Origin of the sequence: Rothia sp. ZJ1223 (assembly GCF_016900985.1) — a bacterium.
Classification (GTDB): domain Bacteria; phylum Actinomycetota; class Actinomycetes; order Actinomycetales; family Micrococcaceae; genus Rothia.
Genome location: NZ_JAFEUT010000002.1, coordinates 345,511 through 402,659 on the forward strand (window position 1 = coordinate 345,511; position 57,149 = coordinate 402,659).

Consider the following 57,149-nt stretch of genomic DNA (forward strand, 5'->3'; position numbering starts at 1 on the left):
GAGAGCATAGATTTAGCAAATTCTTGCACCGCGTTGCGCTGGGCATAGCCGGTGCCGTAGCAGTAAAGACTGCGAGCTTGTCGGATTTTCTCAAGTGCCGGGGCTAAATCGTATCCCTCAAGGAATTCAAAAGTCTTGGCAATGTCATCTTTTGCTGACTCCACAAAGTTTTCAGGAGAGCCTACCGGCTTATTCAACGACGACTTGATGAAATATTTGAGCTCCGCAAACCCCGTAAAATCCAGCTTTTTAGTCAGCCGAATAATACTCGACGTAGAAGTAAAGGTTCGGTGGGCAAGAGATGAAATAGTAGCCTCACTGACGAACTCCTCGTTCTCCAGCATGAAAGCGAGGATATCGCGCTCCGTCTCACTAAAACGGTGCTGATGGGCATTGACGATGTCCTGCAAATCCAACAAAAGCTCCCGGTGTCTTACGATGCTACCTATTCTTTCGATAGTACAGCATATAAGCTAACCGGGAGCTTTGTTCATTCACTCAAAAAGTGAAGTGAACGTTTACTTGTTGGAGTTAACCATCTCTTCGAAACGGTCACGAACCTGAGGAACGTCCATACCGACGATAACCTGCAAAGCCTTACCCTTGTTGACCAAGCCAAGAGCGCCAGCACCCTTGAAGTCAGTCTCAGAAGCAACGAGCTCGGGGTTATCAACAGATACACGCAAACGGGTTGCGCAGTTGTTCACCGAGGTGATGTTCTGAGCGCCACCGAGCAAAGCCAAGAAGTCAGTTGCACGCTGGTTGTAGGGATCCTTGGAATCAACAGCGGTAGCAGTTGAGCCTGCAGCGGCTGCGCCCAGGGTGCCTGCCTTCTTTGCTTCCTTGTACTCGGCTTTGGTGTAGAGCTTGGTTTCGCCGCCCTCAGCTTCACGGCCGGGGGTCTTGAAGTCGAACTTGAGGATCAAGAAGCGGAAGACTACGAAGTAAATCAGGGTGAAGATTAGACCGATGACGATCTGCGAGATGTAGGTACCTGAGTGGTTACCCCACAGCGGAATCCAGTTCTGGAACAGGAAGTCGATCAGACCGCCACCCATGTTGCCGCGCAGACCGAAGACGTACATGACTGACGCCATGCTTGCCGCCAGAACAGCGTGTACTGCGAACAGCGGGGGTGCCAGGAACAGGAAGGTGAATTCCAGGGGCTCGGTGATACCGATCAAGATTGCGGTTAAGCAGACAGGAATCAGCAGAGCGAGGGTCTCTTTACGCTTTTCAGGACGCGCGGTGGTGTAGAAAGCCGCGGCGATACCCAGCGGTGCGAAGACCTTTGAGTTACCGTGCAGACCGAAGCCACCTGCGGGGAACTGCTCTGAGAGGGGAGCTGCTGACTGAGCGATCTGGGGCAGAGCTGCAACCCAGTCTTTGGTGACGCCGTTAGGAGTAACAGCGGGGCCGAATACGAAGGGGGTGTAGATGAAGTGGTGCAGACCGGTGGGAATCAGGATGCGTTCCAGGAATACGTAGAGCCAGATACCGAAAACGCCTGAGCCCATGAACAGACCCTGCAGTGAGCCGATGCCGGTCTGGATGGTGGGCCATACCAGGCAGAAGAACAGAGCAACGGGCATCATCAAGAAGAAGCCAAGACCGTAAACGAACTGGGTGCCCTGGAAGATGCCCAAGAAGTCGGGGAGCTTGGTGTTGAAGAAGCGGTTATGCAACCACACAACAATAGCGGAGATGATGATTGCACCAAAGATACCGGTGTCGAGGGTCTTGATACCAGCAATCATCTTCAGACCGGTGCCGGCAGCACCCTCTGAGAGGTCCTGCTCAAAGTCAATACCGAAGTTGGTACCCCAAATGCTCAAGATGGCGCCAACGAAGTAGTTGAAGGTCAGGTAGACCATACCGGCTTCAAAAACCGCACGTGCCTGAGCCTGCTTAGCCAAAGCAATGGGCAGACCAAGAACGAACAGAAGTTCCATCTGGTTGAAAACAGTCCAAGCGCCGGACTCCCAGACAGACCAGAAGTTGTACCAACCGGTACCTTCAGCAGCGATGCTTCCGAGCAGCTGCTCATTTTTACAAATAATTGCGATACCGACGGCAAGACCGGCGAATGCAAAGATGAGGACGGGGGCAAGCATTGCCGAGCCGAACCTCTGGATTTTCTCCATCATGGCAGATTAATCCTCAATCGAAAGAGACAAGTAACGAAGAAGAGAATACATGGTATCTGAGTGTTTAACACCACGCCACGATGGTTTTGGCAATAGTTTCAACGTTTGACACATCAGTAACAGAAACCGGCAAAAGTTCTTTCGATATATTTACGACTTAAAGCGGGATGGCACGTCGCGCGTCCATAAGATGAAACCGATGGCTTTTGTGCCAAGCAGAATCAACTATCACCACTATTTATTCAAAAGCGCAGGCTGACTCAAAACCATGAAAATTCTGACTCTCAATACCCACAGCTGGGTGGAGCTGCACCAGATTCCCAAGATTAAGACATTGGCGAAGTTCATCATTGATGAAGATATTGATGTTGTTGCTTTGCAAGAAGTCAATCAGCACCAGGAGACTCTCGCCATCAGCGCTGATGAATACTATCTCTCGGCTACTGAGCGAGCGGTTCACCACGATAATTTTGGTCTTCTCCTCGCGCATTTTCTCAAAGACTTAGGTAGGCCCTACTACTGGTCGTGGGTAGATGCACACGAGGCGTGGAACGCTTACGATGAGGGCGTTGCCGTATTCAGCAAGGTTAAACCTCGTCAGGTTGCACCCATCGTGATGGATGATTCTTACGATTACAGCCAGGTTTGGCGACGCACTGCCCTTGCCCTAGAGATACCTCACGCTGACGGCAGTTTTTGGGTGGCGAGCACCCATATGAACTGGTGGTTCATCGAAGATAAGTATCTCTTTGCCTCAGATTTTGCATCACTTGATTCTCAGTTGAGGCAGCTGGCAGGCAAAGCTCCAGTGATTCTCGCTGGTGACTTCAACAATGATCCTGAGACTCCTGAGGAAGGCTATGCTGAGGTGATTTCACGCCAGTGGCACGATACCTACCCCCTTGCAAAGGCACGCGAGGGCGAATACACCGTCCACAAAAAAATCGCTGGTTGGGAAACAGCGACCAAAGCGATGCGGATTGACTTCATCTTCACCGATCAGCCCCTACAGGTTGATTATCACCGGGTAGTTTTTGCCGATAACAGCCCCGAGGCAATTTCAGATCACTCCGGTGTTCTGGTGGACTTCGACCCCCAACAGCTCTTTAACTAAACAAACTTTTACCAATCCAACGAGAGAAAGCGAAATACCGTGTCTGTATCAACTCAGTGGTGGCAAGAACCTGTTATCTACCAGATCTACCCTCGTTCTTTTCAGGATTCTAACGGTGACGGCGTCGGCGACATCCCCGGTATCACCACCCGCATGCCTTACTTAGCCAACCTCGGCATTGATGCTATCTGGCTCTCACCCGTCTACAAATCCCCCAATGATGATAACGGCTACGATATTTCGGATTACCGCGACATTATGGATGAGTTCGGCACCATGGCAGACTTTGATGAGATGCTGAAGGTAGCCACCGAGCACAACATCAAAATCGTAATGGATCTGGTAGTCAACCACACCTCAGACGAACACGAATGGTTTGTGCAGTCCCGTTCATCAAAAGACAACCCCTACCGCGACTACTACATCTGGAAGGACGCGGTTGGTTTCGAAGAAGATGGCACCCCGATTCCGCCCACTAACTGGGTTGCAGCTTTCTCCCCTTCAGCTTGGGAATGGGACGAAACCACCGAGCAGTTCTACCTACATCTTTTCTCCAAGAAGCAGCCCGATCTGAACTGGGAGAACCCCAAGGTACGCGAAGAAGTCTACGATCTTATGCGTTTCTGGCTCGATAAGGGTGTGGCGGGCTTCCGTATGGACGTCATTAACCTCATCTCCAAAGACCAGTCATACCCTGATGATCCGGCGGTAGCCGCTGGTGCTAAAACAGACTCGCTGGTGATGGCTGCTAACGGTCCGCGCGTCCACGAATTCCTCAACGAAATGTACCGTGAGGTACTGAGCCACTACCCCATTATCACTGTCGGTGAGACTCCTTTCGTTACCACCGCCGACGGTCTGCTCTACACCGGTTTTGACCGCGACGAGTTGCAGACCCTCTTTCAGTTCGAGCATATGGGCGTAGACTCCAACCCCGATGCGAAACTGGGCAAGTGGAATGACACCCGCTTTGAGCTGGTGGATCTCAAACGCATCCTCTCCAAGTGGCAGGACGACCTTTCGGGCAAAGCCTGGAACGCCCTGTACTGGAACAACCACGACCAGCCCCGCGCTGTCTCTCGATTCGGTAGCGATTCCCCCGAGCACCGCGTCCGCTCGGCAAAGATGTTGGGTACTACCTTGCACTTTATGCAGGGCACCCCCTACATCTACCAGGGTGAAGAGCTGGGCATGACCAACGTCTTCTTTGATGACATCAAGGACTACAACGACCTTGAAATCCACGACTCCTACGAAAAACTCGTGGGGTCGGGCGCTGTTAGCCACGACGATATGATGCGTTATATCTCGGCATCAGGGCGAGATAATGCCCGTACTCCCATGCAGTGGGATACCACCGAGAACGCCGGGTTCACCACTGGCAGCCCCTGGCTCAAGCTCAATCCGCGCTACACCGAAATCAACGCCAAAGAAGCGTTGGCAGATGAGAACTCGGTGTTCTACCACTACAAGAAGCTCATCGAGCTGCGCCACGCGCACCCCATCGTGGTCAATGGCACTTACAAGCTACTTGATGCTGATGACAACCAGGTTTACGCCTACCTTCGTTACGGTCAGGGTGAATCTGAGGGGCAGGTACTGCTCGTTATCAGCAACTTTACCGATGCAGAACTCGAACGCGACTACGGTTACGACCTCACCGAGGCCCAACTACTAATCAGCAACTACGAGGACGCTCCCGCCGGCAACACCTTGCGTCCCTACGAATCCGTAGTGTTCGCGTTCAAGGCATAAACCCTACCTTCATCTCCGGGGCAGTGTATGAGACCCTGCCCCGGAGACTTCTTATTTTCTGCTTTTAGCTCTTACTCTCTTCTTCGAAAGGAAGACCCCGTGGCTCACACTTCAAACGCAGGTAAACAGTGGTGGAAAGAAGCAGTCGTCTACCAAATCTGGCCCCGCTCATTCCAGGATTCAAATGGCGATGGCATCGGTGATATCCCCGGCATCACCTCCCGCATTCCTTACCTCGCGGAACTCGGCATCAACGTCATTTGGCTCTCCCCCGTTTTCGGCTCACCGAACGACGATATGGGCTACGATATCAGCGACTACCACGCCATCATGACCGAATTCGGCACCATGAACGACTTCGATCGCTTGCTCACCACCGCTCATGACAACGGCATTAAGATCCTCATGGACATGGTTGCCAACCACACCTCAGACGAACACGAATGGTTTGTGCAGTCCCGTTCATCCAAAGACAACCCCTACCGCGATTTCTACTACTGGCGCGATTCTTCAGGCACCGATGAGAACGGTAATCCGCTGCCTCCCAATAACTGGGGCTCAGAATTCGGCGGACGAGCCTGGGAATACGATGAAACCACCGACCAGTGGTACCTGCACATGTTCTCCCAAAAGCAGCCAGACCTCAACTGGGAGAACCCAAAGGTACGCGAAGCTATCTACGAGATGACCCGCTGGTGGTTAGATAAGGGCATCGACGGATTCCGCCTGGACGCCATCAACATCATCTCCAAGCCCGAGGGTCTACCCGATGACCCCTCCGTAGACCCCGCCAAGCACAGCTCGTCCATTCCCTTTGTGATCGAAAACGGTACCAGGGTACACGAATGGATGCACGAAATGAACCGCGAAGCCTTCTCGCACTATGACTGCATGACTGTTGGCGAGATGAGTGCAACCCCACCCGCCGAAGCCATCCAGTACGCAGGTTTCGAATCTGATGAGCTGCACATGATCTTCCACTTCGAGCACATGGGCGTAGACTCAGACCCCGAAGCTGGCATGGGCAAATGGTCCCTACAAAAATTCGATCTGCGCGAGCTCAAAGAAATTCTCAATTCATGGCAAACTGAGCTCGCAGGCAAAGCGTGGGGTTCGCTCTACTGGAACAATCATGACCAGCCCCGCGTTGTTTCCCGCTTCGGCAACGATGCCGAAGAATACCGTGAACTCTCCGCCAAGATGCTTGCCACCGTCCTTCACTTCATGCAGGGCACCCCCTACATTTACCAGGGCGAAGAAATCGGCATGACCAATGTACAGTTCGATAGCATCGAGGACTACAAAGACCTTGATTCTATCAACTTCTACCACGACATGGTGACCGAGCAGGGCACTCTCACTCACGAGCAAGCCATGGAACTTATCTACGCCAAGGGACGCGATAACGCACGCACACCTGTTCAGTGGGATTCAACAGAATACGCAGGATTTTCCACCATTGAGCCCTGGATCGGTCTTAACGATAACTACCCCACTGTCAACGCAGCCGATGCCCAAGACCGCGAAAACTCGGTCTTTGCTTACTATCAGCAGCTCATCAAGCTCCGCCGCGGTGAACTCAAAGAGCATATGGTCTACGGCACCTTCGTCCCCCTCGATACAGAGGACGCCGATGTCTACGCCTACGAACGTCACGCGGACAACGGCGAAAAGCTACTTATTATCGCTAACTTCACCGACCAGGAACAAGAGCGAACCTACGAGCTCGCAGCACACAACCCCCAGCTGGTCATCAGCAACTACTCAGATGATGCCCACCAAACGCTGCGCCCCTATGAGGCGAAGGTTTATAAAGTCCTTAGCAACTAACAACCACCATTACGCGCAAAAACCTTGGTAAACCCGCAAAAACCACCTAAAATAAGATGACTCGTAGTAGGGGACTTCCCTAACTCGTACCACGAGCAGCTTTACGGTGAAATCCCCATGACTACCGTAAAGCAACCATCCGGTGTGAATGTATGAGAAGACACTCATAAAAAGGATGCCAAAGGCCTCGCCCCCTTCACTAGGAGCGAGGCCTTACGGTTTTCCCCTACTCAGAAGTGACCATCAGAAGTAGGGGGTGACCGCTAAAAGTAATGCTGACCGTACATCTAGCGGTCAGCATTACTTTTGGCGGTCACCAGTAGATAACTAGACCGACAGAATCAGAAAAACTGAACAAAACAAAAGGAGTCGGCTCACGCCGACCCCCTTCTAGCCTCGCCGCTTCGCTGTGCTCGGCATCAATAAAAGCAATTTTTGTTTCGGCCACTGGCCGAAAATTGCTTTTATTCCCATTCAATCGTTCCCGGCGGCTTCGACGTCACATCCAAAACCACACGGTTAACTTCACGAACCTCATTCGTAATACGATTCGAAATCTTCGCCAGCACATCGTACGGCATACGCGTCCAGTCCGCCGTCATCGCATCCTCAGACGACACCGGACGCAACACAATCGGATGACCATACGTACGACCATCACCCTGCACACCCACCGAACGAACATCAGCCAACAACACCACAGGGCACTGCCAAATCTCTTCATCCAAGCCAGCAGCAGTCAGCTCCTCACGAGCAACCGCATCCGCCGCACGCAAAATATCAAGGCGCTCACGAGTCACCTCACCAATAATGCGAATACCCAAACCGGGGCCAGGGAACGGCTGACGCGCCACAATCTTCTCAGGCACACCAAGCTCACGACCAATCGCACGCACCTCATCCTTGAAAAGGGTACGCAACGGCTCCACCAGCTCAAAAGTCATATCCTCAGGCAAACCACCCACATTGTGGTGAGACTTGATATTAGCGGCGCCCTCACCGCCACCCGACTCAACAACATCCGGGTACAAAGTACCCTGAACCAAGAACTTAATATCGCCGCCGTCCTCTGAAGCCTCCTCAATCAGCTTGCGTTGAGCAGTCTCAAAAGAACGAATAAACTCGCGACCAATCGCCTTACGCTTAGTCTCAGGATCAGTGGTGCCAGCCAAAGCGTCCAAGAAACGCTCCGACTCATCAATGGTCACAATCTTAATGCCCATAGTCGATGCGTAATCATTCTCAACCTGCTCACGTTCACCCTCACGCAACAAACCATGATCAATGAAGAAGCAGGTCAGCTGATCGCCCACAGCCTTATGAACCAGCGCAGCAGCAACAGAAGAATCAACGCCGCCCGAAAGAGCACAAATAACGCGGTCACTACCAACCTGCTCGCGAATCTTCGCGACCTGTTCCTCAATGATGTTGCCCGTTGACCAGGACTTCTCCAAACCAGCCACGTTGAACAAGAAGTTCTCTAAAGCAACCTGACCGTAATCAGAGTGCTTCACCTCAGGGTGCCACTGCACGCCACCGAACTTACGCTCGGTATCAACGAACGCCGCAACCTGAGCACCGGGGGTCTGTGCCAACACGGTGAAGCCTTCAGGTGCCTCAGTTACAGAGTCACCGTGTGACATCCACACGTTCTGAGTCTGCGGGGTACCCGTCAAGAACGACGAATCGGCAGCGCACAAAGTCGCATCAGTTGCGCCAAACTCACTCAAACCAGTCTGTGCAACGGTGCCGCCCAAAGTATGAGCCATCACCTGAAACCCGTAGCAAATGCCGAAGACAGGAATACCTGCCTCAAACAGAGCAATATCACCAGAAGGAGCGCCCTCAGCATAAACCGATGAGGGGCCACCCGAGAGAATCACAGCAGCCGGGTTTTTAGCCAGCATCTTCTCGGTAGACATGGTGTGAGGAACGATTTCGGAGTAAACTCCGGCTTCACGGACGCGGCGAGCAATCAGCTGCGCGTACTGTGCACCGTAGTCAACAACAAGTACCGGGCGCTCTTCGAGCTCAACGGTATTTTCTGCGTTGGTCACTTGTTTTGCCTTAGTGTCAATGAGTTGCGTTCAAGCGTTACAACCGCTCAAACATGGATAAAACAATTCTAAGCTACAACACCACAAGATGCAGTAGCCGCAAGCTACCAGGAGTCGAGGCTCCTAGTAGCGTTTAAGCGCCTGCGGATTAGCTTCCACTAAGGCAAGAGTTTCCTGGTGAATCTTTTTCTCCACGATGAAAGAGAGGAAGGGCACCACACCGCCCAAAGCCATCACAATCAGCTGAGCAATACCCCAGCGCATCAGCAACCACAGACGCAGGCACGACAACAGATAAATCACGTAGAACCAACCATGAATAATCAGAATCCACGTTGAGATGTTCAGACCGCCCGTCAAGTTACCGGTCTCAAGGTTCAGCCAACCCAAGGCGACAGTCTCGCCAGTGGCAGCATCCGTAGCACCTGCTACCAGGTCATAACCGAAAACGTAACGAGAAATCATCTCAGCTACCAGAAGCAACAAGAAAGTGCCCGAAATCCAAGCGCACCACTTATAGAAAGTCAGCGCCGACCTAATCTGCGACTCGGTACCGCCAAATTTCTTTCGCACCGTAAAACCGCCGCGTCCGTTACTGACTCCGCCTTCGCCAAGAGTTACTTTTTTACCGTCGGTACGTTCAACGGGACCAACCGGTTTTTGATGATCTGCTACCACCTATGGCTCACTTTCTGCTAGTTTTATGCTCGATAATGCGGGTTAGAAACACCCAAAGACGTTGAGGTTGTTACACCTGGTACCTCATCAAAGAAATAATATTTTTGATCCGCGGGGTCCCAGTAATAGTAGCGACCGCTCTCTTCATCTTTGAAATATTCGCCGTCGTACTCAAAATATTGGGCGGGATCTTCCTGTTTCTCTACGGAATCTTTGAGCATACGCCACCATAGATAAAGAGCAAAGCCTGCAAAAACTATCCACTCCAGAGAGTAAAAGATATTGAGCCAATTGAAGCTGGCGTCTTCAACCTGGTGCGGTTTAACAGGGCGGACATTCTCGTGAGCACCTATAATCGTGGCGTCCGCTACGATAGTTCCCTCATCGGTCAGTAGAAGTTCTTCGCCCTGCGGCACCTCAGTGGCAGCGGTAAGAATAGAAGAGTAAAGGGGCACCTGCCACAAATTACTAAGGTAGGCAGTCGCTACAGACCCCAGGACGCGCTCCCCCTCACCCTCCAGAGAATTTGAACGTACGGGGGCTTCATTGGGTACTACGCGCCCTGCCACAGTAATCTTTCCTACAGGATCAGCAGGTACATCATCCGCCGTCGCAACCCAGGCACGGGCAACAGCAATGCTACGCGTAGCGCTGGAGGTAGCCAGCTCAACTTGCTGACCGTCCTCGGGCACAAACTGGCTCACCACCCAATACCCGCGCTGATCCCCGTCATAATGATTGGCTACTAAATACGAAGACCCTGGCACGTAGCTACCTGTTGCCTTCACCACGGTATCTGATTCTCGCGCAATCAACGGAGCATTCGCTTTCATCACCTCCGTGTAAGCGCGCACCCTATCTTTATCAGGGTCAGCGTACACACGGTTAGAAATCGATGCGTTGAGCTGCCAAGCAGAAAGCATGACGAACGCGGTCACGAGCGCAAGAACTAACGCCAAGAAACCGAGCCAGCGCGGGGTAAGAGCCTGTTTTATCACCTTTCTACCCTATCGCTTTTTTAAGGAAAAAATCCCCGCCTACTGTTGAGAGCTCAACTATAGTAAGCGGGGAATTTTCTTCAAACGGGGTATTTACAGCCAGGTTCCCTAAGCGGTGTACGGGGTCAGCGTAACCTCTGAACGCTGGAATGATTTCAGGTCAGTGTAGCCGCAGGTTGCCATAGCACGCTTAAGCCCGCCCACGATGTTCGAAGTACCATCGACGTGGTGAGAAGGACCGTAGAGAACTTCTTGTAGGGGACCAACAGTGCCCAAAGGAGTACGGATTCCGCGAGGGTACTCGGGGCTGTGTGCCTCATTGCCCCAGTACAAGCCCTTGCCCGGTGCCTCTTCAGCACGCGCCAGGGGAGCACCAATCATCACAGCGTCAGCGCCAAGAGCCAAAGCCTTGACCATATCGCCTGAGCGACCCAAACCGCCATCAGCAATCACATGAACATAGCGTCCGCCTGATTCATCCAAGTAGTCTGAACGCGCAGCAGCAACATCAGAAATAGCAGTTGCCATCGCCGCGTGAATGCCCAGGCCGCGGCGGGTAGTTATAGCAGAACCGCCGCCAAAACCAACCAGGACGCCCGCAGCGCCAGTACGCATCAGGTGCATCGCCGGAGTGTAGCCCGCAACGCCACCAACGATCACCGGCACATCGAGCTCGTAAATGAACTTCTTGAGATCTAGCGGTTCGCGGTTCTTCGACACGTGCTGAGCAGAAACGGTAGTGCCACGAATAACAAAGATATCGACGCCGGCTTTGAGCACGGTCTCGTAGTGTTCCTGAATGTTCTGCGGGGTCAGCGAACCGGCAACAATCACGCCAGCATCACGCATCTCTTCTAAACGAGCGCTAATAAGCTCAGGCTTTATGGGCTCATCGTAAATCTGCTGCATCCGAGAGGTCGCCACCGTGGAATCTTCAGAGGAGATAGCTGTAATCTCATCCAGCAGAGGCTGGGGGTCTTCGTAGCGAGTCCACAGACCCTCCAGGTTCAACACTCCCAAACCGCCAAGCTCCCCCAGAGCTATAGCGGTTGCCGGTGACATCACCGAGTCCATAGGAGCACCCAAAATCGGGGTGTCGAATTTGAAAGCATCAATCTGCCAAGAGGTATCGACATCTGACGCATCACGGGTACGACGGCTAGGCACCAGAGCAATATCGTCCAGTGAGTAAGTGCGGCGGGCACGTTTTGACATGCCAATTTGAATATCGCTCACGCGGTTTTCCTTTCTGACCTCAACACTGCCCCGCTCACCTCCACGCCTATACGAGCAGCGGGCGGGCGCACAAAGTGAGGGCTACTGCCTTAACGGCGGTAGTTGGGAGCTTCGACGGTCATCATGATATCGTGCGGGTGTGATTCTTTCAGACCCGCAGGGGTAATACGAACGAACTTACCCTTGTACTTAAGTTCTTCAATATTGCGTGACCCCACGTAGAACATGGTCTGACGCAGACCACCCTCTAGCTGGTGCAACACTGCTGACAGCGGACCGCGATAGGGCACCTGACCTTCGATACCCTCAGGAATCAGCTTTTCTTCGCTTGAAACGTCAGCTTGAAAATAGCGATCCTTCGAGAAGGATTTGTTGCGACCGCGGGTCTGCATCGCACCCAAAGAACCCATTCCACGATAAGCCTTAAACTGCTTACCATCAACAAAAATCAAATCGCCGGGTGACTCTGCGGTGCCAGCCAACAAGGAACCGAGCATGACAACATCAGCACCGGCTACCAAAGCCTTGCCGATTTCGCCCGAGTGCTGCATACCGCCGTCCGCAATCAAGGGAACGCCCGCGGGAATAGCTGCCTTCGCGGACTCATTGATAGCAGTAATCTGAGGCACCCCCACACCTGCGATGATACGGGTGGTGCAAATTGAGCCAGGACCTACACCAACCTTCACCGCATCTGCGCCAGCGTCGATAATCGCCTGGGCACTGGCACGGGTAGCTGCCTGACCACCAATCACATCAACGTGCGCAGCAGCTGGATCTTTCTTAAGGTGAGCAATCATATCGAGCACGCCCTGGGAATGGCCGTTAGCGGTATCCACAAACAAGGCATCTACACCAGCGTCAATCAAGGTCATCGCGCGCTCATAGCCATCACCGAAGAAGCCGATCGCTGCACCGGCACGTAGACGCCCCTCATCGTCCTTAGTGGCACGGGGGTACTGCTCAGTTTTGATGAAATCTTTGACGGTAATCAGACCGGTCAGCTTACCCTCATCATCAATCAGGGGCAGTTTCTCAATCTTGTTATCTGCCAAGAGCTTGAAAGCGTCTTCTTTGGGCATGCCCTCACGACCGGTAATCAGACCTTCGCGCGTCATAATGTCACGGACGAGGGTGGTTTCGTAATCAGTTTCGGTCAAGTAGCGAATATCGCGGTTGGTAATGATACCCACGAGCACGCCCTTGTCATCAACAACAGGCAGACCCGAGATACGGAAGTGACCACACAGCTGATCAAACTCCTCAATAGTGGCATCGGGGCCGATAGTCACGGGGTTGGTAATCATGCCCGATTCGCTGCGCTTAACGCGGTCAACGTGCATCGCCTGATCTTCAATAGAAAGGTTGCGGTGGATAACACCCATGCCGCCCAAACGCGCGATAGCAATCGCCATTTCTGAGTCAGTCACGGTGTCCATCGCCGCCGAAATAATCGGAGAATTCAGGGTAATGCGCTTTGACAGCTTAGTGGTGGTATCAGCGTCAGAAGGAATCACGTCGGTGTTGCCAGGAAGCAACAGAACATCGTCATAGGTGAGACCGGTAAAACCGAAGGGATCGTCAGCGAGAGCTGTGGGGGTGGTCATTGAACCTTGTACCTTTCAAAGGGGCACGCGCAGGAAAACCGGCACGATTACAGTCTTAGTCTCATCATACCGGGGCATGACCTTAGCTGCACTGTCTTGAGCTTCAGCGGGTGTGTTGAACTATCTGCCACCGACGACGCTAGAGGTGAGAAGCCCCCATGCCCAGCGCGGCAAGCAATCTAGTAGAAAAGATGCTGTGTGCCGAGTCGGTAAAAGTCTTGGTCAGATGCGAATCGTCTCTGTAGGTGTACACGTTGCCCACGGTGGATGGGCATTTCTGCTCGGGGCAAATAACATCTGTCATATCAACAGTAGAGAAATTATCGTACTGTTCAGCTAACGGTTGCAGAGGGTTCTCGCTGGCAGCAAGCTCAGAATCATACTCACACAAGCTATCTGTTCGAGTTTCGCAATCTGCGTGAGGTACCCAGAACCTAGGATTATCGCGCAAAGCAACCAGCTCAATACCCTGAGCCTGCACATGCTGAATGTACCCCTCAAGCTCGCTCGGCAGGTACTCCCCCGCGTTCTCGCGCACTGACACAGTGCCCACTGTCACCACCGCATCCGGTGCCTCACCATCAATAAAAGCCTTGGCTGGCCCAATCCACTTGTTGCAGCCAGGGTCGCCGGTATTAGCCGAGGGTTCAAACATGTAGCAGTCGTTGTACTGCAAAAAACGCAGGTTCCAGTGGTATTGCTGGGCAAGAGCGTGCAGGTTATCTATCCACTGCTCCATGTGGGAATTACCCACGGCAATCACAGTTTGGGTAGCTTCATCCTCGGGGGTGTATATCTGGTGGCAGTTATTGGAATCAAGCCCGTAGCTTTCGCTCACGGCAATATCGCAGCGAGTATCAATCAGCGGACGGTCGTCAAAACGCTGAACGGAGAGGGGCAGGTTACCGGGGTTTTCTGCTCCCCGGTAGGTGTATGTAACGTCAAAAATTTGAGCGCCCGGGTTATCTAACTCAGCTCGCGCCAGTAGCTGCTCGCTTACTCGATGGTTGTGCTGCGACCAAGCGCCCACAACACCGGTGACAACGCAACTTACCAAAGCAACAAAAGCCACCCCGCGGTAAGCAGCAGCGTTCAGCCACCTCCACTCCCGTATAGGGGTTTCAATAAGCCGTGTGAGCAGGTACGAGACGCCCAGCGATACCGCAAAGAGAGCAATGCCCGCCCAAAAACCAGCTTTTTCTAAGTTAGCGGTGTAGAGGTAGAACACCAGCAGAGGCCAATGCACCAGGTAAAGCCCGTACGAATAGTGAGCCAACCACAAAAGGGCGGGGTGAGAGAGAAAACGATCAGCGCCAAAGACGCTGTGGGTGTTGCCACCAACCATCACGAAGGCTGCGGCAAGAGTGGGCCACAGGGCATAAAATCCGGGAAACCTGCCCTCAACATCAAGCACCAGCGCGCAACTGATGATGGCTACAACCCCAACCCAGCCCATCACCAGACGTAACCATCGCGGTGCCGAAATGAAAGGAAGGGCAACCGCAACAAGCGAACCTAGAGCAAACTCCCACAAGCGCGCGTAAGTTGTGAAATAAGCAGCTTGCTGGTCTGAACCGGTGAGTCCAACGGAATAAGCCAGAGAAACAGCAAAGATAATACCGAAAACTGTAAGAAGTAAAGGACGCACCGGCAACCGCAGATAGCGCACCAGCACCCAGCATCCTGCGAACACCAGGGGCCAGAGAATAAAAATTTGCCCCTGCATCGATAGCGACCAGAAATGACGCAACGGCGAGGCTTCAGAAGAGTCAGCTGCGTAATAGTCCGTTAGGTTCTGAATATTCCACCAGTTATTGCGGTAGAAAATAGTAGCAACTGCTTCATCCATAATGCCGTTCCAACGGGGCTGCGGCAAGAATATCCAGGTTCCTGCCAGCACCAGCATCACAGTCACTGCCGCCAACGGCACAATACGAGTAAAGGTACGCACCCAGTAAGACAAGATAGCAGACACAAAAACAGGCTCACCGCGCTCCAACTTACGAGCAAAAGAACCCGTCATCAAAAAAGCCGAAATCAGCAGGAAAACATCCACACCCCCAGAAACCTTGCCAAACCAAAAATGGTAGGCAGCAACCAGAGTCAGTGCGAGCGCCCTGAGACCTTGAATTTCGGGGCGAAAAACTGTTTCAGTGGGTTTAGGTGTGGTCGGTGATGTCATCTACCTGAGTATCGCGAACTGTGGGTGAACAAAAAGCAACAGGTGTTAGGTTACTCCCTGTATCTGGAGTGCGTGGGCTACGACAATAGAAAACCCGCCCTTTGTGACTAAACACAAGGGGCGGGATTCTTATCGCTGGTGAAACAGTAGAAGCCTACTTTGAAGTGTTCTCTTCTGTTTCAGCGGGTTTCTCAACGACCAGTGTTTCGGTGGTAAGAACCAGCGCGGCGATAGAGGATGCGTTCTCAAGAGCTGAGCGGGTGACTTTCACGGGGTCAATCACACCGGCTGCGATGAGGTCGCCGTATTCGCCGGTCTTGGCGTTGAAGCCTGACCCCAGTGGCATCTCAGCGACCTTCGAGGTGACAACGTAGCCGTCATGACCTGCGTTTTCAGCGATCCAGCGCAGAGGCTGCACGAGAGCTCGACGTACGATGTCCACGCCGGTCTGTGCGTCCTTGGAGGAAAGCTCAAGACCGTCCAGTGCTTGGAGGGCGTGAACCAGCGCGGTACCGCCACCTGCTACGATGCCCTCTTCAAGAGCTGCACGGGTGGATGACACTGCGTCTTCGATGCGGTGCTTTCGTTCCTTAGCTTCGACCTCGGTTGCAGCGCCCACCTTAATGACGCCGACGCCACCGGCGAGCTTTGCCAGACGCTCTTTGAGCTTCTCCCGGTCCCACTCAGAATCTACGCGTTCTATTTCAGCACGGAGCTGGTCTACGCGCTCGGCAACGTCTTCAGAGGATCCGCCGCCTTCAACGATGGTGGTGTTGTTCTTGGTGACAGTGATACGGCGCGCTGAGCCCAGCTGTTCCATAGTCACTGCGTCCAGGGAGATACCGAGTTCGCCGGTAATGACGGTAGCACCGGTGAGAATCGCCAGATCCTGCATGATTGCCTTGCGGCGTTCACCAAAGCCGGGGGCTTTGAGAGCAACCACGTTGATGTTGCCGCGCAGCTTGTTAACCACCAAGGTTGACAGAGCTTCGCCCTCAACATCTTCAGCGATGATGGTCAAAGGCTTCTTAGCCTGAACGACCTTCTCAAGAACGGGCATCATCTCTGCAACGGTTGAGATTTTGCCCTGGTAAATCAAAACAGCGCTATCTTCAAGCACAGCTTCTGCACGCTCAGGGTCAGTGACGAATGAGGGTGACAGGTAGCCCTTATCGAACTGCATACCCTCGGTGACCTCAAGAGCGATCTCAGTGGTTGAGCCGTCTTCGATGGTGATAACACCGTCCTGACCAACCTTTGAGAAGGCCTCTGCCAGCAACTCACCGATTTCGGGTGATTGGGCAGAAATCGCCGCTACGTGGGCAACTTCGTCGCCCTCTACCGCACGAGCGTTCTCGAGCAGACGCGCAGATACAGCCTTCACAGCAGTTTCAATGCCGCGCTTGATTTCACCGGGTGCGGCACCTGAGGTCACGTTACGCAGCCCCTCAGTCACCAGCGCCTGTGCCAGCACAGTTGCGGTGGTGGTGCCATCACCGGCGACATCGTTGGTGCGGGTTGCTACCTCTTTAGCCAGCTGAGCACCCAGATTCTCGTAAGGGTTCTCCAACTCAATTTCGCGGGCGATAGAAACACCGTCATTGGTAATAATGGGAGCGCCCCACTGCTTATCAAGAACCACGTTACGACCGCGGGGGCCGAGGGTTACCTTGACAGCATTGGCGAGCTTATCGACGCCTGCCTGCAGATGCTTGCGGGCGTCATCATTGAATTCCAGCTGCTTTGCCATGAATTCTTATGCCTCCTTCACGAAGGAAATAGGTCAAAGGCTTTACTTGGTAACTACAGCCAGTACGTCACGTGCTGAGAGAATCAGGTACTCTTCAGCGCCGTACTTAACTTCGGTGCCACCGTACTTTGAGAAGATGACAACGTCGCCTTCTGCAACGTCAACGGGAATACGGTTGCCCTTATCGTCAACGCGACCGGGGCCAACAGCGATAACGGTTGCTTCCTGCGGCTTCTCTTTTGCGGTGTCGGGGATCACCAGACCTGAGGCAGTGGTCTGCTCAGCTTCTTTGATCTGAACAACAATGCGGTCTTCCAAAGGCTTAATGCTTGCCATGGGATTACTCCTTGGTGAAAATGTACGAACAGTTTGGGCACTGCCCACATCTGTATGCTCGATAGACCATGCCTGTCGTCGCGGTGCCAGAAACAGCCCATCATTAGCACTGTAGGCAGTCAAGTGCTAACTAAACTTTAGAACCGTCCACGCACCAGGGTCAAGACGGGAGCAGTTCTTTATGGCTGTGGGCATAACTGTATTCGCTACCCTGTACCGTACGATTATTGGTGTGAGCGCTTTACCCCATCATTTACCCATCATATCTGCCGATGCCATCGAACTATCAGGTGAGCACCAAGACCTCATAGCTTCTTTAGTGCCCTACAATGCCGATCAGACGTTGCACGCAGTAACCTCTCTACGAAAAGCTGGGATAGACGCCGAAACATCAGCTTTCCTGCTCTCTCAGGCAAAGCTACGCACTAAAGCTCAGGCAAAGTTTGGTGATTTAGCCCATCACTTACTCCTCACTGACGCCGGTTTAGAGCAGGCAACCAGAGCCGCCGTTGCCGCTGCTCACGCACGTCGTTTTGCTGAAGCCGGTATTGAATCGGTTGCCGATTTGGGCTGCGGCATAGGTGCTGATTCTCTTGCTTTCGCGCGTGAGGGCTTGGCGGTGACAGCTGTTGAGCTTGATGCCGAAACCGCAAAAATTACCGCCCACAACCTCAGCGGCTACCCCACAGCCCAGGTGATACAGGCTGATATCACAGCCCTCAATGTTGAATCACTGACTGATACCCAAGGACGCGCTGTTCAGGGGCTGTGGTTAGACCCGGCACGACGCGAGGTAGAGGGTGGAACCACTTCTAAACGAGTCTGGGATGCAGAAGCCTTTTCTCCCCCACTCTCCTTTGTTCGGCAACTAGCTGCCCGCGGTATACCCATGGGCGTCAAGATGGGACCGGGTATTCCACACGATCAGATTCCCGCAGAGTGCGAGGCTCAGTGGGTGACGCACGCAGGTTCACTGGTCGAAGTCATTCTTTGGTTCAACGCTCTTGCACGCCCCGAGGTAGGTCGCGCGGCAACGGCGCTCTCCGATAATCCGGTGACCCCGCGCGTCCTGGGTGAAATTGTTGCCCACCACGATGAAGCACCTGCCGACGAGGTACCACTTGCACCGGTGGGCGATTTTATCTACGAACCAGATGCGGCGGTTATTCGCGCCGGTCTGGTGGCTCCACTAGCTAAAGCACTCGGCGCGCACCTCATCGACCCGAATATTGCCTACCTAACCACACATCACGAGGTGGAATCCCCTCTAGTTACCGGCTACCGGGTGCGAAGAACACTGCCCCTGCACGAAAAACACCTCAAAAAATGGGTCAAGGAAGAAGGCATCACCACCCTCACCATCAAAAAACGAGGGGTCGATATTGTGCCAGAAACCCTGCGCAGCAAACTTCTCGCCGGGGTCAAGAAAAAGAAAGGTGCAGTAAAAGCCGCAACCCTGATAGCCACCCGCATCGGCACCGGCAACAACTCACAGCGCTTTGCCCTCTACGTTGAGCCGCTACCATTTACTGCCGCACCGTCACACAAAGCAAAATAGCAGACCCTCAATGCCACGATTTTTTTCGTTCACCAGCACCAGTAAACTACGATGAAACCAGAGAACCCAACGTCAAAGGTGAATGTATATGATCCCCTTCTCTGATTCAGCCCAATCAACCATCGGTGTTGAGTGGGAACTTGCCCTGGTTGATCGTGAGACCCGCGAGTTGGCTTCTCGCGCCCAAGAGGTTTTTACCGCTCTTGAGCAGGACGCGCCGCACCTACTCAGCACAGACAGCGGGGCGCACATCACCGGTGAGTTTTTGGATAATACCGTAGAGCTGGTCACCGGAGTCTGCCGGACTGCCGAAGAAACAAAAGACCAACTACGTGCTGCCGCCGATGACCTCGAGAAAGTCTTAGAGCCACTGGGTCTAGCCTATTTCTCTGCGGGTACCCATCCCTTCTCGCAGTGGAGCGAACAGCCTGTAGCTAATAAAGACCGCTACCAAAAAATTATCGAACGCACCCAGTACTGGGGGCGGCAGATGGTCATCTACGGCGTACACGTACATGTAGGGGTGGATTCCCGCTCGAAAGTTCTGCCCGTTCTCAACGGGCTGAGCAACTACTACCCGCATCTTCTGGCGCTCTCCGCGTCCTCACCCTATTGGGAGGGCACAGACACAGGATTCGCATCGCACCGATCGCAGATGTTCCAGCAGCTACCCACCGCAGGCTTACCTTTCACTTTTGAGCGTTGGGAAGACTACGAGGCTTATATTGATGACCTCATTAAAACCGGCGTCATCGACGACCCCAGTGAAAACCGTTGGGATCTACGCCCGGTAGCCCACTTCGGAACCGTTGAAATGCGCGTATGCGATGGGCTTGCCTCCACCAACGATGTCGCCGCGATTACCGCTTTTACCCAGTGCCTAGCAGAGCATTTCTCGCGGGAAGTTGAAGCGGGGCGCTGCATCGAGCCCCTGCATCCGTGGCACATGCAAGAAAACAAATGGCGTGCTGCCCGCTACGGCACCGACGCTATCATCATCACCGACAATGATTGTTCAGAACCTCTGGTCACCGATCACCTCCGCGAAATCCTGAACGTCCTCGAACCCATCGCTGCTGATCTCGGGTGCTCAACGGAGCTTGCTGATATTGAACGCATCATCGATCTAGGCCCCGGCTACCAGCGTCAGCGTCGTGTAGCTGAGAAGAATCAAGGAGATCTACGAGCAGTAGTAGATGATCTTATCGCACTGGGACGTTCCTAGTTAGCGACCACATTAACATCATCAAAAAACACTGCATCAAAAAGTACCGCCTCCGTTCAACTATTGAACGAAGGCGGTACTTTTCTGCTGTGGGATTATCCCCCTCTACAGTTGCACGGTCGTGACCGGTAACGACGAATCAGCGGTGAAGTTCACACCGGACGGCGCCCGCCCCTCACCCACCAAGCGAGCGCCAAGTGCTGCAACCATCGCACCGTTATCGGTACACAGCGATAATTTGGGAATTACCAGTTGAATACCGTGCTCGGCGCATCGGGCGGCGGTGAGTTCACGCAAGCGGCTGTTAGCTGCTACACCTCCACCGAGAAGAAGGGTTTTAATGCCTTTCTCAGTACATGCCAGCATGGCTTTGCGAGTAATCACATCAACCACGGCTTCTTGGAAGGACGCGGCAATATCGGCAACAGGCACTTCTTCACCGCGAGCCTCAAAGCCTTCAACGACGCGGGCAACAGCGGTTTTTAGACCGGAGAAGGAAAAGTCATAGCGGTGTGGCCCTGGTTCTTCGGCCGTGCCCATATACTTGCGGGCAGTGAGTCCGCGCGGAAAAGCAAAGGCTTTTGAATCGCCCTCACGCGCAGCCCAGTCAATGGCTGGACCACCGGGATAGTTGAGCCCCAGCAGACGCGCCACCTTATCGTAGGCTTCACCGGCAGCGTCATCAAGGGTTGCGCCCAGCAATTCAACGTCAGCGGTAATATCGCGAACCGCAAGAATCTCGGTATGCCCACCAGATACCAGCAGCGCGCCGAGCCCTTCAGCCGGTAGCTGATCCATAAAATCAGCGGAGAACCCTTCAATTCCGCAGTCCTCCAGTAGCCCTACGCCAACGTGTGCCACCAGGTGGTTAATGCCGTAGAGGGGTTTACCAGTTGCCACCGCCAGCGCTTTAGCTGCAGATACTCCCACCATGAGCGCACCTGCCAGCCCCGGACCGGCGGTTACAGCGATGGCGTCCATATCTTCGAGGGTAACATCAGCTTCGTCCAACGCCTTTTGCAAAGCTGGAATCATCGCATCCAGATGGGCGCGGGATGCGATCTCAGGGATTACCCCGCCAAAGCGTACGTGCTCTTCCATAGAGGACGAGACGGTATTAGTGAGCAAGGTGCGTCCACGCACGATTCCGATGCCTGTTTCATCGCAGGAGGATTCAATGCCGAGGATCAGTGGCTGAGTCACCGTGGGGTCTCCTTGGAGTTAGTGGGGTCGGTCAGGGACGCTTGCATGATGAGCGCGTCTACCCCGTCGTTGTAGTAGCGGGGGCGGGTGTGGATATGGCTATAACCGTTACGTGTGTAGAGGTCTTGGGCGCGAGGATTGTCAGCGCGCACCTCAAGCAAGATTGTTTGTGCCCCTCTGGCAGCAGCTTCACGGTGGAGGTAGTCGAGCAAGGCTCTACCTATCCCCTTGCCTTCGTATTGCGGGGCAACGGCGATGGTTTGCACATCGGCGGTATCGGCTACGCTCATCACACCGGCGTACCCGATGATGCTGGTAGGGCGCACAGCGGTATCTTCGGCAACAAGATAGCTACGGGTTTCGTGCTGGATTTCTGCCAGGAACATATCAATGGGCCAGGCGTCTGCGGGAAACAGGTACCTTTCTAAGGTGTGAACCTGCTCAAGATCGTGGAGCGTCATTCGGCGAAAGCTCACAGGTCCCAGCGGCTGAGGAAGCTCAGCGACACTCATGCGCGGGTTGCTTTCTTGCGGGCAGCAGGCACTTTAGCATCCGATTCGCGCAGATACAGTGCGGCGGTATCGGTAGAAAGATTTTTGATACCCAAACGGGCTGCAGCATGAACAAGATCGCGGGAGTTGGCGTGCAACCGTTCGTACCCTTCGACGGTCTGAAGTTGCTCGGAGTAAAGCCCCGCACCAAATCCGTAGGCTGGTAGCGCCGGAGCCTCCGCGGCAGATCCCACGGAAGGCCCCTCCACCAGTTCATATGACCCGTCGCCGAGAGCAAAAATCGCACTGTAGATTTCCCGACGACGTGCGTCCGCAGCGACCATGAACGTGTGGGCGGATTGGGCGGCGGCATGTTCCCAGGCGTTTTCGGCTATGGAGTAAAGACTCATGAGACCGTACACCGGTACGTTCCAAGTGAACCCAAGGGTTCTGGCGGTGACGATGCCAGCTCTCAGACCGGTAAACGGACCGGGACCGGTACCGGTCAGCACGGCATCAAGTTCTGAACCGGTGATCCCGGCTTCATTCAGTACTTCACGCACAAACTGCGCCATGACTTCGGCGTGCGAGCGCGTGTCAGCTGTCTCGCGGTGGGCGAGAATAGTCACGGACGCGCCTGCGCAAGGTTCAAGGCGGGCAAGGGTCACAGAGGCTGTTGCTGAAGAATCAATTGCTAAAAGGAGCACTCCCCCATAGTAGCGGTGCTAGCGGTGCCCGGGCTAGTTGCTAGTGAACGGTGGCTTTTACTGCCTGTACCAGTGCGTCCCATGTGACGCCTTCCCACCGGGTGCCGGTGGCGCTGATTCTCAGTTGGCGGGCTTCTGCTGGTTCTTCCTCGTCGAGGTCGGCAAAAGCATCCGGTGAACTCACATCGGTGAGATCCCCGGTGGGTCGGGTGAGTTCGAGATTGAGGTAGCTATCGCTGAGGTGCTCGACTTTGCCCTGCCCCCATTCAACGACGGTGACAGAAGTATCTTGGGAGTATTCTAGGTCAAGATCGTCGATTTCGTCGGGGCTGGTGAGACGGTAGGCGTCTACGTGCACGAGGTCAGGGCCGCCGGGACGTTTGCCCTCGGGCAGGTTGGGGTGGACGCGGGAGAGAACAAAGGTGGGTGAGATAACTCCTTCGCGCACGCCCAGACCTTCGCCTAGGCTGCGGGTGAAGGTGGTTTTGCCAGCGCCCAATTCACCGGTGAGAATCAGTAGGTCGCCAGCGACCAATAGATCAGCCAAAGCGTGGGCGACGCGGGCGGTGTGTTGCGGATCTGTAATGTCAAGATCAAGGACTGCGGTCATGAGTTGCTCTTTCTCTTGCTCTCGGGTGTTTTAGCTGAAGAATCTGTGGTGTAGTACCTGGCGACACGGGGCGAAATGCGGGTAATGATTTCGTAGTTAATGGTGGATGCTGCCTGTGCCCACTGCTCCACGGGCGGGTTATCGCCCTCGCCAAAGAGTACAGTGCGTGCGCCCAAGTAGCCGTGTTTAGGGTCGGTCAGACCGGGTTGTCCCAGGTCTACCACTATCTGGTCCATAGCGATGCGCCCGACCACCGGGTAGGTACGTGCGAGGGCACCGCCACCAGGGTAGATACGTACCGGCGCTCCGGTAGCGATGCGAGGCACCCCATCGGCATACCCTACAGGAATCAGCGCAAGCGTCGTTGCCTTCTCAGTCATGTAACGCAGTCCGTAGGAAACCCCCTGACCGGCAGGCACCTCTTTCACAGCGCTCACGCGGGTTTCAAAAGTCATCACCGGGCGCAACCCTAGATCTTTTGATGTTTTATCAGCCAGTGGGGAAAGCCCGTACAGCCCCAATCCCACCCGCACAGCATTACCTAGCATCTGCGCTGACTCAACCTTATCGTGCGCCGTCAATGTGCCCGGAGTGTTTGCCGCGTGAATAAGCTCGGGGGTCAGCCCTGCGTTCTTCGCTTGCTGCACTAGTTGTTCAAAAGCTGCAAGCTGCGCATCCGTTTCAGGACGCGCAGGCTCGTCTGCCACGGCAAGGTGGGTAAAAATACCTTCGACGCTGATATAACCGGCTCGTTCAAAGGCAGCAGCTCGTTGCACCAGTTCTGGCCACTGTTCCAGGGTTGCGCCGTTGCGCCCCAGCCCTGTGTCCACCTTCAGATGGACGCGAGCGCGAAGATCTGTTCGTGACGCGGTGTAGGCAATAGCGTCCAGGTCCCAGCCCGATGCGCCCAAAATGATGTTCTGGCGTAGTGCCTCTCCAAAGTCGGTAGCGGGGGTGTGCAACCACGCCATAAGGGGTGCCTCTATACCTGCGTTTCGAAGAGCACAAGCCTCAGCGATATGCACGACTCCTAAGATATCGGCGCCCGCTGCCAAGGCAGCCCGCCCCACCGGCACTGCCCCGTGACCGTAGGCATCCGCTTTCACCACAGCAATCAGAGTGCGGTTTCTCCCGATGAGTTCGCGAAGGCGCTTTACATTGTGGGTCAGTGCATCAAGGTTGATGTTCACCCACCGTTCAGGGCCCTGCCTTAAAGCAGCAATAACCTCGGGCAGAAATTCCGGTGTACTGGTTGCCACAACTTTCTCCTTTCAATGTATCGGCTATATTCTCTCACCTTCACGTCCTCTTTTTTCACGAAAGACAGCTCCTCAGCAGCTGTTGGTAAAGTAGGGAGGGTGATTTCAAGAAACCTGCATCTGATATCGATGCACACCTCCCCACTGTCACAGCCCGGTGACGGTGACGCAGGGGGTATGAATGTTTATATAGCGAGCTCTATGAAAGCGGTGCTCGCCCGCTACAGCGAACTAACTCTTGAAGTCTTTACGCTTGACACCGCCAAAGACTCCCCCGGTTACCGCCGAATTGACGACGGTCCACGATGCACCGTCCACGTTCTCTCACTTGATCAGGCGAGGGGCGCCCGCAAAGAAGAGTTGCCCGCGTACATCGCAGCTTTCGCGGCTGAAATTAAGGCACGTGCTTTAGCTCCCGCTGACGTAGTTCACTCCCACTATTGGCTTTCAGGTATGGCGGTACGTCAGTACGCCCCAGATGTTCCGTGGATACACACCATGCACACCACCGCCGCCGTTAAAAATGCCCACGCAGGTGCAGGTGAACCCCTAGAATCTCAAGAACGCTTCAACGGTGAACAACGTATTATCAACGATTGCTCGGCCCTAGTCGTCAATACCCCCCTAGAAGCCCAGCAGATGGTTGAGCACTACGGGGCTGCCCCCCAGAAGTTGCACGTTATCCGTCCGGGAGTCGATACCGATATTTTCTACCCCGAGCCTAAGACCAACCACTCGCCCACGCAGGCGCAGCTGCTTTTTGCAGGCAGACCCCAACCTCTCAAAGGTCCGCACATCATTATTGAGGCGCTCGCCCTTTTACCTGAGTCTCTAGCCGTTGCCCTCACTATGGTGGGCAAATCACACAGTAACTATGAACAACAACTCATTGACCGTGCCCATCAACTCGGTATCGAAAATCAGGTAACCGTTCTGCCCGCGATGGTCGCCAGCGACTTAGCACAGACCATGCGTCAAGCTGACATCGTGCTTTGCCCATCGTCCTCTGAAACCTTTGGTTTGGTAGCCCTCGAAGCGCAGGCAACGGGCACCCCCGTTATCGCCACCGACGTTGACGGTCTTACAGACGCCGTCAAAGATGAAGAAACCGGGGTATTAGTTGCCGATCGCAGCCCAGCAGCCTGGGCACAAGCTATTGAACAGCTGGTTCAAGACCCCAAGAAGCGTCAAAGACTCGGACGTGCCGGCGCCAATCGTAGCGTCAGCATGAGTTGGTCAGCAGCAGCTGATAAAACGGTAAAACTGTACAATGACCTTCTCACTTCACGCCCCCTTAACGACTAAGGATTCTGTATGAGATCCCCAGCACCCTTCACTATGACAGAGCAAGAATTTGCTGACTACCTCAACGCATCGCGCATCACTGGCGAAGTAGCGACCTCCCGTGAAGTCAATATCGCCCATATGCACGGTTTCGTCAACGGCAATGAGCACCTTGAGTTTGGGGTAAAGCTCAAACGCGAATGGGATTTCAATGCGGTTTTTGAGCTCATGGCGCAGCGTGTAGGTACTAGCGCTGACCGCAACCACACCGAGGGTCAAGATACTATCAGCGCTGAAAAATGCATCGAGGCGCTCAAAGAGTACAGCCGCATTTTCGGTGAAGCTGTGAAAGCGCGCAAAAAAATTCTTTTCGCCACCGGTCATCCCGCAGGTCTCTTCCCCATCTACTTTGAGCTAGCCCGTGCCGCGCAGGCAGCAGGTGCGCGCGTCCTTGAGATTCAAGAAGGCGACCTCTTCTTGGATGGAGATATCCGCCAAATTTTGGGGGTCGTAATGTTTGAGCAATACGGCAACCTGCAGCACACGCACTTCCCCGGTCCCATGCAGCTAGCATTAGACCAGCTTGCTCAACGCGATGAGATGCCAGACCTCGTTGTCGCTGACCACGGTATGGCAGGTTATGCGGCATCTCGCGGTATCAACACTCTCGGTATCGCAGACTGCAACGATCCCGGTTTGTTTATCTCAGCTGAGCAGGGAGATATTTTAGTGGCGGTGCCCATGGACGATAATGTCACCCCTCATCTTTACTCACCGGTAACATCGTTTATTCTCACCCAGGCAGGTCTGTTCTAGACTCTTAAATTCTAGGGAAAGCCCAGATTATAGGCGGTATTTTCTTTGATAGGTAAAGCAAATAAGAGATGGAGATAACCGTCAGGAATTGTCACAAAATCTCTTTTTACCTATAGACTTTGCATAACGGGTATCACTTGGGGAAATATTGATACTCACTTAGACGTTTAAACGGGGGTAACCCACATGCTCAACGGTGTTGATTTAGAAGAACGCTGGTCAGGTACTCGCATCAGAAAATCTTGGCACCCAAAAATTTTAGCGGTTCTCTACACCATCGATGCGATTGCTATCATTGCGACCCTTATTTTTGCTCACCTGGCGAGTTTCGGACTCAAGGACGCTTTGGTTCTCGGTCGTGTTGATATCAGCTGGAACTATTTTGTGGTTGGTCCGGTTATTGGTCTGTTCTGGTTCGTCGCCCTGCAGATTTCGGGTTCACGCAACGTACGCCACCTGGGCCAGGGCAACGACGAATACCGTCTGGTTACCAAGGCAACCACCTACTTTTTCTGCCTCATTGCAATCTTCTCGTATCTAACGCAAATTGACTTTGCGCGTTCCTACATCATCATTGCTTACCCGCTGGGTCTGCTGTTGCTGTTAGGTGCCCGCTGGTCACTGCGGCGCTGGCTAGTATCGTTCCGTCTGCGCGGACGCGCGCTTACCCGCGTCATGATTATCTCCGACGCCTCCAGCGGTGAACACCTCTACACGACGTTGAAGGGCGCTCAGCAGTCAGGCCTGAGTCCGGCCGCTTTCTACTTCTCCGGTAGCGCACCGGGAGCTGATATCGAGAAGGATCACGACCTGCCGATTTTGGGGTACTCCCACGAGGCATCAGATATTATTGCCGCTGCCCGTGAGGCGAACATTCACGCTGTTGCTCTTGGCTCCGGTCATGGTTTGACCCCGCAGGAACTGCGTCGTTTGGGATGGGAACTCGCCGCCTGGCATATTTCTTTGATTCTGGCACCGGCAATGACGGACATTGCCGGTCCGCGCATCAATACTCAGCCGCTAAATGGTGTTCCGCTCATTCACGTCTCTACCCCCCGTATGGAGGGGTTCCCCGGTTTCCTCAAGCGAACCATCGATATTTTGGCATCGGGTTTTGGTCTAATTCTGCTTTCGCCTCTCCTTCTGGTTATTGCCCTTCTGGTCAAAAAAGACGGCGGTCCCATCTTCTTCTTCCAAGAGCGTGTGGGTTACCGAGGCGGTAGCTTCCATATGGTTAAGTTCCGTTCCATGGTGACCAACGCTGAGGAGCTGAAGAAGGATCTCATGGCACAGAACGAGGGCAACGGCGTCCTCTTCAAGATGGCAAATGACCCCCGCATCACCCCCATCGGACGTTTTATCCGCAAATACTCCATTGATGAACTACCCCAGCTGTGGAACGTATTCATTGGTGATATGTCGCTGGTAGGGCCCCGTCCTCCTCTGCTGAGCGAGGTAGAGCAGTATGAAGAAGACGCTTACCGCCGTCTGCTCGTCAAGCCCGGCATTACAGGTCTGTGGCAGGTATCGGGTCGTTCCGACCTTTCGTGGGAAGAATCGATTCGTCTGGACCTTTACTATGTCGAGAACTGGTCGGTCATCGGTGACTTCATTATTCTCTTCCGTACCTTCAGAGCAGTCTTTGCTAAAGACGGTGCTTATTAAAACCACGTGTTGGATGGCAATATAAAGCTACGATGGTGAGTACACACAATATGTACTCACCATCGTAGTTTTTATACTATTTGATTAGATTTTTAGGCATTACTGGCTCTTAGAGGCGGTTGCCCCGTTCCCGGTGTATTTCAGCGATGACCGCGGTTACGGCATGAGCAACGGCGGACGCGCGGGTCGGTCCGTACCCCTGATGCAGGCTCAAAGCGGCGCGGGTATGAATGGAGCAGGCGAGGGCAGCCAAGTGAGCGTAGAGGCTATCATCTTTCTTGAGTTTTTCGGGATAGTTGGCTACTGCCTGCGCCAGTACACCACCGAGGATTCCGGCCAATACATCTCCACTTCCGGCACTGGCAAGATAGTGGGCGGCGCTTTCGTGGGTTATGGTATGTCCCTCTGGGCTAGAAATGACGTTGCGAGCACCTTTAAGCAGCACCGTCGCGCCAGAAAGACGGGCAGCGAGCTCCGCCCAGTGCTGTGGATTCTCTTCGATGTTTTCTCGGGTAGGTGGGGCGCTCTCCCCTAGCAAGAGGTGAGGTGCCAGCGCCTGTATCCAAGTGAGAAAGTCTGCTAGTTCTCCTGAGTGGGGCGTCAAAATGGTGTGAGCACCCAAAATACCGCCATCTGCAACCCGCTGGGCGGCAGGAGTGAGGGCTGCGGCGTCCACCACCATCGGAGTATCGAGTGCAAGAACTGCCTGTATTTGCTGTGCCCGGTACTCACCGGTGGCGCCAGAGCCAATCACCCAGCTTTGTACGTGTGCCTCTGTGACGTCAGCAGTGAAGCACACGACTTCAGGATGTTGCAGAGTTACCAGAGTACTCACGGCTCCCGTCGCTGCAAATCGCACCATTCCCACGCCGGTGTTGAGTGCCCCCGCAGTACTCAGAAGAGCAACCCCAGGGTACTGGTCGCTACCGGTTACCAACCCGCAGACGCCTCGGGTATACTTATGATCGGTAGCAGTGGGAATGGGCAGTAGATCATCAAACGAGCGTATTGGCTCAGCGCGAAATTCCGTCATGGTCTTTAGATCACCAGCCCCAAGGGAGCTGCGTCAAGGGCTGCCAGTAGTGCCAGCTCTTCCTGGCTCAGGTGTTCCGCAACTACCGATGCGATAGCAACAGGATCATCATGGGTCATGGTGAGGTGCCAGCGGTTAATACCTAAGGACGCAGCTGCTTGGGCAACGGTACCCTCCACCATAATATGAGGCGCTCCATCAGCTGTATTTTCAACCCAGCAGTGCTGCCACACCATACCAGCAGGTGCTTTAAGCGCTTTGGCAACAGCTTCTTTGGCGGCAAAACGGGCAGCAAGGGAGCGCACCGTCTTTTCGCGTTCATGGGGCACAAACAGTCGCTCCACCATAGCAGGATTTTTTTCTATAATCTGCGCGAAGCGGTCAATATTGACCACATCAATGCCGGTAGCAATAATCATCTTCACCCGAGTATTTCTTTTAAAGTCTTCCAGTTCAAAATTCTACGGCGAACCTCTCCTGACATAAAAACACCGCCCCACCCGGTACAGGTGAGACGGTGCCATACTGTGGTTAAAAACCGGTTATACCGCTGTCTTATTCGACGGTAACTGACTTTGCCAGATTACGAGGCTGATCGACGTCGTAGCCCTTTGCCGCAGCAAGTGCGCAAGCAAAAATCTGCAAAGGTACAGTCGCCAGCAGGGGCTGCAACAGAGTGGGCGAAGCAGGAATAGCGATCAGGTGATCTGAGTAAGCCTTAACCGCTTCATCACCCTCTTCGGCAATCACAATGGTTACAGCGCCGCGAGCGCGTACTTCTTGGATGTTTGAAACAACCTTGGAATGTAGGGAGTCGCGACCGTTCGGCGAGGGCACCACAATGAATACGGGCTGCCCCTCTTCAATCAGAGCAATCGGTCCGTGCTTGAGCTCGCCAGCTGCGAATCCCTCAGCGTGGATGTAAGCGATTTCTTTGAGCTTCAGAGCGCCTTCGAGAGCCACGGGGTAGCCAACGTGACGACCCAAGAAGAGCACCGAACCGGCGTCCTTCATAGAGACACCGAGGTCTTTGACCTGCTGTTCGTTATCGATTAGCTGCTGAATTTTCTCGGGCATCTCCTGTAGGTCTGAGAGAATTTTCTTCAACTCGTCCTTGAACATGTTGCCGCGCAGCTGGGCAAGGTAAAGACCGAGCAGATATGCAGCAGTAATCTGTGAAAGGAATGCCTTAGTAGAAGCAACTGCAATCTCAGGACCTGCGTGAGTGTAAATGACAGCGTCAGATTCACGGGGCAGGGTTGAACCGTTGGTGTTGCAAATGGAGACAACCTTAGCGCCCTGTTCCTGTGCGTGACGCACAGCCATGAGGGTATCCATGGTTTCACCGGACTGTGAGAGTGAGACAACCAGGGTCTTCTCGTTCACGATGGGATCACGGTAGCGGAACTCATGAGCGAGCTCCACCTCGGTGGGGATGCGGCACCAGTGCTCAATGGCGTAGCGGGCAACCTGACCCGCGTAAGCTGCGGTACCACACGCTACAACAATAATCTTGTCGATTGAGCGCAGGATGGCATCGTCAATCTTTAACTCGTCCAGAGTAAGGTTGCCGTTTTCGTCCGTGCGACCCATCAGGGTGTCACGCACAGCAGCAGGCTGCTCGTGGATTTCCTTCTCCATGAAGGAGTCGAAGCCGCCCTTTTCAGCTGCGGTTGCGTCCCACTCGATGTGGAAAGGCTTGCCGTCGGTGGGATTGCCCTCAAAATCGATGATATCGTAGCCTTCACCTGTGATGGTCACGATCTGGTCCTGACCCATCTCGACTGCATTCTTGGTGTAGTCGATAAAGCCTGAAACGTCTGAGCCTAGGAAGTACTCGTTCTCGCCCACACCAATCACTAGCGGTGAGTTGCGACGAGTTGCTACTACGCGGTTGGGGTGATCCTGGTGAATAGCCAAGATAGTGAAAGCACCTTCAAGGCGGTTCGAAGCCAGGCGGATAGCCTCGGTGAGGTCTTTCGACTCCAGTGAATTGTAGATGCTAGCGATCAGGTTAGCCGCAACTTCAGTATCAGTCTCTGAAAGGAACTCAACGCCCTGTTCGAGCAGTTCTGCGCGTAATTCAGCAAAGTTCTCGATGATGCCGTTGTGTACTACAGCCAGTTTGCCGTTATCAACAACATGAGGGTGCGCGTTGGCGTCGGTGGGACCACCGTGAGTTGCCCAGCGTGTGTGCCCGATACCGATTGATGACTCAGACAGGGGGGTTTCTGCTACAGACTCAGCGAGGTTAACTAACTTGCCTGCTTTTTTACGGAACTCAATACCGTTATCGCCAATAACAGCTACACCGGCTGAGTCGTAACCGCGATATTCCTGACGGCGAAGACCCTCAAGAAGTACGTCATAAGCGGTATGGTCAAATTTCTTATTGTCCGGGGTAGTACCCAGAGCTACATATCCTACGATTCCACACATAAGCTCAAGTTTACCCCACGCAACACATAAAAGGCTGTTTTGGGTCTGTGCCTTTGCATACCAAAGTAGGTGCTGCTTGACGTTATCCTCGCAAAAATGCGTGAGCCCCGCTAACTCTCTAGAATAGTTCTAATGACGTCCTCTTCAGTTTTCGCTAAGCACTCCCCTTTCACCGAACTAGACCGCGCCACTTGGTCACGGTTGGCTCGCGAAATTTCGGTGCCACTGGCTGAGGAGGAAATTCTCAATCTTCGAGGGTTCGGTGAAATTCTCAACGTTGAAGAGGTTCAAGAGGTCTATCTTCCGCTGTCACGTCTACTAAATTTGTACGTCAACGCCGCAAGCTCCGTGAACCACATGACCAACGATTTTTTGGGTGTTTCTCAACGCCGCGTCCCTTTTATCATTGGGGTGGCAGGTTCTGTGGCAGTGGGAAAATCAACGACTGCCCGTATTTTGCAGGCGCTTCTGCGTCGGTGGCCTTCTACACCCAATGTGCAACTGATTACCACTGACGGTTTTCTTTACCCCAACGCAGAATTGCAACGCCGCGGTATCATGCACCGCAAAGGTTTCCCTGAATCATATGATCGACGCTCCTTATTGAGGTTTGTTTCTGAGGTAAAGTCGGGAGCTCCGTTAGTAGAAGCGCCCAAATATTCTCACCTTTATTACGACATTATTCCTGACGAAAAAATACAAGTAACCTCCCCTGACGTGCTCATTATTGAAGGGCTCAATGTCCTGGCTCCGCCCAAGAGCGAACCTGGCAAACCGGCACTATCTATTAGTGACTTTTTTGATTTTTCTATTTATGTGGACGCGCGTACCATCGATCTTGAGCGATGGTACGTTAACCGTTTTCTCTCGCTTCAGCAATCAGCTTTTCAAAACCCAGATTCATATTTCAAGGTTTATGCCGATTTGACGGAGGAGCAGGCACGCGAGCGCGCCACCCACATCTGGAAAACTATTAATGAACCCAACCTCATAGAGAACGTTCTGCCCACCAGAGGCAGGGCGAAGCTCATTATCACCAAGTCAAGTGATCATTCAGCGCGCAAGGTTCTTTTGCGTAAAAACTAGGGGTTGGTCAAGCAACGTACCGTTTGCCCAGGGGCGGCGCTGCGATATGTACAGTTCAGAACGCATGGTACCCAAGCGTATGCAATATCACCCACAAAAGGGCGAGAATTATTTTCGTTTGCAACTGTATTCAGCTTATTCTTTATCTCATGCTTCAAGGATTTAAAGAATTTATTACCCGCGGCAACGTTATCGATCTCGCGGTTGGTCTCATTGTCGGCGGCGCTTTTACTACCGTTGTGAACGCTCTCGTTGAGAACGTTCTGATGCCCGCTATTGCAATGGTTTTCAACGAACCTAACTTCGATAACTGGCTTGCTTTTGGCGACATTAAAATTGGTGTTCTGCTCACCGCAGTTGTTAACTTCCTCATGGTTGCCGCTGCTCTCTACTTCTGTATCGTTCTGCCCGTCAATAAGGTGAATGAGCGTCGCGCGGCTAAACTGGCTGTTGAAGAAGAGGTTGAGGAAGAAAATCCTCAGGTAGCTCTGCTGAAGGAAATCCGCGACTCACTCGTTACTCGTAAGCAGATCTAATCATCTAACTGGTTTTATACAATCACTCTTATAAAGGGCTGGTTGTCTCTATACTAAGACAACCAGCCCTTTTCTTTTAATACGAAGCTGGAAAATGCAAAGACGCCCACTTCTTTCTCGAGAAAGTGGGCGTCTATGGTGTGATGCGTACACCTAACGGTTGGGTATCGCTTAGACCTTAGCAGCTATAACAGCAACGAGGTCTGTGAAGAGCGGGTGCTGTGTATCTAGACCGGTGAGTTCCTCTGTCAGCGCTTCAGCGGTAATAGTACCGGCTGAGAGTTCTGAGAGCTTACGCTGGAGTTCCTGAGACTCTTCGTCATCGACAACGTTGAAGTCCAGCAACGCCGATATAGTGGCGAGAAGAGCATCGGTGGGACGTCCCAGCTCGGCAAGGTCTGCTGCCGGACCGGTAAAACGCTCATACCGAGAAATCTTACGCAACGGTCCGCGTCCTACGCGCTCAACGGTGTCGGGCAGGTGCGGGTTTTCAAATCGAGCAATGATTTTTTCGATGTAAGCCTGTTGCACGTCGGGCTCAAAACCGAACCTGCGAACAATCAGATCCTTGGTTTCGGCAAGAGTTGCCTCCACCTTCGCGCGGATCTCAGCGTTTTCCAAAACATCAGAAATTTTTGAGATACCAGCTGCGCGACCAAAGTAGGCCGCGGTTGCGTGACCGGTGTTCACGGTGAAGAGCTTGCGCGTGATGTAGGGCGCAAGGTCATCTACCCAGGTAGCTCCGGGAATCTCAGGAGGAGTACCGTTGAAAGGCGCGGACTCAATAGCCCACTCGTAGTAGTTCTCAACTGTAACATCCAGACCGTCACCGGGATCCTGTGCCGGAACAATGCGATCCACTGCTGTGTTAGCAAAAGTCGCAACCGAATCAGCAGCCGGGTAGTGCTCGCGCACAGCAGCAGCCAACATATCGGTGGCATTAATGGCATTCTCACACGCCATCACCGCGACCTTACCTTCGGTTCCTGCAGCGGCGCGTAGCTCAAGACCTTCAGCAATATTCTTCGCAACAAACTTGAGAATTTTTGGGCCCACAGCGGTGGTCACGACATCAGCGGTTGCAATTTCCTGAGCCAGAACCTCAGGGGTTTCAGCGGAGTTAATCCCCCGAAAACCGGTGATTTCAAGATCTCGGGGAGTATGTCCCACCTCATGAACTGTGTAGGACTCCAACGAGTTGAGCTTGTCAATAACGGGGGCAGCAACATCTGAGAAAACAAGCTCGTACCCAGCCTCGTGCAGCAAAACGCCCACAAAACCGCGTCCGATGTTTCCTGCACCGAAATGTACAGCTTTCTTCATTAGTCATTGACCTTTCCGAAAATCTCCAGCACGTCCTCGGCGGTTTGTGCCTGCTCCAGCTGAGCTACAGAGTCCTTAGACGAGAAGATTTTTGCAATCTTCTGCAGCAGTTCAAGGTGCTCGCCGTCAGCCCCTGCAATACCGATAACGAATTTGACGGGTTTACCGTTCCAGTCAATAGGCTCTGCATAACGAGTGAATGACATAGCCGAGTCGTAGATTGCGCTCTTTGCTTCGTTAGTGCCGTGGGGAATAGCCAGACTATTACCCATGAAAGTAGAAACAGAGGCTTCGCGCTCGTGCATTGCAGCAATGTAGGACTGGTCAACGGAACCGGTGTCAACAAGTAGAGCACCTGCTTGATCGATCGCCTGGTCACGTGAAGATGCAACTCCGTCCATTACGATGGATCGCTTGGAGAGCACCTGGGACGCACCCTGGACGGCAGGCACAGCGCCAGCCTTGTTTGCTACCACGTTGGGGCTGGATTTAGGCGCATCTGAGTACTGCTCTTTGAGCATCTCAACAATTTCATCATAGCGAGGTGAACCCATGAAGTTATCAACAGCAACGTGAATGGCGGAGGGGGTAGGAGCAGCTGCACGGTCTGCTAGATCCTGGTGTGAAACCAGCAGATCAAATTCATCCTTGAGGTTATTGATGGCAGAGTTAACAACGGTGACTTTATCGCCCAGACCCGCGTCCTTGATCTTGTTGCGCAGTACCGAAGCGCCCATCGCTGAGGATCCCATACCCGCGTCGCACGCAAAAACAATCTTCTCGATTTTCTTATTACCAGCGTCAGCAGTGGTGAAAGCACCAGCAACAGATGATTTTTTGCCCTTCATCGACTGCATTTTCTCAGCAGCAGCAGCCAAGTCGTCTTCGCCCTGCTTAGAGAACTTAAGAATTGCTGAAGCAACGAGGAATGAAACAGCGGTAGCAGCAAAAACGCCCAGGTAAATTTTCAGCAGGTCGCCGGGAGCAGCCACAGCGGTAATTGCGATGATTGATCCAGGAGCTGAGGCTGATGTGAGACCTACGCCCAATGCCAAGAAGGTGAAAGTACCTGCCATACCACCGGCAACGGCAGCCGCAATCAGCTGGGGACGCATCAAAACGTAGGGGAAGTAAATTTCGTGGATACCGCCGAAGAAGTGGATTAGAGCCGCACCTGAGGATGAAGCCTTTGCAGCGCCACGACCAAATACCATGTAGGCAAGGAGGATGCCCAGACCGGGGCCGGGGTTAGCTTCCAGCAGGTAAAGAATTGACTTACCCTGCTCCAGTGCCTGCTCGGTGCCCAAAGGAGTGATGATGCCGTGGTTAATAGCGTTGTTGAGGAAGAGCACCTTCGCAGGCTCAATCAAGAGCGCAGTCAAAGGCAACAGACCTGTTGAGACCAGCCAGTCAACGGCGGCACCAGCGCCCGCTGAGATACCCTTCATGACGGGGGTCAGCAGGAACATCGAGGCAATAGCAGCAATTGCAGCGAAGATACCGGCAGAGAAGTTATTGACCAGCATTTCAAAGCCGGGCTTAATCTTACCGTCCCACAGACCGTCGAGCTTCTTCATACACCATGCAGCCAGCGGCCCCATGATCATAGCGCCAAGGAACATGGGCGAGCCGCCTTCTTCGCCTACAAAGAGCTCCGAAGAAGTACCCAAGATAACGCCCATAGTTGCGGTTGCGCCTACAACGCCACCGCGGTGTTCGTACACCAATTTACCGCCGGTGTAAGCGATCAAAATGGGCAACAGGTAGGTAACCATGGGGCCAACCATGGTGGCGACCATTGCGCTGAAGTCAGTGAGAGCGGGAATGTATTTGGGTACGAGACCGGCAGGAATAAAGAGAGCGGTGATAATACCCCAGGCAATGAGCGCACCAATGTTGGGCATAATCATTGACGAGAGGAAGGTTCCAAAGCGCTGCACACGCACGCGCATGCTGGGCTTGGCAGGAGTTGTCGTAGACATGAATCCCTCAAAAGAAAAGAAAAAGTGAATGGAAAGTCAGAGCAAGCGGACAGCAAAACCTGTCTAGACAGCATTGCTCATCGTGTAACTAAGGTACACCTCAACACTCAAAAAAAGAAATATAGCACTCGTATAATAGAAGAAAAGTTTTAACACTTTTCCCTCAAGAAGCTCTCTATATCTTCTACTGTCAGAAAGAAAAGCACACAAAAGCGCGCCCCACCCCATGACAGGTTAGAGCGCGCTGATGTGTGAGCAGTTATTGAAAATCTTTACAGAGCCAGTTCTTTAGCAACAACATCCGCTAGTCGTTGTGCGTAGGAATCAGCCTCATCTTGAGTCGCAGCTTCGACCATGACGCGCACCAAAGGTTCGGTACCCGATGGGCGCAGCAACACGCGTCCGGTCTCCCCCAGCTCAGTCTCTACAGCCTTAATTTCAGCCTGCAGAGCATCAGAGGTTGAGACACCAGCGCGGTTGACGCCCTTGACGTTAATGAGCTTCTGCGGAGTAGCCTGCATACGGTTAGCCAGCTCAGAAAGAGGCAGACCAGTACGGACGATTTCAGCAGCTAGATGCAGACCGGTCAAAACGCCGTCGCCGGTAGTTGCGTAGTCACTCATGATGACGTGACCCGACTGTTCACCGCCCAAGTTGTAACCGGTATCGCGCATAGCTTCCAGCACGTAGCGGTCGCCCACAGCAGTGCGCTCTAGCTTAATGCCCTGTTCCTTGAGGTAAAGCTCAAGCCCCAGTGACGACATAACGGTAGCTACTAGGGTGTCATCCTTTAGCTTGCCCGCTTCTTTCATCGCAACCGCCAAAATAGACATGATTTGATCACCGTCTACCAGGTTGCCCTGTTCATCAACTGCCATACAACGGTCCGCGTCGCCGTCGTGAGCGATACCAAAATCAGCCTGAATAAAACGAACGGCTTCTTGCAACAATTCAGGGTGGGTGGATCCCACTCCATCGTTGATATTAGTGCCGTTGGGTTCTGCGCCGATAACGTGAACCTTAGCGCCCAGGGCGCGGAAAGCATCGGGTGAAACACCTGAGGCAGCACCATTAGCACAGTCAAGCACAACGGTCAGGCCAGAAAGGCCACGGTGATCCGGCATGGTTGAAATCAAGTGGGTAACGTAACGGTCTTCGCCATCAGCCAGCACCTGGATTCGTCCCACGTCTCCGTGTGTGGGAAAGCGGAACTCTTCGGCACGATATAGGCGCTCGATCTCGTCTTCGATAGCATCATCAAGTTTCTTACCGCCACGGGCAAGGAACTTAATACCGTTATCTTCAGCAGGGTTGTGCGACGCTGAAATCATGACGCCAAAATCAGCCTCAGTCGAGGCGACTAGGTAGGCGGCGGCGGGGGTCGGTACCAACCCGGCATCCAAAACATCAATACCGGAACTCGCGAAGCCAGCCATCATTGCAGCGCCAATGAACTCACCGCTGATACGTGAATCATGTGCAATAACGGCTTTAGGACGCGTACCCTCAGCTGCCTGCGAATGACCAAGTACTACCGAAGCTGCCTGTGCCAGCTTCAAAGCCAACTCAGCAGTAATTTTCTCGTTTGCTAGACCGCGTACACCGTCGGTCCCAAATAATCTCTGTGCCATCACGTTCTATTCTACGTTGTCTTTAGCTTCTGTCATCTTTTAGCACGGGGAACCCTTCCGGGTTTTCTCTCTCATCATCCTCAAAAGTTTCAGATGCGGATCCCACAATGAGAGGGTCTGTGGTGCCCACAACAGAATGGTCTTTATTGGGGTAGTCGAACTGGCTCAACACGTGACGCATAGCTTCCAGACGGGCGCGTTTCTTGTCATTTGATTTCACCACAGTCCACGGAGCATCCCCGGTGTTAGTGTAGAAGAACATTGCCTCTTTGGCTTCTGTGTAGTCGTCCCACTTATCCAAGGAAGCGAGGTCAGTGGGAGAGAGTTTCCACTGACGTACCGGGTCAGTACGGCGGGCGTTAAAACGCGCCAGTTGTTCTGCGCGCGTCACCGAGAACCAGAATTTAATAAGCTTGACGCCCGAATTCACTAACATCCGCTCCAAATCGGGGACCTCTCGCATGAACTCATAGTACTGCTGAGAAGTACAGTAGCCCATGACTCGCTCCACACCCGCACGGTTGTACCAAGAACGATCCATCATCACGATTTCACCGCCGGAAGGCAGATGAGCGATATAACGCTGGAAGTACCACTGTGTCTGCTCCACTTCGGTAGGCTTCTCCAGTGCCACTACGCGAGAACCACGGGGGTTGAGGTGCTCAGTGAAACGTTTGATTGCGCCACCCTTACCGGCAGCATCGCGTCCCTCAAAGATAATGAGCACTTTCTGACCAGTTTCTTTAACCCACAGTTGCAGTTTCAAAAGCTCAATTTGCAGGGCACGCTTGGTTTTTTCGTACTCCTTACGGCTCATCTTCGTATCGTAGGGGTACCCCTTCTTCCAAGCATCAGAGGTATCATCTTCGCCCATGAGACGGTGAGTCAGCGATGCAATTTCATCAAGTTCAGCCGCGTAGTCTTCTACTACTGAACGTCGACGCACCTCTTTCTTCAAGGCGTCCTTGATAGCTGCTTTCTCAGTCTCTGTGGGGCTGGCGGTGTCAGGAGTCGTTACTTCTGCGGACTTGTTCTGAGAAGTCATGAAAGAGAGACCTCCTTGTCTCGTGGGGCGAATAAACATCTTAGCTATATTGTAAGCCGGTCGCTGTATCTAGTCGTGGCTATTACGCACCGCAGACCGCAGCTGAAGTAAGAACCTTAAAAGCCCGAAGGCTCCTCCCAACGAATCTGGGAAGAGCCTTCGAAAAAGTTCTGCGGTTGAAAAGCAACCGGTAAAGCGTAATTAACGCTTTGAGAACTGTGAAGCCTTACGTGCCTTCTTAAGGCCAGCCTTCTTACGTTCGATGACGCGTGCGTCACGGGTAAGGAAGCCTGCCTTCTTCAGGGTCGGGCGGTTGTTCTCGGTATCGATTTCGTTCAGTGCGCGTGAAACGCCCAGACGCAGTGCGCCTGCCTGACCTGAAGGACCGCCACCTGAAATGCGAGCAATTACATCGTAAGCGCCTTCAAGCTCAAGAAGCTTGAAAGGATCGTTTACTTCCTGCTGGTGCAGCTTATTGGGGAAGTAGTTTTCCAGGGTGCGACCATTAACGGTCCACTGACCTGAGCCTGGGATAACGCGCACGCGTGCGACTGCTTCTTTACGGCGACCTACTGCCTGACCTGAAACGGTAAGGGCAGGACGGTTAGCCTTGGCTGCCTCTGCTACAGGAGCTGAGGATTCTGAGGTGTAGCTGGTCAGCTCTTCCTCGTTGACAATCTGCTCTTCGTTCTGAGCCACGATTTCTCCTTAAAGTTGTCTTCGTAGGCCCGAATTACTGGGCGACCTGGGTAAATTCGTAGGTCTTGGGCTGCTGTGCAGCGTGCGGGTGCTCTGCACCTGCGTAGACCTTGAGGTTCTTCAGCTGCTGTGCTGCAAGCTTGTTCTTGGGGAGCATACCCTTGACAGCCTTTTCAACTGCACGGGTGGGGTTTGATTCCAAGAGCTCTGCATAGTTCACTGACTTCAGACCACCGGGGTAACCTGAGTGACGGTATGCACGCTTCTGCTCGAGCTTAGCGCCGGTCAGTGCAACCTTTTCAGCGTTGATGATGATAACTGAGTCACCGGTATCAACGTGAGGTGCAAAAGTGGGCTTGTGCTTGCCGCGCAAAAGAATAGCGGTCTGGCTTGCAAGACGACCCAGAACAACGTCAGTAGCGTCAATAACGTGCCACTGGCGCTCTACTTCGCCGGGTTTTGGAGTGTAAGTGCGCAAAATTTCGCCTTTGTCTCGTATGTTCATGTAGGCGCTAGTTGGGTATCGCGCCTCTTACCACGTGCGATAGCAGGTACTGGGTGAGGACCAGAAACAACTGCTCGTTCGCAACTCCTGGGCGCCTAAAGAAAGTGTCGTCCTGCAACTGGACTGTTCTTTGGCACACGTGAATCAGGAGGGAACACGCACAACGTATGAAACTATACCCTAGTGTTCACACTAAATCTACGTATTTTTAGGGATTAAGAGCACTTAAAGCCCTTAAATCCCACTGATGTGATTTTAAATCTCTCGTACGGCGCGCGTAAGTTCTGCCTGAGCTCCAAAAAGCTCCAGTTCCGGGTAATAGATCTCAGCGAGACTCAACCCGCAAGCAGGCGCTAGCTTGACCCGCGCGTCCCGAGCAGGTGCCTTCATCTTATGCTCGATCCATTCCAAACTGCGTTCCCCCGCGCCCACCAGAACCAAAGATCCCACCAGCGAACGCACCATATTGTGGCAGAAAGCATCAGCCTCAATACGGGTTTCAATCACGTGATCATTACGACGGATAAAGGTGAAATCACGAAGCTCGCGGATTGTTGTTGCACCTACTCTAGGCTTACAGAAAGAAAGAAAGTCATTGAGCCCTAATACTCTTTGAGCTCCCTCGTTCATCACTTCTACGTCGAGTAGCGTTTCAACCTGCCACATGGAGTGTCGATCGGTTGGTACCGCTACCCCTAACGCATCATCAGCAATAAGGTACTGGTAGCGCCTGCCCAATGCTGAAAAGCGGGCATCAAAGTCTGCGCTGACTTCACTAACTGCGTGGATTGCAATGCTCCCCTGCATGAGACCTTTGAGTTGAACAGGCACATGAAGCTCCTGCTCCGCATCAGCAAGTATTCGGCTGAGCGCTCCGCGCAGGCGGGGCTCCAAGGCTTGAGCTGGCAGCCTATTGCTGCGTCCGGGAACTTTCTCCCACAGGTGCCGAGGTATATCGCAGTGAACTGTCTGGGCGGACGCGTGTACCCCCGCATCAGTACGGCCGGCAACAGTCACCTGCACCGGCTCACGAAGAATCAGCGCGAGAGCCTCCTCAAGACATCCCTGAATCGTCACCCTACCGGGCTGTTTAGCCCACCCAGAAAAGGGTGCTCCATCGTAGGCAAGATCGATTCTGATACGTTGGTGTTGGGCTCCCCCAGCATGATGGAAGCTTTCCATGAACTTCTCCTGTAAGAAATAAAAAAACTCCGCCACTCACTAGTGTGAGTGGCGGAGTTCTCAAGGCTATGACCTGACGCTAATTACTCAGCGATGGTCTGAGCTGCTGCGCCACCTGCAGGTGCGTAGCCAGCTGCTTCAGCTGATTCCTTGGTGTCGAACCAAATCTCAGCCTGGGTGTTTGCGTACCAGCGTGAGCCAGGTACGTGGTACTTCATGGAGTCAGAGTTACCCTTGATAGCGAAGCCCTCGGGAGCTTCACCGGTTTCGGTTGCACCGTGTGCACCTGCGGGCAGGTCTGATGTAGTAGCCTCAGCAGCAGGTGCTTCAGCAACGGGCGCTTCTTCAGCTACGGGAGCTGATGCTGCTGCAACCTGGGTTGCTTCAGCAACTGCACCCTTTGAAGCTACGGGCTCCATGACCAGTTCGATAACTGCCATAGGAGCGTTATCGCCCTTACGGTTACCGATCTTGGTGATGCGGGTGTAACCACCGGGACGCTCTGCCATTGCAGGAGCGATAACGGTGAATAGTTCGTGTACAACTGACTTGTCGGTCAGTGAACGCAGAACGCGACGGCGTGCCGCCAGGTCACCTTTCTTAGCAAAGGTAATGAGGCGCTCAGCAACGGGGCGCATACGCTTTGCCTTGGTAACGGTGGTGGTGATGCGCTTGTGCTCGAACAGCTGCTGTGACAGGTTGTTGAGCATCAAACGCTCGTGGGTCGGGCTACCGCCGAGGCGGGGACCCTTAGTGGGAGTAGGCATAGTTTATTCTCCAAAGGTTACGTTCTTTGATTTTTTACTCTCAAAAATCAAGGAACCTAAGTTTTGACGTTGAAGCATTCATGAGTCACTCGATGAATGCAGACCGTTTAAGTCTTAGAACTCGTTACCGTAACCGTCTTCATCGTATGCACGTGAAGCGAGGTCGAAACCGGGAGGTGAATCCTTGAGAGCCAGACCGAGCTCGGTGAGCTTTGCCTTGACCTCGTCGATGGACTTAGCACCAAAGTTACGGATATCCATGAGATCTGCTTCTGAGCGAGTTACGAGTTCACCCACGGTGTGGATGCCTTCACGCTTGAGGCAGTTGTAGGAACGTACAGACATTTCAAGGTCTTCAATGGGAAGAGCAAGGTCAGCAGCCATTGATTCGTCAGCAGGTGACGGACCAACTTCAATACCTTCAGCTGCGGTATTGAGTTCGCGTGCAAGACCGAAGAGCTCTACCAGGGTGCTACCTGCTGATGCAACTGCGTCGCGAGGAGCAATAGCTTCCTTGGTTTCAACGTCTAGAGTCAGACGATCAAAGTCAGTGCGCTGCTCAACACGGGTCGCTGAGACGCGGAAGGTGACCTTCAAGACGGGTGAGTAGATGGAGTCAACCGGAATACGACCGATCTCGTTGTCACCTGACTTGTTCTGAGCTGCAGATACGTAGCCGCGTCCACGTTCGATGGTCAGTTCAGCGTCAAAGCTAGCGTTAGCGTTGAGGGTTGCGATGTGAAGTTCCGGGTTGTGAATCTCTACACCGGCGGGTACCTCGATGTCTGCTGCGGTGAGTTCACCGGAACCCTGCTTGCGCAGGTATGCAGTCACGGGCTCGTCGTTTTCAGATGATACTGAGAGCTTCTTGATGTTCAAGATGATCTCGGTAACGTCTTCAGTGACGCCTTCAACGGTGCTGAATTCGTGCAGCACGCCCTCGATGCGGACGCTGGTTACAGCGGCACCGGGGATTGATGAAAGCAGGGTACGACGAAGTGAGTTACCCAAGGTGTAGCCGAAACCGGGCTCCAGGGGCTCGATGGTGAAGCGTGAGCGGTTTTCCGCAACAACTTCTTCACTCAGAGTGGGGCGCTGTGCAATTAGCACTGTGTTTCCTTTCAGTGAGCATCCGCTATATGAGCTCACAGGTAACGGGAAAACAAGGGATAAGGAAGCAGACGTATTGATCCGTCTGTAATCACGAACTGATCGTGATTGCCCACAGAAAATATTTTCTCTGGGACGAACCAGCGATTAGACGTGGCGGCGCTTCGGGGGACGGCAACCGTTGTGTGCAACGGGGGTGACGTCCTGAATTGAGCCAACTTCGAGGCCTGATGCCTGAAGTGAGCGGATTGCGGTTTCACGGCCGGGACCGGGCCCCTTAACGAAAACGTCTACCTTGCGTACGCCGTGTTCCTGAGCGCGCTTTGCAGCGGTCTCAGCAGCCATCTGAGCTGCGTAAGGAGTTGACTTACGTGAACCTTTGAAGCCGATTTCGCCTGCTGATGACCAGGAGATAACTGCGCCTGAAGGGTCAGTGATTGAGATGATGGTGTTGTTGAAGGTTGACTTGATATGAGCCTGACCTGCAACAATGTTCTTATTAACCTTGCGGCGGGGCTTACGAGCAGCCGCTGCGCGAGTCTTGGGAGGCATTATTGATTCTCCTACAAAGTTGGTTGGTGAGCGTTGGCCAGGTAAGAATTACTTGGCTGATTCAACGCTTATTATTTCTTCTTACCTGCAACGGTACGCTTCGGGCCCTTACGGGTACGTGCGTTGGTCTTGGTGCGCTGACCGTGTACCGGCAGGCCGCGGCGGTGACGCAGACCCTGGTAGCTACCGATTTCTACCTTGCGGCGGATATCTGCAGCAACCTCACGGCGAAGGTCACCTTCAACCTTGTAGTTACCTTCGATGAAGTCACGAAGTGCTACGAGCTGCTGATCTTCAAGATCCTTGACGCGGATGTCGGGTGAGACACCGGTTGCAGCAAGAGCTTCCTTTGCACGGGTTTTACCCACGCCGTAGATGTAAGTAAGAGCTACTTCCACGCGCTTTTCGCGGGGAATATCTACTCCGGCGAGACGTGCCATATGGCTTTCTCCTTGTTTTTACCAGAGGTCTTCGGCATCACTGCCCGACGGTTGTGTCGGTCCCCGGCCTCTGAATCCGGAGGTACCCTAAAATTTTTAGGAGCGGTGCCTTATCATTTACGCCACACTGATGTGCGACTGTTGTGAAGCAGGTAGGTTATTAGCCCTGACGCTGCTTGTGACGCGGGTTTTCGCAGATCACCATGACCACGCTGTTGCGGCGGATCACTTTGCACTTATCGCAGATCGGCTTAACGCTCGGCTTGACCTTCATCGCATTCCTTTGCGTTGATTGCAATTATTTGCATTGACAATTGCGGGATAAGAGGTTCGACTAACGCTGAACTATTACCCCCGGTAACACACGGTAAACGTCGCACCGGGTGCGACGTTTGGTGTGTTTTTATTTGTAGCGGTAGACGATACGACCGCGTGAGAGGTCGTAAGGGCTGAGCTCAACTACTACACGGTCCTCAGGTAGGATTCGAATGTAGTGCTGACGCATCTTGCCTGAGATATGTGCAAGTACCTTGTGACCGTTGTCTAGCTCAACACGAAACATCGCGTTGGGCAGAGCTTCTACCACAGAACCTTCGATCTCAATGACGCCGTCTTTCTTGGCCATATCCTCCGCTAACGTTCGGTGCCCTTCTGCTACTGCAGGGGCAGTTTGTATTTCATCTGTGATTTCCGTACAGGGTACGGATGCGACGATCGCATGGCACAGACAACCAAATAAATAGTCTACGGCATTTGGGGAGGGTTGTTAATAGCTTGTCAGTATTTTTGATGTGAGCTTAACATCAACAGCTGGGTACCTTCTTCATCCCCCTGCAACGCATCCTTTTCTTGAGCAGCTAGCTTTCAAGGCGCAGACAACGAGCGCCAGCGAGTCAGTGATACTCGCGGTTAGTCCTCCTGAGCAGCTAGCTGACCGCACGCACCGTCAATATCGGAGCCGCGAGTATCACGAACGGTCACCGGTATTCCGTGTGCACGGAGGCGTTCGACGAAGTTTTGTTCGACGCCTTTGCGGGATGCTGTCCATTTGGAGCCCGGGGTGGGGTTGAGAGGGATGGGGTTGACGTGTACCCAGCCGCGTCCGCGTGATGCTAGTTTTTTGCCGAGGAGGTCTGCGCGCCAGCCTTGGTCGTTGATGTCGCGGATGAGGGCGTATTCGATGGAGATGCGGCGTCCTGTTGCGCGGTAGTAAGAGTATGCTGCGTCGAGGGTTTCATCGACTTTCCAGTGGGTGTTGATGGGGATGAGTTCGTCGCGGAGTTCGTCGTCAGGGGCGTGGAGGGAGAGCGCGAGGGTGAGTGGCAGACCTTCCATTTCGAATTTGCGGATGCCGGGGACGAGTCCGACGGTTGACATGGTGAGGCCTCGGGCTGAGATGCCGAGCCCTTCGGGTGCGGGGTCGATAAGACGGTGTACTGCGCCCAGGGTGCGTTTGTAGTTGGCGAGTGCCTCTCCCATGCCCATGAAGACGATGTTGGAAACGCGTAGGGGGCGGGTGTCTTCTGCTCCGCCTTCTGCTTGTTCAAGGCCCTTCATGTTTTTGAGGTAGCGGGCGGCTGCCACTACCTGCTCTACGATTTCTGCGGTGGAGAGGTTTCGGGTCAGACCTTGCTGACCGGTAGCGCAGAAGGGGCAGTTCATGCCGCAACCGGCTTGGGAGGAGATGCAGAGTGTGACGCGGTTTTCGTAACGCATGATGACGGATTCGATGAGGGCGCCATCGAAGAGTCGGTGAACAACTTTGAGGGTGTCTCCCCCATCTGCTTCCAGGGTGCGAACGGGGGTCAGCAGCTGAGGCATGGCTCGGACTACCATCTCGTCGCGCTCAGCGGCGGGCAGATCGGTCATTTCATCTGGGTCGTTAACCAGTCGTTCAAAGTAGTGCTTTGAGAGCTGGGAGGCGCGGAATGGCTTGTAGCCGAGTTCTTCGAGGAAGGTACGGCGTCCTGCCATATCAAAGTCTGCGATGTGCTTCGGTGGCTGTTCCCGGCGAGGTGCTTTGAGGGCGATTTTGCCGGGTTCTGGGCGCACAGCCGAGATTTCAACCGGTGTCTTGGTGCTGGTTTCAGTCATGGTGTTCTTTTCGCTGGTGATGGGTAGTTTAGGAGGGAATAGGTTTGACGGTCACGCCAAGTTTGGAGAGTTCTGAGGCTCCACCGTCTTCAGCTGTGAGCACCCAAATTCCTTCGGAGTGGAAAGCTACGGAGTGTTCCCACTGACAGGCATCTTTGCCGTCGTCTGTTACCACTGTCCACCCGTCATCGAGGGTTGTGGTTTCGATGGAACCGGCAACAATCATGGGTTCGATGGCAAGCGCCATGCCCTTTTTCAAACGTGGGCCTAGGTCTCGGGCCGCGTAGTTGAGAACATCGGGTGCCATGTGCATTTGTGAGCCGATACCGTGACCCACAAAATCCTCGATAATTCCGTATTTGTCACCGGTTTCAGCGCGTACAAATTCTTCAACGGCAAGACCAATTTCGCCCACTTTACGGGCGGACGCGGCGGCGGCAATACCATGCCACAGGGCAGCACGGGTGATTTCGGAAAGTTCACGACGCGCATCTGAAACATTGCCGATCAAAGCGGTACGGGCTGAGTCGCCGTGCCATTTTTTGCCGTAGGCATCAGTCACGATGGCACCGCCATCAATAGAAATCATGTCGCCGTCCTGAAGGACTCGCTCACCGGGGATACCGTGGACTACTTCCTCATTGACCGACGCGCAGATAGCAGCGGGGTAATCGTAATAGCCCAAGAAGTTTGACGCTGCCTGATGCTCATCAAGTACCTGCCGGAAGGCTTGATCCAGGTCGAGGGTGCTTACTCCCGCTCGCGCAGCATCTACTGCGGCGTCAAGAGCTCGGGAAGTAATGACACCTGCTGCTGCCATCGAGGCAAGCTGGGCATCAGTTTTATATTCAATACGGCGCACGATTTTTCTCCTTCGGTGAACCTGCTCCCTCTCACTCAAGAAGGCACAAATATCAATCATCTGTTAAAAAGATGTGCCCCCGCAATGACCGGGGGCACAGACCTGAAATTACTTGAGAGGCAGACTTACTTGAGCGCATCCATGATGCGTTCGGTAACCTCATCAATATCGCCAAGACCATCAATTTGCTTGACAATACCGCGTTCGGTGTAGAGAGCTACCAAAGGAGCGGTTTCTTCTTCGTAAACCTTAAGGCGGTGGCGAATGACTTCTTCGTTATCATCCGAACGCCCCTGCTCAGCAGCACGGTTGAGCAGGCGCTGGACCAGTTCATCGTTATCGGCAACAAGCAAGAGCACACGTCCGATTTCAACACCCATGTCAAAGAGGATGCTGTCGAGCTCCTGCACCTGAGCTACGTTGCGGGGGTAACCGTCAAGCAAGAAGCCGCTTGCAGCGTCCTCTTCAGCCAAACGGGTACGCACCATCTTGTTGGTTACTGAATCGGGAACCAGGTTGCCGGAGTCAATGTAGCTCTTAGCTTCTTTACCGAGGTCGGTTTCTTCCTTGATATTTTTGCGGAAGATATCACCGGTTGAGATAGCGGGAATATTCAGTTTTTCAGCGATACGGACGGCCTGGGTACCTTTACCTGCACCGGGAGGGCCAATAATGAGCAAACGATTCATCGTAGCAGTCCTTCATAGTGTCGTTGTTGAAGTTGAGCGTCGATCTGCTTCACAGTATCAAGACCGACACCGACCACGATCAGCAGCGAGGTACCGCCGAACGGGAAGTTCTGGTTAGCGCCAAAGAGAACCAGAGCAATGAGCGGAATCATCGCCACAATGCCCAGGTAAAGCGCACCGGGTAAGGTAATGCGGTTCAGTACGTAGCTCAGGTAGCGCTCGGTGGGACGACCCGCGCGGTAGCCGGGGATGAATCCACCGTATTTTTTCATGTTCCCGGCAACCTCTTCGGGGTTGAAGGTGATGGAAACGTAGAAGTAGGCGAATCCAACGATCAAGAAGAAGTACAGAGCCATATAGATCGGGTGATCGCCACTGACCAAATAGGTGCTGATCCACGTTACCCAACCAGCAGGGGCACTGCCGTCTGTGGGGGTGTTGAACTGTGCCAGCATCGCGGGAAGCATCAGCAGCGAGGACGCAAAGATAACAGGAATAACACCCGCCATGTTGACCTTCAGCGGGATGTAAGTGGTGGTACCACCAATCGTGCGACGACCAATCATACGCTTGGCGTACTGAACGGGGATTCGACGTTGCGACTGTTCAACAAACACCACAGCAACGATAGTCAGCAAACCAATAGCAATGACACCCGCAAAAATACCCCAACCCAGGGTACGCTGAATCGACCCAAGTGCAGAGGGGAAGCTTGAAGCAATAGAAGTGAAAATCAGCAGGGACATACCGTTGCCCACACCTTTTTCAGTAATCTGCTCACCCAGCCACATCACAATACCGGTGCCAGCCACCAAAGCCAAAATAATCAGTACAACACTGATCAGGGTATCCTCCGGAATAATCGGTAGGTTGCAGCCAGGCAATAGAGCACCAGATCGGGCTAGGGACACAATGGTAGTAGCGTTCAAAAACGCCAAAGCAATGGTGAGGTAACGGGTGTACTGAGTCAGCTTAGTTTGACCCTGTGCACCTTCTTCGTGCAACTCCTGAAAACGCGGAATAACCACACGCAAGAGCTGAACAATAATGCTCGCCGTAATGTATGGCATAACACCCAGTGCAAAAACCGACAGCTGCAGCAAGGCGCCACCGCTGAAAAGATTCACCATATCGAAGAGCCCACCGCTAGCGGAGGCAGTTGCCATACACTGCTGGACGTTCCCGAAAGAAACACCCGGCGCAGGGATAAAGACGCCCAAACGATAAATCACGATAATGCCCAGGGTAAACAACAGCTTATTTCGCAGGTCAGGGGTCTTAAAAGCCCTGCCTAAAGCGCTCAGCACATGTCCTCCTGAATATTGATAATCATTCAGCTCACCCACACAGCAAGCTGAAAACAAACTTCTGATTAGTCTAACGCTTTTTGAACGCCAATACAGAAAAAATATGAAGTGGTGAAAATAACCCCTCACTCCCCCACACAATCTATACCCGGCGTCCGCGGCAACAGAACAGAAGATAAAAAAGAAGGGCTGTACTTCCCTAGGAAAGTACAGCCCTCACATGCTAACTAGCTTACTTTACGGTTACTGAACCGCCAGCAGCTTCAATCTTTTCGATTGCGCTAGCTGAAGCCTTGTCAACAGTGATATTTACCTTAACGGTGATATCGCCGTTACCGAGAACCTTAACGAGCTCGTTCTTGCGAACAGCGCCCTTCTCGACCAATGCCTCAACGGTGACATCGCCACCCTCGGGGAACAGCTCTGAGATACGGTCCAGGTTAACAACCTGGTACTCGATGCGGAAGGGGTTCTTGAAGCCGCGAAGCTTCGGAAGGCGCATGTGCAGCGGAAGCTGACCACCCTCGAAACCAGCCTTTACCTGGTAACGAGCCTTCTGACCCTTAGTACCGCGACCTGCAGTCTTACCCTTTGAGCCTTCACCGCGGCCTACGCGGGTCTTTGCTTTGTGGGCGCCCTTAGCGGGGCGCAAATCGTGAATCTTGATAGCGTCGTTCTGTTCAGCCATCTTTACTTGACCTCCTCAACCTTCACCAGGTGAGCAACGGTGTTAACCATGCCACAGGTGACGGGGTCTGCAGTGCGAACAACTACGTTACCGGGACGCTTGAGACCCAGTGAACGCAGGGTGTCGCGCATGTTCTGCTTCTCACCAACATAGGACTTGACCTGGGTGATTTCCAGCTTAGCGTCACTGGGCTTAATACGCTTACCCATCATTACGCACCTGCCTTCTCGTTCTTGGTGTTGAGCAAGTAAGCAGGGATAACCTCGTCGTTGGGCAGACCACGGCGGGCTGCAACAGCGGCGGGCTCTTCAAGCTGCTTAAGAGCTTCAACAGTCGCGTGAACGATGTTAATCTGGTTTGATGAACCCAGTGACTTCGACAGCACGTCGTGAATACCTGCTGCTTCAAGCACTGCGCGAACGGGACCACCAGCGATAACACCGGTACCAGCGGTTGCAGGACGCAGCATAACTACGCCAGCTGCACGCTCGCCCTGAACGCGGTGAGGAATGGTGCGACCTTCAATGCGGGGAACGCGGAAGAAGCTCTTCTTTGCTTCCTCAACGCCCTTAGCAATAGCTGCAGGAACTTCCTTAGCTTTGCCGTAGCCAACGCCAACCATACCGTTACCGTCACCAACGACTACCAGCGCGGTGAAGCTAAAGCGACGACCACCCTTGACAACCTTGGAGACGCGGTTGATGGTGACAACGCGCTCGATGAACTTGTCCTTCTCCTCTTCGCGACCACGGTTGTTGCGGCCGCCGCGCTCGCCACGGCCACCACGACCGCCGCGCTCACCACGGTTACCGCGGCGATCTTCGCGCTTGGAGTTCTCGGTGGTTTCAACAGCTTCTGCAGTTGCTTCAGTCACCTGAGTTTCCTTTTCGTTTACAGTCTGCTCGCTCATTAGAGTGACAGGCCTCCTTCGCGTGCGCCTTCAGCTACTGCTGCTACACGACCGTGGTACTTGTTACCACCGCGGTCGAAGACAACTGCTTCAACGCCTGCAGCCTTGGCGCGCTCGGCAACGAGCTCACCAACGCGCTTTGCTTTAGCGGTCTTATCGAGATCAGCGTTACGCAAATCAGCTTCGAGAGTTGATGCGTAAGCCAAGGTGTGACCCTTGGTATCGTCGATGACCTGAACGAACATGTGGCGTGATGAGCGGGTAACGCTCAGACGCGGACGTGCAGCAGTACCTGAAACGTACTTGCGGACGCGTGCATGACGACGCGCGCGTGCAGCGGACTTTGTCTTGATAGCCATTATTACTTACCAGCCTTTCCGACCTTGCGGCGGATCTGCTCGCCCTCGTAGCGAACGCCCTTACCCTTGTAGGGATCGGGCTTACGCAGACCGCGGATGTTAGCTGCAACCTGACCAACAATCTGCTTATCAATACCTGATACAGTCAGCTTGTTGTTGCCCTCAACAGCAAAGGTGATCCCCTCGGGTGCCTTTACAGTAACGGGGTGTGAGTAGCCTAGCGCGAATTCCAGATCGGAGCCCTTTGCCATCACGCGGTAACCGGTACCAACGATTTCGAGCTTCTTTGAGTAGCCTTCAGTAACACCGATGATCATGTTCTGAATCAGGGTGCGTGAAAGACCGTGCAGTGAGCGTGATTCACGCTCATCGTTCGGACGGGAAACAACAATTTCGCCGTCGTTCTGTGCAACAGTAATGGGAGCTGAGATCTTGCGGGACAGTTCGCCCTTGGGACCCTTTACAGCAACCAAGTTGCCATCAATCTTAACCTCAACGCCGGCAGGAACCGAGATGGGGAGACGTCCAATACGTGACATTTACTCTTCCTTTCTCTTCTTACCGACTACCAGATGTAAGCGACGACTTCGCCGCCAACACCCTTCTTCGAAGCCTGCTTGTTAGTCAGCAGACCTGAAGAGGTTGACAGAATTGCGATACCGAGTCCACCGTGAACCAAGGGAAGGTTGGTTGACTTCGCGTAAACGCGCAGACCGGGCTTGGAGATACGACGAACGCCAACAATGGAACGCTCGCGTGAGGGACCGAACTTCAGTTCGAGAGTCAAGGTCTGACCGACCTTAGCGTCTTCTACCTTGAAGTCAGCGATGTAGCCCTCAGCCTTTAGGATTTCGGCAATGCGAACCTTAAGCTTTGAGTGGGGCATAGATACGGAGTCGTGGTATGCAGCGTTTGCGTTGCGCAAACGGGTCAGCATATCTGCGACAGGATCTGTCATAGTCATAGTGGGCTTTAGCCCTTCCTCGCTGGGGTTTCCGCGACCTCAAAAGATTTGAGCGGGACCTACAACGTAGTCGTTATTACTGGGTTTTGAACGGGAAACCGAGTGCTTTGATAAGCGCGCGGCCTTCATCATCGGTCTTAGCGGTGGTGACGATAGTGATGTCCATACCACGTACGCGATCAATCGCGTCCTGGTCGATTTCGTGGAACATCGACTGCTCAGTCAAACCGAAGGTGTAGTTACCATTACCGTCGAACTGGCGGTCTGAGAGACCACGGAAGTCGCGAATACGGGGCAGCGCCAAGGTGATCAGACGGTCCAGGAATTCCCACATACGGTCGCCACGCAAAGTAACGTGTGCGCCAATGGGCTGACCTTCGCGCAGCTTGAACTGAGCGATTGACTTCTTAGCACGGGTAATCATAGGCTTCTGACCGGTGATTGCGGTCAGGTCGCGGATAGCTCCATCCATGAGCTTCGCGTCCTTAGCTGCTTCACCGACACCCATGTTAACAACGACTTTAACAATCTTGGGGGTCTGCATGACGTTCTTGTAGTCGAACTCTTCCTGCAGAGCCTTGGTGACCTCGTCGTTGAACTTGGTCTTGAGGCGAGGGGTGATCTTGGTTTCGGTCATTAGATGTCCTTACCCGAGCTCTTGGCAACACGAACACGCTTGGTGCGAGTCTTGCCATTGCGCTCTTCAGTCTCGAGGCGGTAGCCAACGCGAGTCGGCTTCTTGGTCTCGGGATCAACGATTGCAACGTTTGATACGTGAATCGAAGCCTCAACCTTTTCGATGCCACCGGCAGCGCCGGTCATCGGGTTAGCCTTGGTGTGCTTGCTGACGATCTTTACGCCTTCAACCAGTACACGTTCGGTCTTGGGGAATACCTTGAGGACCTTGCCCTGCTTACCGCGGTCTGCACCAGCGATAACCTGAACGAGGTCACCTGACTTGATTTTAGCCATGGGTTAGAGCACCTCCGGAGCGAGCGAGATAATCTTCATGAACTTCTTATCGCGAAGCTCGCGACCGACGGGTCCGAAAATACGGGTACCGCGGGGATCACCCTCAGTGTTCTTGATGATAACTGCTGAGTTCTCATCAAACTTGATGTAGGAACCGTCAGGACGACGGGTTTCCTTCTTAGTGCGAACGACGACTGCCTTAACAACGTCGCCCTTCTTTACGGTGCCGCCAGGGATCGCGTCCTTGACGGTAGCAACGATAACGTCGCCAATGCCTGCGTAACGACGTGCAGAGCCACCGAGAACACGAATGGTAAGGATTTCCTTAGCACCAGTGTTGTCAGCGACCTTCAGTCGTGACTCCTGCTGAATCATATTTCTCCTGTCGTCTCGCCGGTTCCGACCGCACGGTATTTTGTGGGCCAGCCTTGCGGAACATTTTTACGGGAAGGTGACGCACCGGTCCCATCAGATAAATCATCTGGGTTAGCGGAAACGTCTGGGATTTGGCCATGCCAGGAACATCTGGTCCCGCATCATCTAAAAACGGGCGAAACCACCCGCGGTTATAGCGGCATTATGCTTTGGCACGGAGAAATCCGTGGCTATGTGGGTATAGATAACCACACAGAATAAAAATATTATCACAACCTGCTGATCTCTAAAAGGAGCACTCCTCACATAGCAATGGTGATATGCCCCGCACTATTTCTAGACGCATTTACTTACCTGAGCCTTTAGACATAAAAAGCCCCTCTCCCCAGTAATACAGGGAAGAGGAGCTTCTTTAGCTCATGCAGTAGAGAACTAGACCAGGAGAATTACTTCGCCTTCTCTACGATCTCTACAACACGCCAGCGCTTTGAGGCTGACAGCGGGCGGGTTTCCGCCAGCAGAACCAAGTCACCAATACCAGCAGTGTTCTGCTCGTCGTGCGCCTTGATCTTTGAGCTACGGCGCATAACCTTGCCGTACAGTGCGTGCTTCACGTGGTCCTCGACCTCTACGACTACAGTCTTGTCCATCTTGTTGGACACTACGTAGCCGCGGCGAATCTTACGGTAGCCGCGCTCTTCAGTCTTTACTTCACTCACTTGACTTAACCTTCGGTTGAGGGACGGATACCGAGCTCACGTTCACGCAGTACAGTGTAGATGCGTGCGATATCGCGCTTGACGGTACGGATACGACCCGGGTTCTCAAGCTGACCGGTGGCTGCCTGGAAACGGAGATTGAACAGTTCCTCCTTCGACTTGCGCAGCTCGTCAGCTAGGTTCTCGTTGGAGAGCTCAGCGAGCTTGTCGAGGTTCAGATCCTTTGATCCAACTGCCATTTCTTATTCACCACCTTCGCGACGCACAACACGTGCCTTCATCGGGAGCTTGTGGATCGCGAGGCGCATAGCTTCGCGAGCCACTTCTTCGGAAACACCGGAGAGTTCAAACATGACTCGACCGGGCTTAACATTTGCGACCCACCACTCGGGTGAGCCCTTACCGGAACCCATACGGGTTTCAGCGGGCTTCTTGGTCAAGGGACGGTCGGGGTAGATGTTAATCCAAACCTTACCGCCACGCTTGATGTGACGAGTCATTGCAATACGTGCTGCCTCAATCTGGCGGTTGGTCACGTATGCAGGAGTCAGTGCCTGAATGCCCCACTCACCGAAGGTTACCTCGGTACCGCCTTTGGCCATACCGGTACGCTTGGGGTGGTGCTGCTTGCGATATTTTACTCGACGGGGAATAAGCATTTATGCCTCACCGTTTTCTGCAGTCTTAGCTTCTGCGTTAGCTGAAGCATTATCGTTACGACGTTCACGACGAGGACCACGGTTGCCACCACGACGGCGGTCGCCACCGTCACGGCCACCACGACCGCCACGACGGTTACCAGCAGCCTGCTGTGCAGCCAGTTCCTTATCGGTCATATCGCCCTTGTAAATCCATACCTTGACACCGATACGACCGAAAGTGGTCTTAGCTTCAAAGAAGCCGTAGTCGATGTTTGCACGCAGGGTGTGCAGGGGCACACGACCTTCGCGGTAGAACTCTGAACGTGACATTTCAGCGCCACCCAGACGTCCGGAGCACTGGATACGAATACCCTTAGCGCCCGCACGCTGTGCTGACTGAATTGCCTTCTTCATCGCGCGGCGGAATGCCACACGTGAAGCCAGCTGCTCCGCGATGCCCTGTGCAACAAGCTGTGCTGACAGGTCAGGCTGAGCGACTTCGAGGATGTTCAGCTGAATCTGCTTACCGGTGAGTTTTTCCAGCTCACCACGGATACGATCAGCTTCTGCGCCGCGACGACCGATAACAATACCGGGGCGTGCAGTGTGGATATCCACACGAACACGGTCACGAGTGCGCTCGATTTCTACCTTAGCGATGCCTGCGCGCTCCATGCCTTCTGACAGAAGCTTGCGAATCTGAACGTCTTCCTTCACGAAGTCAGCGTAACGTTCACCAGGCTTGTTTGAGTCTGCGAACCACTTTGAAACGTGTTCGGTGGTAATACCAAGTCGGAAACCGTTCGGGTTAATTTTCTGACCCATTTAGCGGCCCTCCTCCTCTGACGGGGTCGCAACAACCACAGTAATGTGGCTGGTGCGCTTGTTGATGCGGAACGCGCGACCCTGTGCACGGGGCTGGAATCGCTTCATGGTCGGACCTTCGTCCACGAATGCTTCGCTGATGAACAGTTCGTCTTCCTTGAAAGCTACACCTTCGCGGTCAGCTTTCTGACGAGCGTTTGCAACAGCTGATGCAACGATCTTGTAAACCGGTTCTGAAGCGCTCTGGGGAGCGAACTTCAAAATCGCCATTGCCTCTTCCGCCTGCTTACCACGGATCAGGTTGACGACTCGGCGTGCCTTCATAGGCGTAACGCGTACATAGCGCGCTGATGCCTTGGCTTCCATTGCCTATCTCTCTTTCGTCTTAGCCGAAAGGGTTATACGACACTAAATCGGAAAAACCGACCTAGCGACGCTTACCCTTACGGTCGTCCTTCACATGGCCGCGGAAAGTGCGGGTCGGAGCAAATTCACCGAGCTTGTGTCCAACCATGGACTCAGTGATGAACACCGGGACGTGCTTGCGTCCATCATGCACTGCGATGGTGTGACCGAGCATGTCGGGAACAATCATCGAGCGGCGGGACCAAGTCTTAATAACATTCTTGGTACCCTTCTCGTTCTGAGCTGCAACCTTTACATAAAGGTGCTGATCTACGAAAGGGCCCTTTTTCAAACTACGAGGCATGTTTCAGGCTCCTTAGCGCTTCTTGCCAGTACGACGGCGACGAACAATGAGCTTGTCGCTTTCCTTGTTGGGGCGACGGGTGCGACCCTCAGGTTTACCGTTGGGGTTAACAGGGTGACGACCACCGGAAGTCTTACCTTCACCACCACCGTGCGGGTGATCAACGGGGTTCATAACGACACCACGAACGGTCGGGC

At 53.5% G+C, this 57,149-nt stretch carries 61 protein-coding genes (2 of these 61 only partly in view); 10 read left to right on the forward strand and 51 right to left on the reverse strand.

Features of this window, described 5'->3' with window-relative positions:
* Together JTP09_RS03945 and JTP09_RS03950 are read right to left on the reverse strand one after the other, a co-directional pair.
* Window positions 1–419, reverse strand: the 5' portion of a protein-coding gene (locus tag JTP09_RS03945; protein WP_239478690.1) for a MurR/RpiR family transcriptional regulator. 343 nt of this gene lie to the left of the window's left edge; the window shows 419 of its 762 coding nt (coding positions 1–419); it begins with the start codon at window positions 417–419; the stop codon falls past the left edge of the window.
* 99 nt (window positions 420–518) lie between these two features.
* Window positions 519–2,147, reverse strand: a complete 1,629-nt coding sequence (locus JTP09_RS03950) for an alpha-glucoside-specific PTS transporter subunit IIBC (protein WP_204877132.1) — start codon at window positions 2,145–2,147, stop codon at window positions 519–521.
* 268 nt (window positions 2,148–2,415) lie between these two features.
* Between JTP09_RS03950 and JTP09_RS03955 the strand changes: the two genes are divergently transcribed.
* From JTP09_RS03955 to JTP09_RS03965, 3 genes are read left to right on the forward strand one after another with little or no spacing between them, the layout of a single operon-like run.
* A complete protein-coding gene (locus tag JTP09_RS03955; protein WP_204877133.1) occupies window positions 2,416–3,261 on the forward strand; it encodes an endonuclease/exonuclease/phosphatase family protein in 846 nt (281 codons plus the stop codon).
* Window positions 3,262–3,300: 39 nt separating this feature from the next.
* Complete coding sequence (locus tag JTP09_RS03960; RefSeq protein ID WP_204877134.1) at window positions 3,301–5,016, forward strand: alpha-glucosidase; 1,716 nt, start codon at window positions 3,301–3,303, stop codon at window positions 5,014–5,016.
* 27 nt (window positions 5,017–5,043) lie between these two features.
* Window positions 5,044–6,846 (forward strand): alpha-glucosidase, encoded by a 1,803-nt coding sequence (locus tag JTP09_RS03965; protein ID WP_204877135.1) that lies wholly within the window; start codon window positions 5,044–5,046, stop codon window positions 6,844–6,846.
* Window positions 6,847–7,310: 464 nt separating this feature from the next.
* On the opposite strand, the gene guaA is transcribed toward JTP09_RS03965, so the two are convergent.
* The 8 genes from guaA to groES all read right to left on the reverse strand — a co-directional run bounded on the left by guaA (window position 7,311) and on the right by groES (window position 17,690).
* On the reverse strand, window positions 7,311–8,903 hold the full coding sequence (gene guaA / locus JTP09_RS03970) for a glutamine-hydrolyzing GMP synthase (RefSeq protein ID WP_204877136.1): 1,593 nt from the start codon (window positions 8,901–8,903) through the stop codon (window positions 7,311–7,313).
* Window positions 8,904–9,026: 123 nt separating this feature from the next.
* A complete protein-coding gene (locus JTP09_RS03975; protein ID WP_204877137.1) occupies window positions 9,027–9,581 on the reverse strand; it encodes a DUF3817 domain-containing protein in 555 nt (184 codons plus the stop codon).
* 23 nt (window positions 9,582–9,604) lie between these two features.
* Window positions 9,605–10,579, reverse strand: a complete 975-nt coding sequence (locus tag JTP09_RS03980; protein ID WP_204877138.1) for an SURF1 family cytochrome oxidase biogenesis protein — start codon at window positions 10,577–10,579, stop codon at window positions 9,605–9,607.
* A 108-nt stretch (window positions 10,580–10,687) separates the two neighbouring features.
* Window positions 10,688–11,815 carry a GuaB3 family IMP dehydrogenase-related protein gene (locus JTP09_RS03985; RefSeq protein WP_204877139.1) on the reverse strand — a complete coding sequence of 376 codons (1,128 nt, stop codon included), beginning with the start codon at window positions 11,813–11,815 and terminating at the stop codon, window positions 10,688–10,690.
* 89 nt (window positions 11,816–11,904) lie between these two features.
* Entirely contained in the window at window positions 11,905–13,422 is a 1,518-nt protein-coding gene (guaB, locus tag JTP09_RS03990) for an IMP dehydrogenase (RefSeq protein ID WP_204877140.1), read from the reverse strand.
* A 139-nt stretch (window positions 13,423–13,561) separates the two neighbouring features.
* Complete coding sequence (locus tag JTP09_RS03995; RefSeq protein ID WP_204877141.1) at window positions 13,562–15,604, reverse strand: acyltransferase family protein; 2,043 nt, start codon at window positions 15,602–15,604, stop codon at window positions 13,562–13,564.
* Window positions 15,605–15,758: 154 nt separating this feature from the next.
* Window positions 15,759–17,354 (reverse strand): chaperonin GroEL, encoded by a 1,596-nt coding sequence (groL, locus tag JTP09_RS04000; RefSeq protein WP_204877142.1) that lies wholly within the window; start codon window positions 17,352–17,354, stop codon window positions 15,759–15,761.
* A gap of 42 nt (window positions 17,355–17,396) precedes the next feature.
* The gene (gene groES, locus JTP09_RS04005; protein WP_204877143.1) at window positions 17,397–17,690 is read right to left on the reverse strand and encodes a co-chaperone GroES; all 294 of its coding nucleotides are present in this window, start codon (window positions 17,688–17,690) and stop codon (window positions 17,397–17,399) included.
* 181 nt (window positions 17,691–17,871) lie between these two features.
* Between groES and JTP09_RS04010 the strand changes: the two genes are divergently transcribed.
* Together JTP09_RS04010 and JTP09_RS04015 are read left to right on the forward strand one after the other, a co-directional pair.
* The gene (locus JTP09_RS04010) at window positions 17,872–19,248 is read left to right on the forward strand and encodes a class I SAM-dependent methyltransferase (RefSeq protein WP_204877144.1); all 1,377 of its coding nucleotides are present in this window, start codon (window positions 17,872–17,874) and stop codon (window positions 19,246–19,248) included.
* A gap of 88 nt (window positions 19,249–19,336) precedes the next feature.
* A complete protein-coding gene (locus JTP09_RS04015) occupies window positions 19,337–20,473 on the forward strand; it encodes a glutamate--cysteine ligase (RefSeq protein WP_204877145.1) in 1,137 nt (378 codons plus the stop codon).
* A 105-nt stretch (window positions 20,474–20,578) separates the two neighbouring features.
* Here the strand turns inward: JTP09_RS04015 and tsaD are convergent, their stop codons facing one another.
* From tsaD to alr, 5 genes are read right to left on the reverse strand one after another with little or no spacing between them, the layout of a single operon-like run.
* Complete coding sequence (gene tsaD, locus JTP09_RS04020; RefSeq protein ID WP_204877146.1) at window positions 20,579–21,676, reverse strand: tRNA (adenosine(37)-N6)-threonylcarbamoyltransferase complex transferase subunit TsaD; 1,098 nt, start codon at window positions 21,674–21,676, stop codon at window positions 20,579–20,581.
* Window positions 21,673–22,188, reverse strand: coding sequence for a ribosomal protein S18-alanine N-acetyltransferase (rimI, locus tag JTP09_RS04025; protein WP_204877147.1), 516 nt, complete (start codon window positions 22,186–22,188; stop codon window positions 21,673–21,675). The genes tsaD and rimI overlap by 4 nt, the downstream gene beginning before the upstream one ends.
* A complete protein-coding gene (gene tsaB / locus JTP09_RS04030) occupies window positions 22,185–22,874 on the reverse strand; it encodes a tRNA (adenosine(37)-N6)-threonylcarbamoyltransferase complex dimerization subunit type 1 TsaB (protein WP_204877148.1) in 690 nt (229 codons plus the stop codon). The genes rimI and tsaB overlap by 4 nt, the downstream gene beginning before the upstream one ends.
* Window positions 22,875–22,914: 40 nt before the next feature.
* Window positions 22,915–23,484, reverse strand: coding sequence for a tRNA (adenosine(37)-N6)-threonylcarbamoyltransferase complex ATPase subunit type 1 TsaE (tsaE, locus tag JTP09_RS04035; RefSeq protein ID WP_204877149.1), 570 nt, complete (start codon window positions 23,482–23,484; stop codon window positions 22,915–22,917).
* On the reverse strand, window positions 23,481–24,743 hold the full coding sequence (gene alr / locus JTP09_RS04040; protein WP_204877150.1) for an alanine racemase: 1,263 nt from the start codon (window positions 24,741–24,743) through the stop codon (window positions 23,481–23,483). Before alr ends, tsaE begins: the two co-directional genes overlap by 4 nt.
* Window positions 24,744–24,920: 177 nt before the next feature.
* Between alr and JTP09_RS04045 the strand changes: the two genes are divergently transcribed.
* The 3 genes from JTP09_RS04045 (at window position 24,921) to JTP09_RS04055 (ending at window position 28,508) form a co-directional block, all read left to right on the forward strand.
* Complete coding sequence (locus JTP09_RS04045; protein WP_239478692.1) at window positions 24,921–26,048, forward strand: glycosyltransferase; 1,128 nt, start codon at window positions 24,921–24,923, stop codon at window positions 26,046–26,048.
* A gap of 9 nt (window positions 26,049–26,057) precedes the next feature.
* Window positions 26,058–26,843 (forward strand): phosphatase, encoded by a 786-nt coding sequence (locus JTP09_RS04050; RefSeq protein WP_239478693.1) that lies wholly within the window; start codon window positions 26,058–26,060, stop codon window positions 26,841–26,843.
* Window positions 26,844–27,029: 186 nt separating this feature from the next.
* Complete coding sequence (locus JTP09_RS04055) at window positions 27,030–28,508, forward strand: sugar transferase (protein ID WP_204877152.1); 1,479 nt, start codon at window positions 27,030–27,032, stop codon at window positions 28,506–28,508.
* 109 nt (window positions 28,509–28,617) lie between these two features.
* On the opposite strand, the gene JTP09_RS04060 is transcribed toward JTP09_RS04055, so the two are convergent.
* From JTP09_RS04060 to glmS, 3 genes are all read right to left on the reverse strand, one after another.
* On the reverse strand, window positions 28,618–29,541 hold the full coding sequence (locus JTP09_RS04060; protein WP_204877153.1) for an ADP/ATP-dependent (S)-NAD(P)H-hydrate dehydratase: 924 nt from the start codon (window positions 29,539–29,541) through the stop codon (window positions 28,618–28,620).
* A 5-nt stretch (window positions 29,542–29,546) separates the two neighbouring features.
* A complete protein-coding gene (locus JTP09_RS04065; RefSeq protein ID WP_204877226.1) occupies window positions 29,547–29,960 on the reverse strand; it encodes a holo-ACP synthase in 414 nt (137 codons plus the stop codon).
* Window positions 29,961–30,096: 136 nt separating this feature from the next.
* Window positions 30,097–31,980 carry a glutamine--fructose-6-phosphate transaminase (isomerizing) gene (gene glmS / locus JTP09_RS04070; RefSeq protein WP_204877154.1) on the reverse strand — a complete coding sequence of 628 codons (1,884 nt, stop codon included), beginning with the start codon at window positions 31,978–31,980 and terminating at the stop codon, window positions 30,097–30,099.
* 132 nt (window positions 31,981–32,112) lie between these two features.
* Between glmS and coaA the strand changes: the two genes are divergently transcribed.
* Together coaA and mscL are read left to right on the forward strand one after the other, a co-directional pair.
* On the forward strand, window positions 32,113–33,066 hold the full coding sequence (coaA, locus tag JTP09_RS04075) for a type I pantothenate kinase (protein WP_204877155.1): 954 nt from the start codon (window positions 32,113–32,115) through the stop codon (window positions 33,064–33,066).
* Between the two features lie 149 nt (window positions 33,067–33,215).
* Window positions 33,216–33,602 (forward strand): large conductance mechanosensitive channel protein MscL, encoded by a 387-nt coding sequence (mscL, locus tag JTP09_RS04080; RefSeq protein ID WP_204877156.1) that lies wholly within the window; start codon window positions 33,216–33,218, stop codon window positions 33,600–33,602.
* A gap of 171 nt (window positions 33,603–33,773) precedes the next feature.
* Here the strand turns inward: mscL and JTP09_RS04085 are convergent, their stop codons facing one another.
* The 33 genes from JTP09_RS04085 to rplB form a co-directional block, all read right to left on the reverse strand.
* A complete protein-coding gene (locus JTP09_RS04085) occupies window positions 33,774–34,925 on the reverse strand; it encodes a mannitol-1-phosphate 5-dehydrogenase (protein ID WP_204877157.1) in 1,152 nt (383 codons plus the stop codon).
* Window positions 34,925–36,907 (reverse strand): PTS mannitol transporter subunit IICBA, encoded by a 1,983-nt coding sequence (locus JTP09_RS04090; RefSeq protein WP_204877158.1) that lies wholly within the window; start codon window positions 36,905–36,907, stop codon window positions 34,925–34,927. The genes JTP09_RS04085 and JTP09_RS04090 overlap by 1 nt, the downstream gene beginning before the upstream one ends.
* Window positions 36,908–37,179: 272 nt before the next feature.
* Window positions 37,180–38,538: a phosphoglucosamine mutase gene (gene glmM, locus JTP09_RS04095; RefSeq protein WP_204877159.1), complete on the reverse strand. Its 1,359-nt coding sequence runs from the start codon at window positions 38,536–38,538 to the stop codon at window positions 37,180–37,182.
* Between the two features lie 22 nt (window positions 38,539–38,560).
* Window positions 38,561–39,583 (reverse strand): polyphosphate kinase 2, encoded by a 1,023-nt coding sequence (ppk2, locus tag JTP09_RS04100; RefSeq protein WP_204877160.1) that lies wholly within the window; start codon window positions 39,581–39,583, stop codon window positions 38,561–38,563.
* A gap of 201 nt (window positions 39,584–39,784) precedes the next feature.
* On the reverse strand, window positions 39,785–40,282 hold the full coding sequence (gene rpsI / locus JTP09_RS04105) for a 30S ribosomal protein S9 (RefSeq protein ID WP_204877161.1): 498 nt from the start codon (window positions 40,280–40,282) through the stop codon (window positions 39,785–39,787).
* Window positions 40,283–40,316: 34 nt separating this feature from the next.
* Window positions 40,317–40,760 (reverse strand): 50S ribosomal protein L13, encoded by a 444-nt coding sequence (rplM, locus tag JTP09_RS04110; protein WP_204877162.1) that lies wholly within the window; start codon window positions 40,758–40,760, stop codon window positions 40,317–40,319.
* Between the two features lie 282 nt (window positions 40,761–41,042).
* Entirely contained in the window at window positions 41,043–41,969 is a 927-nt protein-coding gene (gene truA / locus JTP09_RS04115) for a tRNA pseudouridine(38-40) synthase TruA (RefSeq protein ID WP_204877163.1), read from the reverse strand.
* Window positions 41,970–42,052: 83 nt separating this feature from the next.
* Window positions 42,053–42,736 (reverse strand): 50S ribosomal protein L17, encoded by a 684-nt coding sequence (gene rplQ / locus JTP09_RS04120; RefSeq protein WP_204877164.1) that lies wholly within the window; start codon window positions 42,734–42,736, stop codon window positions 42,053–42,055.
* 114 nt (window positions 42,737–42,850) lie between these two features.
* Window positions 42,851–43,846: a DNA-directed RNA polymerase subunit alpha gene (locus JTP09_RS04125; protein ID WP_204877165.1), complete on the reverse strand. Its 996-nt coding sequence runs from the start codon at window positions 43,844–43,846 to the stop codon at window positions 42,851–42,853.
* Between the two features lie 147 nt (window positions 43,847–43,993).
* A complete protein-coding gene (gene rpsK / locus JTP09_RS04130; protein ID WP_204877166.1) occupies window positions 43,994–44,398 on the reverse strand; it encodes a 30S ribosomal protein S11 in 405 nt (134 codons plus the stop codon).
* Between the two features lie 71 nt (window positions 44,399–44,469).
* Window positions 44,470–44,838 carry a 30S ribosomal protein S13 gene (gene rpsM / locus JTP09_RS04135; RefSeq protein WP_204877167.1) on the reverse strand — a complete coding sequence of 123 codons (369 nt, stop codon included), beginning with the start codon at window positions 44,836–44,838 and terminating at the stop codon, window positions 44,470–44,472.
* A gap of 160 nt (window positions 44,839–44,998) precedes the next feature.
* A complete protein-coding gene (rpmJ, locus tag JTP09_RS04140) occupies window positions 44,999–45,112 on the reverse strand; it encodes a 50S ribosomal protein L36 (RefSeq protein WP_168614911.1) in 114 nt (37 codons plus the stop codon).
* A gap of 129 nt (window positions 45,113–45,241) precedes the next feature.
* Window positions 45,242–45,463: a translation initiation factor IF-1 gene (infA, locus tag JTP09_RS04145; protein WP_005505018.1), complete on the reverse strand. Its 222-nt coding sequence runs from the start codon at window positions 45,461–45,463 to the stop codon at window positions 45,242–45,244.
* Window positions 45,464–45,747: 284 nt separating this feature from the next.
* Entirely contained in the window at window positions 45,748–46,932 is a 1,185-nt protein-coding gene (gene rlmN, locus JTP09_RS04150) for a 23S rRNA (adenine(2503)-C(2))-methyltransferase RlmN (RefSeq protein ID WP_204877168.1), read from the reverse strand.
* A 28-nt stretch (window positions 46,933–46,960) separates the two neighbouring features.
* Window positions 46,961–47,794, reverse strand: a complete 834-nt coding sequence (gene map, locus JTP09_RS04155; protein WP_204877169.1) for a type I methionyl aminopeptidase — start codon at window positions 47,792–47,794, stop codon at window positions 46,961–46,963.
* A 125-nt stretch (window positions 47,795–47,919) separates the two neighbouring features.
* Window positions 47,920–48,483 (reverse strand): adenylate kinase, encoded by a 564-nt coding sequence (locus JTP09_RS04160; RefSeq protein WP_204877170.1) that lies wholly within the window; start codon window positions 48,481–48,483, stop codon window positions 47,920–47,922.
* Window positions 48,480–49,790, reverse strand: coding sequence for a preprotein translocase subunit SecY (gene secY / locus JTP09_RS04165; RefSeq protein ID WP_204877171.1), 1,311 nt, complete (start codon window positions 49,788–49,790; stop codon window positions 48,480–48,482). Before secY ends, JTP09_RS04160 begins: the two co-directional genes overlap by 4 nt.
* A 232-nt stretch (window positions 49,791–50,022) precedes the next feature.
* Window positions 50,023–50,478 carry a 50S ribosomal protein L15 gene (gene rplO, locus JTP09_RS04170; RefSeq protein ID WP_204877172.1) on the reverse strand — a complete coding sequence of 152 codons (456 nt, stop codon included), beginning with the start codon at window positions 50,476–50,478 and terminating at the stop codon, window positions 50,023–50,025.
* Window positions 50,479–50,480: 2 nt separating this feature from the next.
* Window positions 50,481–50,690, reverse strand: a complete 210-nt coding sequence (rpmD, locus tag JTP09_RS04175; RefSeq protein ID WP_204877173.1) for a 50S ribosomal protein L30 — start codon at window positions 50,688–50,690, stop codon at window positions 50,481–50,483.
* Window positions 50,690–51,388: a 30S ribosomal protein S5 gene (rpsE, locus tag JTP09_RS04180; RefSeq protein ID WP_239478695.1), complete on the reverse strand. Its 699-nt coding sequence runs from the start codon at window positions 51,386–51,388 to the stop codon at window positions 50,690–50,692. Before rpsE ends, rpmD begins: the two co-directional genes overlap by 1 nt.
* Window positions 51,388–51,747 (reverse strand): 50S ribosomal protein L18, encoded by a 360-nt coding sequence (gene rplR, locus JTP09_RS04185; RefSeq protein ID WP_204877174.1) that lies wholly within the window; start codon window positions 51,745–51,747, stop codon window positions 51,388–51,390. Before rplR ends, rpsE begins: the two co-directional genes overlap by 1 nt.
* Window positions 51,748–51,749: 2 nt before the next feature.
* On the reverse strand, window positions 51,750–52,286 hold the full coding sequence (rplF, locus tag JTP09_RS04190) for a 50S ribosomal protein L6 (RefSeq protein WP_204877175.1): 537 nt from the start codon (window positions 52,284–52,286) through the stop codon (window positions 51,750–51,752).
* Window positions 52,287–52,312: 26 nt separating this feature from the next.
* Window positions 52,313–52,711: a 30S ribosomal protein S8 gene (gene rpsH, locus JTP09_RS04195; protein WP_204877176.1), complete on the reverse strand. Its 399-nt coding sequence runs from the start codon at window positions 52,709–52,711 to the stop codon at window positions 52,313–52,315.
* Between the two features lie 76 nt (window positions 52,712–52,787).
* Window positions 52,788–53,348 carry a 50S ribosomal protein L5 gene (gene rplE / locus JTP09_RS04200; RefSeq protein ID WP_204877177.1) on the reverse strand — a complete coding sequence of 187 codons (561 nt, stop codon included), beginning with the start codon at window positions 53,346–53,348 and terminating at the stop codon, window positions 52,788–52,790.
* Window positions 53,348–53,683: a 50S ribosomal protein L24 gene (gene rplX, locus JTP09_RS04205; RefSeq protein ID WP_204877178.1), complete on the reverse strand. Its 336-nt coding sequence runs from the start codon at window positions 53,681–53,683 to the stop codon at window positions 53,348–53,350. The genes rplE and rplX overlap by 1 nt, the downstream gene beginning before the upstream one ends.
* A gap of 3 nt (window positions 53,684–53,686) precedes the next feature.
* Window positions 53,687–54,058, reverse strand: coding sequence for a 50S ribosomal protein L14 (gene rplN, locus JTP09_RS04210; protein WP_204877179.1), 372 nt, complete (start codon window positions 54,056–54,058; stop codon window positions 53,687–53,689).
* 446 nt (window positions 54,059–54,504) lie between these two features.
* Entirely contained in the window at window positions 54,505–54,777 is a 273-nt protein-coding gene (gene rpsQ / locus JTP09_RS04215; RefSeq protein WP_204877180.1) for a 30S ribosomal protein S17, read from the reverse strand.
* Between the two features lie 5 nt (window positions 54,778–54,782).
* A complete protein-coding gene (gene rpmC / locus JTP09_RS04220) occupies window positions 54,783–55,016 on the reverse strand; it encodes a 50S ribosomal protein L29 (RefSeq protein ID WP_204877181.1) in 234 nt (77 codons plus the stop codon).
* A gap of 3 nt (window positions 55,017–55,019) precedes the next feature.
* The gene (rplP, locus tag JTP09_RS04225; RefSeq protein WP_204877182.1) at window positions 55,020–55,436 is read right to left on the reverse strand and encodes a 50S ribosomal protein L16; all 417 of its coding nucleotides are present in this window, start codon (window positions 55,434–55,436) and stop codon (window positions 55,020–55,022) included.
* The gene (gene rpsC, locus JTP09_RS04230) at window positions 55,437–56,243 is read right to left on the reverse strand and encodes a 30S ribosomal protein S3 (protein WP_204877183.1); all 807 of its coding nucleotides are present in this window, start codon (window positions 56,241–56,243) and stop codon (window positions 55,437–55,439) included.
* A complete protein-coding gene (gene rplV, locus JTP09_RS04235; RefSeq protein WP_204877184.1) occupies window positions 56,244–56,609 on the reverse strand; it encodes a 50S ribosomal protein L22 in 366 nt (121 codons plus the stop codon).
* A gap of 61 nt (window positions 56,610–56,670) precedes the next feature.
* Window positions 56,671–56,952 carry a 30S ribosomal protein S19 gene (gene rpsS / locus JTP09_RS04240; protein ID WP_204877185.1) on the reverse strand — a complete coding sequence of 94 codons (282 nt, stop codon included), beginning with the start codon at window positions 56,950–56,952 and terminating at the stop codon, window positions 56,671–56,673.
* 12 nt (window positions 56,953–56,964) lie between these two features.
* Window positions 56,965–57,149, reverse strand: partial view of a 50S ribosomal protein L2 gene (gene rplB, locus JTP09_RS04245; RefSeq protein ID WP_204877186.1) — the 3' portion only. Its footprint extends 652 nt past the window's final position; only the last 185 of its 837 coding nucleotides appear in the window; its start codon lies off the right edge, out of view; the stop codon is at window positions 56,965–56,967.

Coding starts and splice junctions, on each gene's coding strand:
- JTP09_RS03950 (WP_204877132.1), bottom strand. CDS start 2,147: ATGATGGAGAAAATCCAGAGGTTCGGCTCGGCAATGCTTGCCCCCGTC.
- JTP09_RS03955 (WP_204877133.1), top strand. CDS start 2,416: ATGAAAATTCTGACTCTCAATACCCACAGCTGGGTGGAGCTGCACCAG.
- JTP09_RS03965 (WP_204877135.1), top strand. CDS start 5,044: ATGAGACCCTGCCCCGGAGACTTCTTATTTTCTGCTTTTAGCTCTTAC.
- guaB (WP_204877140.1), bottom strand. CDS start 13,422: ATGACCACCCCCACAGCTCTCGCTGACGATCCCTTCGGTTTTACCGGT.
- JTP09_RS03995 (WP_204877141.1), bottom strand. CDS start 15,604: ATGACATCACCGACCACACCTAAACCCACTGAAACAGTTTTTCGCCCC.
- groL (WP_204877142.1), bottom strand. CDS start 17,354: ATGGCAAAGCAGCTGGAATTCAATGATGACGCCCGCAAGCATCTGCAG.
- groES (WP_204877143.1), bottom strand. CDS start 17,690: ATGGCAAGCATTAAGCCTTTGGAAGACCGCATTGTTGTTCAGATCAAA.
- JTP09_RS04010 (WP_204877144.1), top strand. CDS start 17,872: ATGGCTGTGGGCATAACTGTATTCGCTACCCTGTACCGTACGATTATT.
- JTP09_RS04015 (WP_204877145.1), top strand. CDS start 19,337: ATGATCCCCTTCTCTGATTCAGCCCAATCAACCATCGGTGTTGAGTGG.
- rimI (WP_204877147.1), bottom strand. CDS start 22,188: ATGAGTGTCGCTGAGCTTCCTCAGCCGCTGGGACCTGTGAGCTTTCGC.
- tsaE (WP_204877149.1), bottom strand. CDS start 23,484: ATGACCGCAGTCCTTGATCTTGACATTACAGATCCGCAACACACCGCC.
- JTP09_RS04045 (WP_239478692.1), top strand. CDS start 24,921: ATGAATGTTTATATAGCGAGCTCTATGAAAGCGGTGCTCGCCCGCTAC.
- JTP09_RS04050 (WP_239478693.1), top strand. CDS start 26,058: ATGAGATCCCCAGCACCCTTCACTATGACAGAGCAAGAATTTGCTGAC.
- JTP09_RS04055 (WP_204877152.1), top strand. CDS start 27,030: ATGCTCAACGGTGTTGATTTAGAAGAACGCTGGTCAGGTACTCGCATC.
- JTP09_RS04060 (WP_204877153.1), bottom strand. CDS start 29,541: ATGACGGAATTTCGCGCTGAGCCAATACGCTCGTTTGATGATCTACTG.
- JTP09_RS04065 (WP_204877226.1), bottom strand. CDS start 29,960: ATGATTATTGCTACCGGCATTGATGTGGTCAATATTGACCGCTTCGCG.
- glmS (WP_204877154.1), bottom strand. CDS start 31,980: ATGTGTGGAATCGTAGGATATGTAGCTCTGGGTACTACCCCGGACAAT.
- coaA (WP_204877155.1), top strand. CDS start 32,113: ATGACGTCCTCTTCAGTTTTCGCTAAGCACTCCCCTTTCACCGAACTA.
- mscL (WP_204877156.1), top strand. CDS start 33,216: ATGCTTCAAGGATTTAAAGAATTTATTACCCGCGGCAACGTTATCGAT.
- JTP09_RS04085 (WP_204877157.1), bottom strand. CDS start 34,925: ATGAAGAAAGCTGTACATTTCGGTGCAGGAAACATCGGACGCGGTTTT.
- JTP09_RS04090 (WP_204877158.1), bottom strand. CDS start 36,907: ATGTCTACGACAACTCCTGCCAAGCCCAGCATGCGCGTGCGTGTGCAG.
- glmM (WP_204877159.1), bottom strand. CDS start 38,538: ATGGCACAGAGATTATTTGGGACCGACGGTGTACGCGGTCTAGCAAAC.
- ppk2 (WP_204877160.1), bottom strand. CDS start 39,583: ATGACTTCTCAGAACAAGTCCGCAGAAGTAACGACTCCTGACACCGCC.
- truA (WP_204877163.1), bottom strand. CDS start 41,969: ATGGAAAGCTTCCATCATGCTGGGGGAGCCCAACACCAACGTATCAGA.
- rplQ (WP_204877164.1), bottom strand. CDS start 42,736: ATGCCTACTCCCACTAAGGGTCCCCGCCTCGGCGGTAGCCCGACCCAC.
- rpsK (WP_204877166.1), bottom strand. CDS start 44,398: ATGCCTCCCAAGACTCGCGCAGCGGCTGCTCGTAAGCCCCGCCGCAAG.
- rpsM (WP_204877167.1), bottom strand. CDS start 44,838: ATGGCACGTCTCGCCGGAGTAGATATTCCCCGCGAAAAGCGCGTGGAA.
- rpmJ (WP_168614911.1), bottom strand. CDS start 45,112: ATGAAGGTCAAGCCGAGCGTTAAGCCGATCTGCGATAAGTGCAAAGTG.
- infA (WP_005505018.1), bottom strand. CDS start 45,463: ATGGCCAAGAAAGACGGCGTCATTGAGATCGAAGGTTCTGTGGTAGAA.
- rlmN (WP_204877168.1), bottom strand. CDS start 46,932: ATGACTGAAACCAGCACCAAGACACCGGTTGAAATCTCGGCTGTGCGC.
- JTP09_RS04160 (WP_204877170.1), bottom strand. CDS start 48,483: ATGAATCGTTTGCTCATTATTGGCCCTCCCGGTGCAGGTAAAGGTACC.
- rplO (WP_204877172.1), bottom strand. CDS start 50,478: ATGGCTGAACAGAACGACGCTATCAAGATTCACGATTTGCGCCCCGCT.
- rpmD (WP_204877173.1), bottom strand. CDS start 50,690: ATGATGGGTAAGCGTATTAAGCCCAGTGACGCTAAGCTGGAAATCACC.
- rpsE (WP_239478695.1), bottom strand. CDS start 51,388: ATGAGCGAGCAGACTGTAAACGAAAAGGAAACTCAGGTGACTGAAGCA.
- rplR (WP_204877174.1), bottom strand. CDS start 51,747: ATGGCTATCAAGACAAAGTCCGCTGCACGCGCGCGTCGTCATGCACGC.
- rplF (WP_204877175.1), bottom strand. CDS start 52,286: ATGTCACGTATTGGACGTCTCCCCATCTCGGTTCCTGCCGGCGTTGAG.
- rpsH (WP_204877176.1), bottom strand. CDS start 52,711: ATGACTATGACAGATCCTGTCGCAGATATGCTGACCCGTTTGCGCAAC.
- rplE (WP_204877177.1), bottom strand. CDS start 53,348: ATGACCGAAACCAAGATCACCCCTCGCCTCAAGACCAAGTTCAACGAC.
- rplX (WP_204877178.1), bottom strand. CDS start 53,683: ATGGCTAAAATCAAGTCAGGTGACCTCGTTCAGGTTATCGCTGGTGCA.
- rplN (WP_204877179.1), bottom strand. CDS start 54,058: ATGATTCAGCAGGAGTCACGACTGAAGGTCGCTGACAACACTGGTGCT.
- rpmC (WP_204877181.1), bottom strand. CDS start 55,016: ATGGCAGTTGGATCAAAGGATCTGAACCTCGACAAGCTCGCTGAGCTC.
- rplP (WP_204877182.1), bottom strand. CDS start 55,436: ATGCTTATTCCCCGTCGAGTAAAATATCGCAAGCAGCACCACCCCAAG.
- rpsC (WP_204877183.1), bottom strand. CDS start 56,243: ATGGGTCAGAAAATTAACCCGAACGGTTTCCGACTTGGTATTACCACC.
- rplV (WP_204877184.1), bottom strand. CDS start 56,609: ATGGAAGCCAAGGCATCAGCGCGCTATGTACGCGTTACGCCTATGAAG.
- rpsS (WP_204877185.1), bottom strand. CDS start 56,952: ATGCCTCGTAGTTTGAAAAAGGGCCCTTTCGTAGATCAGCACCTTTAT.